The organism is Hymenobacter ruricola, assembly GCF_015694525.1.
Classification (GTDB): domain Bacteria; phylum Bacteroidota; class Bacteroidia; order Cytophagales; family Hymenobacteraceae; genus Hymenobacter; species Hymenobacter ruricola.
Map to the genome: position 1 here is coordinate 55,959 of NZ_JADQDM010000019.1, position 47,615 is coordinate 103,573.

Sequence of the window (47,615 nt, forward strand, 5' to 3'; positions counted from 1 at the left end):
GTTGGGGCTGAGCACCGTCGCCGGGCTGTTGGTGGGCAGGGCGTCGTTGGTCACGTTGTTGGCTACGGGAGCCAAGTTTACCTTCACATTGCCCGAAAACTCCGAAGTAGCGTTGCTCAGCGTCGCCGTGCTGGTGAGCACAGTGCCAGCCGACAGCGTGCCGCCGGGCAGCGACGACAGCGGAATGCTGATGATGAAGCCACTGGCAGAATTGTCTGAGCCTTGGTTCAGGCCGTTAATCAAGCCCGAATAGCTCAGCCCGGAACGGGTATCGATATCGGCCACGCCTTCCGTGACCGTGGTCAAATACGTCTGGCCTTCGCCGAAGCCCGTGGGGTCAACCGCGGCCTTGTAGAGCTCAATCGACGAACTGCCGCGGGCGTAGCCGGCCACAATCAGGTTGGTGCCCGAAATGGTGGCCGACGTAATCACCGGGAAGTTGAGCAGGCCATTGGCGCCGGTGTCGGCGTCGCCGTTGTCGTTCAGGGTCACGCCGTCGCCGCTGGTGGTGGTGCCGTTGGTCAGGTCGATGGCCAGGCCGTTGTTGCCGCCGAAGATGTTTTGCGAGAACGTGTTGGTGCTGGTGCCGCTTTGGGCCACGATGCCGCCGCCGTTGGCGCGGGTCGAGTTGCGGATGACGTTGCTGGAGATGGTCGTGCCGCTGGCCCCGTTGAGGAGCGTCACGTTCACGCCGTTGTTGTAGATGGTGTTGCTGGCAATGGTCAGGCCGGTGGCCGTGCCGTTCACCAGCACGCCGCTGCTGGCGGCCTGCGAGCCCGTGATGGTCAGGTTGCGCAGCGCCTCGTTGGCCCCCGAGAAGGCCAGGCCCGTGAAACCGTTCAGGTTCAGCACAATTTCCGGACCCGTCGATTCCGAGCCGGCCGTGGTCACCACGGGGGTGTTGTTGCCGGTCGAGTTCGCCTGGGTATTGCCGTCAATCACGGTGAGCGGGCCGGTGATGGCCGGCAAGGCCGAAGCCAAAGTGATGGTGGAGGTGGTGCCCGCAAAATCGGTGGGCAGGCCCGCCGCCTGGCCGGCCACCGCCGAGCCGTTGGGTAGCATGAAGACGGCGTTTTCGCGGCCAGTCGGCAGGGCCGTCGTCGCGCCGCCGGTGGCGGTGTACTTCTGCGTGATGCCGGCTTCGTCGCCCAGCGCGTTGCTGTTGGTGATGAACTGGCGCAGCGAGCCCTGACCCGAGTCGTTGTTGTTGACAATGACGTCGAAGCTGAAGCCAAAGTCAACCCCGAGCAGCGGGCCACTGGCCGGCGTGGTCACGGTCACGATGGATTGAATTTCGTTGACTGCGCTGGCGTTGGAGTTCGGCAGGTTAGTCGTTCGGCTGCCGTAATCGGTTTCGCCGGGAGCGGCCCCGCCCACGCGGTTGGTAAATTCGGTGACGCCGTCCGACACGAAGGTTTGCACCGGGTACAGGCCGGCAATGCCGCCGGTCCGGCCGCTCACCACCGTGTTGTTCACCACGCGCACTTTGTACTGCGTGTTCGAGGTGATGGTGCCGGCGGGCAGGCCATTCTGGCCGTTCACAAAGCTGTAGGTACCCGCCGCGTTGGCGTTGGTAGCATAAATGTATTGGTTATTCTGAGCGTTGTAGAGCTCCACGCGGGCTACCACGCCCTGGCCGGTCGAGTTCAGCTGCGAGCGGCCCAGGCCCCCGCCGTAGTCGATGTCTTCAAAGACGTTGCCGATAATGCCTGGCGTGAAGGCAATGGGCGTGGGCGAAGGAGCGTCCTCGTTCGGCGTTTCGGGCAGGGCGCTGCCGTCGGTCGACTTGTCTTCGGCCAGCAGGTTGCCGGGCGGGATGATGGTGCCGTTGGGCAGCAGGATGTGGCCCTGGTCAGCAGCCGTGCCGCTGATGGACGACGCGTAGGCCGTGTTGTAGTTGACAGTGGTGGGCGCCGCCGGGAAGGTCACCCGCACGGTGAAGCTGATGAGGGCGCTCTGGCCCGCCGTCAACGACCGGCCACCCGTCAACAAGTCCGCGTTGGTGGTCTGGCCCGTGAAGTTGGCATTGAACGCCAGCGTGGGCGCCACGGTGCTGCCCGTGGCGGGGTAGTTGGTCACGGTGGAACCGGGCCGCAACACCACGCTGGTAGCATTAGGAAAGGCTGTGCTCGCGGCGGCGGCAGCGGTGCCGCTGCGCAAGAAGTCCGTCACCTGCACGTTGGTGGCGGTGGAAGTAGCGGTGTTCTTCACCCGCACGTTAAACTTTATGTCGTACTGAGTCGCGGATTGCCGCACAATGCTCACTAGTTCCTTCACCACGTCGATGCGCTGGCTGGGGTTAATGCAGCTGGCGCCGTCGCTCACCGAGGCCGGGTCGATGTTGCTGATGAGGTTGTAGGTACCCGTGGCCAGGTCCACCTCATAGAAAGAGCCGGAGTTGGCATTATTCACGTTGCCGTTGGTGTACACAAATAAGTTGCCGGCCACGTCGAAGGAGGCCGTGCCCACCGGGTCGTTGTTCGTCGAAACGTTGCTGATGGTGGTCACCAGGGCCCGGTTGGCCACACTCGTCGGGTCAATGCTCCACAGCGTGCCGTCGGTGAACACGCCGTACAGCTTGTTGTCCACCGGGTTCAGGGCCAGGTCGTAGAACGTGAGGTCGGCGTTGGCCGTGTTGGCGGCGTTGCGCATGCGCAGGGCCGTAGCGGCGCGGGCGGCGGCGCCGGCCGCGTTCAGGTTGAAGCGATAAATGTTGTAATCGTCGGTGCCGTTAGCGGCCGAGTTCTGGCTGCTAACGTAGTAGTTGCCGTTGCGGTCGATGACCCCGGACGCCACCTGGATGTTGTTGACCAGGCCCGTCACCGTGCCCAGGTTGACAATGCCGCCCTGACCAATCTGGTACATGCTGACCGAGGTGGGAGGCGTATTGTTCGTGCCGTTGGTGGTGAGGGCGTACATGTACCCGTTCTGGGGGTTATACGCCAAGCCGTTGAGCAGAACGCCCAAATCGTTGGACGTGCCACCGGCCATGATGTTCACCGCCACCGTGTTGTAGGTGGCCGTAGAACGGTCGACCCGGAACAAGCGCGAAGTGGTGCCCACCTGTCGGATTTGAAAGAAAACCCCGTCGCAGGAAAAGGCCGCCCCCTGCGCCCGCGCCTCATCTGGCAAAAAAGCCAGCAGCGCAAGCAACCAGACGCTTAGAATGGATAATGTTCGTTTCATAAAAACGGAAAATGGGTAAAAAATGTAAGGTTTTGAAAGTAAAAAATCAGCGTAAGCAAACTCGACGGACTGCCTTATAAGGGCTCCATCTGCAATGCGGTAACAAACTTATCAGTAGCCCTTAGTTCATCACTTCGTGATTCGACCAACACGGCTGATAAACCGGCGAATGCAACCTTTTCAGCCGGATAAGCAAGCGGTTCAGGTTAAAATCTTTCACCCGATTCAATAAGACATTGAATAAATCCAATTATAATTAAATCTCATATTATCCACACCTGTGCCAAATTATGTTGCAAAGAAAGTAGGTCTTTCTCCTTGTTTCCACATATGAGGCGTGATTCTAAATTTGAGAACCTGAATTTTTTTCGTAAATGCCGCCCAACACTATGAAAAAGGCAGGTAACAGGCACAACTTTTTTCTATCGAGCCACGTAGATGCTCAAGCTCTTACGCTTTTTCTAATTGCTCGGATTGTGCCGCTCGTATTTTCATTTGCAGATATATGCAGAGCAAGTTCCCTTAAACAAGTCCAAATTCTGGAAACAACCACTGTTGAGGTATGAAATGCGAAAAAGGCCCCCCCGCCGGACAATCGTCCGGCGGGGGGGCCTTTTTCATGTGCTTGCGAATTGCTAGGCCGCCGGTGCTTAGGCCCGGCCGCTCGTACCCACCAGGGCGCGCAACGGCTCGTTGAAGCCGACGGCCTCCACCAGCTCTTCCAGCGGCAGGTGCAGGCGGTACTTCCAGAAGTGGGTGGGGTTGCCGGGCACGTTGATTTGCTCTTCGTGCGGGTTGGGGCGGCGCAGGTGGCCATCCATGGCCAGCAGGTCCTGCAGCGGGAAGATGGCCCACATGGCCGGCGAGTGCAGGTGCTGCACCAGGATTTCGCGCGCCACCCAGGGCTCGCAGTAGAACGGGGCCACCTCGCGCCAGTGGCCCAGCAGGGTTTCAAAGAAGCGCTGGGTGCGCACCCGGTCTTCTTCCCACCAGCCGCGCACGGTGCTCATGTCGTGGCTGCTGGTTGTCACCACACTCAGGTAGGGCGCCGCGTCGGGGTGGCCAAACTCGGTGGCCGGGTCGGCGGGCATGCGCTGGATGTTGAGGCCCAGGATGCCGAGCTCCTTCATCACGCCGGGCACCGAGGCGGGCACCATGCCCAGGTCTTCGCCGCAAATGAGCATGTCGGTGGCGTAGCGCACGGGCGGCAGCTTCACGAGGCCCTGCTGGCGCCAGAATTCCTCGTGACGGCGGAAGAAAAAGTCGAGGTAGATGTCGTCGTAAAGGCGGCGGCGGTCCTCGTCGCTTTCCAGCTCGCGGAAAGAATAGCTCTTGTTGAGCGTAATGCGCGGATGGTAGAAGTCGTCGCCGGCCGGCACAAACAACACCTCGTTCACGAGCTTGAACAGGCCGGTTTGCAGCCACTGGAAATACTCGGCGTGCTCGGGGTAGTCAGCTATTTTTTGGGCGATGTAAGCCTCAATCTTGCGCTGATTGTCGACTTCCTCCTTGAGGTGAATGCGGCCGTAGCTGGCGTCGTACATGTACTCGTCGAACACCTGCTGGGCTTCGCCCTGAAAGATGTCCTGCAGCATGTGCCAGCGGATGTAGGGCTCGCACAGCCGCGAGTAATCGAACCAGCCCAGGCGGCGCTCAATTTCGTGGCGGTGCAGGGGCAGCGCGGGCGCAAAATGGCCCAGCAATCCTTCCACCGACTCGATGGGCATCTCCCAGATGCGGAAAAAGCCCAGGATGTGGTCGATGCGCAACGCGTCGAAGTACCGGGCGAGGTGGCCCATGCGCTGCTTCCACCACTGGTAGTCGTCCTGGGCCATGCGCTCCCAGTTGTAGGTGGGGAAGCGCCAGTTCTGGCCGGTGGTGGAGAAATCGTCGGGCGGGGCGCCGGCCTGCCGGTCCAGGTGGTAGAGTTCGGGCTGGGTCCAGGCGTCGACGGAGTGCCGGTAGATGCCGATGGGCAGGTCGCCCTTTAGCACCACGCCGCGGGAGCGGGCGTAGTCGACGGCAGCCAATAGCTGCTGGTCGAGGTGGTACTGCACGAAGAAAAACAGGCCGTAGTCGTCATAGTCGGGCGCGGTTTCGGCGGTGAGGGCGTCCAGGTTTTGCGGGCTGCGGAATTCCTCGGGCCAGCGTTGGAAGTCGGCGGTGCCAAACCGGTCGCGCAGGGCCGAAAAGGCGGCGTAGGGTACCAGCCACTCGGCCTGGCTGGCGTAGAAGGCGCGGTAGCCGGGGTCGGCGAGGAAGGCTTGCTTCTCCTGTTGATAGAGCAGCTTGAGAAACTTCCACTTGGCGTTCATCACCGGCTCGTAGTCCACAAAGTCTTTGGCGTTGAATTCCTGCTTCAGCCGCGCCAACTCCTTGGCGGCTTTCTTGTCCTTGAGCGCAGCAATGCCTTCGAGATGGATGAACTGCGGGTGCAGCGCAAACACCGAAATGGCGGCGTACGGGTACGAGTCGACCCAGGTGTGGGTGGCCGTGGTGTCGTTGATGGGCAGAATCTGAATCAGTTTCAGCCCCGTTTGCACGGCCCAATCGGTGAGCAGTTGCAAGTCGGTGAACTCCCCTACCCCGAGGCCACTTCCCGAACGCATGGCAAACACGGGCAGCGCCACGCCGGCCCCGCGCCAGGCGTCGGGGTAGTGGTAGCCTTCGTCGTTGAAGACGCGGGCGGCGGCGCCGTCCCCGGTGGCGGGCACCACGCGGTTTTCGCCACCTTCCATGTCGAGGGCGTAGCCGGCGGCCGGGTCCCACATGGCGTATTTATAGTGGCAGTCCTCGCCAGGGTTTTGCAGCCGGACGCGGCCGCTCCAGGTGGGGTAGTCGGCGTCCGACAGCACGAGGCCTTTGGTGTTGTCCCAGGCCCCCAGCGCGGGGTCGGAGCCGAGGATGCACAGGCCCAGGTGCGGCGCCACGCGGGGCGCCGCCAAGTGAAACACGGTTTCGCCGGCGGCGGGAACTGGATTGGTGCCTGGCGCCTGGGGCTTGGTGCCTGGTTCGACAGCGGCGGCCGCCTTAGAGCCTTTGGCGGCTTTTTTAGCTTTCGGCGCCGGAGCTTGTACTGGTGCAGCCGGCTGGCCGGGGCGGCGGAACAGGGCCTTGGTGAAGGCGGCGGTCAGCAGCTGGTTCTCGGGCTGGGCGGGCGGGCGCCAGTAGTCGGCCAGGCGCAGGCTTGGGGTGCGGGCGGGGTCGTAGGTGAGAATGCGGTTGGGGCCGTGCTCCCAGTGCTGAGCGTCGGTATTGGCATCGAGCAGCACATACTTATACGTAATAGTACCAGCCGTATCGGGCAGTTCCAGGTCGAGGCTCCAGCAGGTGGTGGCTTCGTCGTAGTGCATGGGCACGGCTCCGGCCAGTTGCCAGCTGCCCAGCTCGGGAAGAGAGCCGCAAACGGCCAGCCGCTGGCCAAACACGGTGCGGTAGGGAAGCGAAAAACGTAGCGTCATGTCAGAACTTGGGGGATTTGGGGTCGAAAGATAAGGCTGCGCTGAATGAAGAAGCAGGAAGGAGGAAGGAGGAAAGGAGGCGCCAAAGCCGTTGGGCCGACCAAAGTCAACGCATCTCGGCTGCTTTTGCGCAATCGATTGAATTCCGCTGCCTGCGCGCCGCTGCAACCTACCTGAGAAGGCGAGCTTTGACGCCCCCTTTTCTCCCTCCTCATTCCCTTTCCTCCTTCCGCCCAACGCGGTTTTCCAACCCCGGCGCGCGGTTTTGCGTTTGGAAGAGCTGCCTTGCTTTGGGGTTGTTGCTAATTTCTTCCTGCTTTGTCCACTTTTCTGCGTCGTACCCTTTACGGATTGTTGGGCTTAATTGCCTTGGTGCTGCTGCTGGTGATTGCAGTGGTGGTGTTTTTGCAATTCGATGCCGGACAGGACTTTGTAGCCAAGAGGGCCGAGAGCTACCTGCGGGGCAAGCTTAACACGGAAGTGCGCATCGGCAAGTTTCGGACGGACTTCCGCCACGCCATTAACCTCGACGGGGTGTACCTGGCCGACCAGCAGCGCGACACGCTGCTTTCGGTGGGCCACCTCGGCGTCGACCTCGACATTTGGGCCCTGCTGCACAGCCAGGTCAATGTTTCGAACGTGGAACTGAACGACGGCCGCGTGCGCCTCACCCGCACCGAGCCCGACTCGGTGAACAATTACGACTTCATCATTGCGGCCTTCACCGACCCCACCGCGCCGGAAGACACCACGGCTTCGGGCCTGAAGTACGACATTGGCAAAGCCCGGCTCTCCAACATCTACTTCACCCAACTCGACCAGGTCACCGGCTCCGACATCCGGGCGCGCATCGGCGAGTTCACGGCCAACATGGACGAGGTGGATGTGGACAACTCCATCTATAAGGTGGATAACGCGGCTTTGCACCGCGCCGCCATCAGCATCACGCAAACCAAAACGGCGCCGGAGGTGGACAACCCCGCCCCCACCGAGCCGCTCACGCTGCAGTTTGGCCTGAACCACGCCACGCTCGACAGCGTGCGCTTTGTGTACAAAAACGACCCAGCCGCGCAGTACATCAGCACCAGCATCGGCCTGGCCGACGTCACGGCCAAGGAAATTGACCTGCAGCGGCAGCGCGTGAACCTGGGCAAGCTCACCCTGAAAAACACCACCTTCGCCTACGCCCAAAACGAGCAGGTGCCCGTGGAAGAGCGCGTGGTGAACCCCGCCGAAGCCGTGCGCAAGCTCGACGAAGCCACCGACAAAGCCAAAGCCGCCACCGGTCAGGCAGCGGCTTCACCCGGCTGGCGCGTGAACCTGGACCAGTCCGACATCAGCGGGCTGGCCGTGAATTTCGACAACTTCAACCAACCCCGGCAGCGCACCAAGGTGCCGGCCATGGACTACAACCACCTGCACTTCACTGACCTGGTGCTGAACACGCGCGACCTGCGCTACTCCGAAAACCGCACCACCGGCCGCGTCGACAACCTGGCTGGCAAAGAGCAAAGCGGCTTCCGCATCGACAAGTGGCAGGCCAACGTGGTGTACGACTCGGTGCAAATCCGCCTCGACAGCCTCGATTTGGTGACGCCGCACACCCGCATCCGGCGCACGCTGGCCATCGGCTACGAAAGCCTGGCTGCGCTAAGCGACACCAAGAAACTGCCGAACCTGAAGATTGAGGGCGACCTGCGCGACGTGCGCCTGGGCTTCCGCGACATTCTGTACCTGGCGCCGGATTTGGCCGGCACGCCGCCGTTCAACACCGGCCCCAACCAGTCGGTGCTGCTGAACGGGCAGATTGCGGGGCGCGTGGGCGATTTCACGGTGCGCAACCTGGAGTTTGTGGGCCTGCGCAATACCGTGCTGAAAGCCCGGCGCGGCCGCATTCAGGGCCTGCCCAACACCGACGCGCGGCTGTACGCCGACCTCGACATTCAGGATTTCCACACCACCGAAGCCGACATTCGCAGCCTGGCGCCGAAGGGCAGCATCCCAAACACCATTAGCATTCCGCCCGCGCTGGCGCTGAGCGGCACTTTCCGCGGCCGGCCCACCACGCTGGCGTTTGATACCAACCTAAAACTGCGCAGCACTTACGGCAACCTGGCTTTCAGCGGCAAGCTGGGCGCACCGCAGGCCAACGGCCGGCAGCCGGTGGTGGGTACCTTCGCGGTGGGCGGGTTTGATTTTGGGCGGCTGCTGAAAAACCCGCAAATCGGGCGCGTCACGGCCACGGGCCGCATCAACGCCACCGGCAATTTGCAAGACCCGGCCACGCTGGTGGGCCGCGTGCAAAGCACCGTGCAAAGCGCCCGCTACAACGGCTACACTTACCACGGCGTGGTGGCCACCGTGGACCTGGACCGCAACCGCTACGTCATCAGCGCCAACAGCAAAAACGACCCCAACCTGAACCTGGACCTGAACGCGGTGGTGAACCTGCGCGACCCGCGCAACCCCACCTACGAGCTGACCGGCCTGAACCTGCGCGGCGCCAACCTCACGGCCCTGGGCTTTTACACCGGCGGCGACCTGCGCGTGCAGGGCAACCTGAAAGCCAACATCACCGGCTCCAGTTTGAACACGCTCAACGGCACTTTCAGCGGCACCAACGTGGTGCTGGTGAAGGACAAACAGCCCTTCGCCTTCGACACCCTGCAAGCCAGAATTACCCAGACCGCCACCCGCGCGGCCGTCGATTTTAACTCCAACATCGTGGCGGCGAAGCTGGACGGCAACGTGCACCTCGGCGACCTCGCGCCTGAGATTCAGCAGCACCTCGACCGCTATTTCGACCTGCCCGGCGTGCGCTACGTGGCCAGTTCGGCCGACCGGCACTTCACGTACTCGCTGCAGCTGAAAGACGCCAAGCTGGCCACCAAGCTGGTAAAGGGCCTGAAGCGGATTTCGCCGTTCACCCTGGCCGGCGACTACTCGCGGCAGGCGGCCCGCCTCACGGCCAACACCAGCATTCCGGTCATCGTCTACAACAATTTTCGGCTTGATTCGCTGCGCCTGAACGTAGATTCCGACCCCGCCAAGCTGGACTATGGCCTGCGTCTGGCCCAGGCCGCCCAGGATACCACCCTGAAATTGCGCCGCCCCAGCATCGTGGGCAACGTGGCCAACAACAAGCTGTTCAGCCGCGTGGCCATTCTGGGCGACTCGGCCAACCGGGAGCGGCTGGCCATCACGGGCACCTTGCAGGCGCTGGCGCAGGGCGGCGGCCGCAACAGCGGCGTGGTGTACGAGTTTCAGGCCGCGCCCGAGCAGGTGATTAACTACGAAAACTGGACGGCGGGCGCCAACAACTTCGTGCGCTACTACCCCACCGGCGCCGTGGTGGCCAATGGCCTCAACCTGACCAACGGCCGCAGCACGCTGGCCCTGCAAAGCCAGAACCCGCAGGTGCCCACCTCGCCGCTGGGCGTCACGTTCACCAATTTTGAGCTGGCCGAGTTGGCCAAGATTGTGCAGCAGCAGGATTCGCTGGTGGCCGGGCAGCTCAACGGGACGGCCCGAATTGACAATCTGGGCCAGAAAAACCAGGCCTTCACGGCCGATGCCACGGTGCGCAACCTGGTGTTTCAGAAAGCCCAGATTGGCGACATTGCGCTGCGGGCCACCAACCCCAGCGCCGGCCGCTACGACATCGACGCGCGCCTGACGGGCGGCGCGGCGGGCACAGCCGGTGGCGCCGGCAACGACGTGGTGGTGCGCGGCACCTACCTGGCCACCAGCCCCACTCCGCTCAACCTGACCGTGGACGCCAACCGGCTCAACCTGAAGCTCATCGAGCCTTTCTCGGTGGGGCAGGTGCGCCGGGCCAGCGGCTACATCAGCGGGCAGTTGAAGGTGGAGGGCGCGCCCTCGGCGCCGGTAGTACGCGGCACGCTCAACACCTCGGCCGACGCCGGGTTTGTGGTGCCGCAACTGGGCTCGCCCTTCCGCCTGCCTAACCAGGCCCTCACTTTCGACGACCGCGGCATTGCCTTCAACAACTTCACGGTGCTGGATTCGGCCAATAACAAGGCCGTGGCCAATGGTTATTTGCTGACCAAGGACTTTATCAACTACGCCTTCGACCTGCGCGCTACGACCAACAACTTCCTGGCTGTGCGCAGCACCCGCGAAAACAATGAGCTGTTTTACGGCCGGCTGGTGCTCGATTCTGATACCCGCCTGACGGGCCCGGTTTCGCTCATCAAAATCGACACCCGCGTGACGGTGGTGCAGGGCTCGAACCTGACCGTGGAGTCGCCGGCGGCCACGCCCACCACCGTGGAGCGCGAAGGCATTGTGGAGTTCATTGACAAAAGCGCCCCGCTTGATACCATGCTGGCCCGCAAGGTAGGTGTGGACACAACCAAGGTGACGGCCACGGGCTACGACATTACGGCCGTGGTCACCATTACGGACCGCACGCCGTTCACCATCGTCATCGACCCGGCCAGCGGCGACAACCTGCGCGTGCGGGCCGCCGGCACGCTCAACACCAACATCGCGCCCGACGGCACCATCACGCTGAGCGGGCGCCTGGACGTGGCCCGCGGTCAGTACCACATGTCGCTCTACAACCTGGCCCAGCGCGACTTTATCCTGGCCCGCGGCTCGTCCATCACCTGGGACGGCGACCCCTACAATGCCACCCTCAACCTCACGGCCATCTACAAGGTGCAGGCCGCGCCGGCCGAGCTGCTGGCCAGCCAGGGTGAAGACGACCCCACCAGCCAAACCGTGTCGCGCAACCGCCTGCCGTTTAACGTGCTGCTGAAGGTGACCGACCAGCTCAGCAAGCCCACCATTGGCTTCGACATCACGCTGCCCGAAAACCAGCGTGCCGCCCTCAACGGGCAGGTGGAAGCCAAGCTAGCCCAACTGCGCCAGCCCAATCAGACTTCAGAGCTCAGCAAGCAGGTGTTTTCGCTGCTGATTCTGGGCCGGTTTGTGGCCCAAAACCCCTTCCAGACCAGCAGCGGCGAAGGGCTGGTGGCCACCCAGCTGCGCGGCAGCGCCAGCGCCGTGCTCACCGACCAGCTCAGCAACCTGACTGACAAGTACCTCTCCGGCCTGGGGCTGGACCTGGGCGTGACCAACCAAGCCGACTACAGCACCGGCGAAGCCCGCAGCCGCACCGACCTGAACGTGGCCGTGCGCCGCCAGCTGCTTAACAACCGCCTCACCGTGCGCGTGGGCACCGACATTGCCCTGAGCGGCGGCTCGGGCAACGGCACCACGCAGGGCCAGACCTCGCCCAGCAACTTTGCCGGCGACGTGAGCCTGGAGTACCAGGTGCTGGCCGACGGCCGCCTGCGGGTGCGCGTGTTCCGCCAGAACAGCTACGACGACATCGACGGCAGCGGCATTGTACGGACGGGCGCGGCCCTGGTGTTTCAGCGCGACTACCGGGACCTGAAGGAGCTGTTTTCCAAAGTGCCCAAGGACATCAAAGCCGAGCGGAAAGCCAACCGCAAGCAAGAAAAAGAAGCCAAAAAAGCCGAGCAGGATTCGGTGCAAAACCAGCAGTCCACGGCGCGCGTGGACAGCGCCCGCACGCCCCAACCGGCCAAGAAATAGATTATCGTGAGTAGAATGTTTAACCAGCTTTTTCCACTTCTGCGCACCGGCTCCCGCCGCATGGCGGCCGCGTTTGCGCTGCCCCTGCTGCTGTCGGCGTGCTCGGGCCTGAAGTACGTGCCCGAGGGCCAGAAGCTGTACACCGGCAGCAAGGTCATCATCAAGTCGCCGGAGAAATTGCCCAACCAGTCGGCGCTGCAAACCGAGCTCGAATCTGTCATTCAGCCCAAGCCCAACGGCTCCATTCTGGGGCTGCGGCCCAAGCTGTATTTCTGGGGCATCGGGCAGGGCAAAACCAAGGGCCTGAAGCACTTTCTGGCCGACAAGTTCGGCGAAGCCCCGGTGCTGCTGAAGGACGTAAAAATCAGCGCCACCAGCGGCCTCATCACCAACCGGCTCTACAACAACGGCTTCTTTCAGAGCACGGTGACCAACGAGGTGAAAACCCAGGAGAAAACCGCGCAGGTAGACTACACCGCCAACACCGGCCGGGTGTACACCATCGACGAAATCCATTTCCCCGACCGCGACACGCTGGTTGATGCCGACATCCGGCGCACCCAGGCCGGCACGCTGCTCAAAAAAGGCGACGCCTACAACCTCAACACCTTCACGGCCGAGCGGGTGCGCATCGATAACGAGCTGAAAAACCAGGGCTATTTCTACTTCAACCCCGATTACGTTCTTTTTCAGGTCGACAGCACGCTGCACAACAAGGTGAACGTGTACATGCGCGTGAAAGCCACCGCGCCCAGCAAGGCTACCCGGCCCTACTGGCTCGACGAGGTGAAGCTGAACACCAACTACGTGCTGACCGACACGGTGCGGCGCAAGCCCGTCCTGTTCCGGCACTACCAGTACCTGCCCGACGAAAGGGTGTTCAAGGCCAAGGCCATCACCAACGCCACGTTCCTGTATCCCGACAGCCTATTTCGGCGGCGGCGCCGCGACCAGACCATCAGCCGCCTGATGAGTCTGAACACGTTTAAGTTCGTGGAAATCCGGCTGGCGCCGGCCGCCGCGGGCGACTCGGCCGGCCGCGCCCGGCTGGACGCCGACGTGCTGATGACCCAGCTCAAGAAGAAAAGCCTGCGGGCCGACCTGCAGCTGATAAGCAAGAGCAACGGCTTCACCGGGCCGGGCCTCACGGTGTCGTTTCGCAACCGCTCGGCCCTGCGTGGTGGCGAGCAGCTGCTGCTCAACGCCGTGGCCTCCACCGAAACCCAGACCGGCAGCGCCGCCGGCAACAGCGCCATCGGCCTCACCAGCTACGAGCTGGGCCTGAATGCGCAGTTGCTGATTCCGCGCCTGGTGGTGCCCCACCTGCCGCTGCTCGACGTGCGCCTGCCCAACTCCGACTTTCAGCCCCGCACCACCATCGGGGCGGGCTACCGCACGGTGAACCGGGCCGGCTTCTTCAACGAAGACTTCTTCAACCTGAACTATGGCTACACCTTCAAAACGAAGATTACCAACGAGCAGGAAATCCGGCCCGTCGACATCACGTTTGTGCGCCTGGCCAACACCACGCAGGAATTTGACCAGCTCCTGACCGACCGGCCGTTTCTGCGCAGCGCCTTTCAGCAGCAGTTCATCCTGGCCAGCTCCTACCGCTACACCTACAACCAGCAGGTGCTGGAGCAGCGCCGCCAGCAGATTTACTTCAGCGGGCAGGTGGAAGGCAGCGGCAACGTGGCCCAGGGCATCGCCAGCAGCATTGGGCAGGCCAAAGACGACAACGGCAAGTACACCATCGCCGGCCAGGAATTTAGCCAGTACCTGAAGTTTGACGTTGAGTTCCGCGAGTACTACCGCATCAGCCAGGACCCCACTTCCGGCAACCGCATCGTGGCGCGCTTCCAGGCCGGCGTGGGCCTGCCCTACGGCAACTCCGACGTGCTGCCCTACCCCAAGCAGTACGGCATCGGCGGCCCCAACAGCGTGCGCGCGTTTGCGGCCCGCGGCATCGGGCCCGGCACCTACCGCCCCACCACCGAAGCCGCCAACAACAACCGCTTCTACGACCAGGTGGGCGACATCCGCCTCGAAGGCAACATCGAGTACCGCCAGGACCTGATTCCCTACCTCAAAGGCGCCGTGTTCCTGGACGCCGGCAACATCTGGCTGGCCAACCCCGACCTCAGCCGCCCCGGCGTGGATGCCAACGGCCAGCCCGACGGCCGATACGGACAGTTCAGCCCCAGCACTTTTCTTAAGGAGCTAGCCGTGGGTGCCGGCGTCGGCCTGCGGGTCGACATCCAATTCTTCGTCATTCGGTTCGATTACGCCTTCCCGCTACAAGCCCCCTACGGCACCCCCGTAAGCCAGGCCGGCCGCTTCAACCTGGCCATCGGCTACCCCTTCTAAAGGTGAGGCGTAAAATGGTGAAAGGGGAGTTTGATGTTTTGACTGCCCATGTGGCGCAAGCCGAACATCAAACTCCCCTTTCACCATTTCACGCCTCACCGGATTATCGGCATGCGCTCAAATGGCCGGCTGCGGTCGAACAGGTAGCGGTAGGTGGCGTGCGTTTTGAGAATTTTGGCCCCGATGGAGCGCGTCGTCACCAGCATGCGCGGGTTGAAGTCGCCAATCCAGTTCATTTCGATTTCGGCGTAGCCCGCATCAAGGAAGGCTTGGCGGGCGTACACCAACATGGCGGCGTCCACGCCCTTGCCCTGGTGCTCGGGCACCACGCCGTAGATGATGCCGAACAGCTTCTTGTCCGTCCGGCGCATGTAGCGCCGTTGCTCCCACAAAAAGCGCAGCTTGCCTACTAGGTTCAGCCGCCGGCCCACGTGCTTGAAAATCTGGTTCAGCTCGGGAAGGCTGATGAAAAAGGCCACCGGCTCGGTGCCGTGATAGGCAAACCAGAGCAGGCGCTCGTCCACCACCGGCTTCATCTCCTTCACAATCTTGCGGGCTTCCTCCAGTGTCATGGGCTTCACGCCCGAGTGCCGGGCCCAGGCCAGGTTGTACACGTGGTGGAAATCCTGGGCCAGCTTTTCGGCGTCCTGCTTGCGGGCGTGCGCAAAACGGTAGGCACCCGCGTGCTCCTCAGCCCGCTTGGCGAAGCTGGGATGCAGCTCGGCGGCCGTGGTGCGGTAGCAGGTATATTGCTTGAAATACAGCTCGAAGCCGTATTGCTCAAACAAAGCGCGGTAGTACGGCGGGTGCCAGAACATGCCGTAGTTGGGTTCCAGCTCGTAGCCGTCGATGAGCAGGCCCCAGAACCGGTCCCGCTCGCCGAAATTGATGGGGCCGTCCATGGCCTGCATGCCGCGGGCCGCCAGCCACTGCCGCGCCGCCTCAAACAGCTGGTTGGCCGCCGCCTGGTCATCGATGCACTCAAAAAAGCCCATGCCGCCGGTGGGCAGGTCAGGGTTTTGCACGTCCACCGCGTCGCGGTTGAGAAAGGCGGCCACGCGGCCCACCACCAGCCCGGCAGCATCGGTCAGCACCCAGCGGGCGCACTCGCCGTGGTGGAATTTGGTGTTTTTGGCCGGGTCGAACACGGCCTCGACTTCGTTTTCGAGCGGGCCGATGTAGTTCGGCACGGCGCCGTGCAGGCGGGCGGGCAACTCCACAAACTCCCGCGCCAGGCGGGCATCAACAACTTCAAGCAGCGGCATAGCAAAGGACAAAAAACGGGCCCGGCCGCCGCAAACCGCGGTGCCCAGCCCTACTGCCGCAAAGAAACGGGCCAGCCGCTATTCCAGCCCGAACCGCACCCAGCCAGGCCGGCTCCGAGAGCCAGCGCAGGCCAGTCGCTAGTAAGTGCCTGCTCCGCTCGAATCAGCGGTGGAAAATGCGCGTGCGCCGGTCGAAGAGCGGGCTTGTGGCTCCGTTGGACTCTCGCCCACCCGCCGGCCCGATTTGAACTCTCCCAACAAGTAGCAGAACGGGCACTCCCGCTTGCCTTCCCCCATGCCCATCACCCGCGCCGATGCTTCAATGCCAAGCGCCACCTTGCAGTGCGGATGGGTGTGGTAGATATCAAGTTCAGCCTTGTTAGGCAGGCTGGAGTAGAAGGGGAAAGGTGGATTCATGCTCCGGCATCTTAGCTTGTTATAAATGTACTAAAAAGACATTATATTTCACTTATTTATTAAATAATATTTTTTCAACTTTAAAATATCATATCCAAGGCGAACTATGATTCGATTGAAAGCCAACACAAATAGGACTTAAAAGGCGAATTGGTTAGCAAGGCACGTTTAAGCCGCTGCTAAACCCATTACCAAAGCGCCCGGCCGCAATTGCTTGCAAGCCGGGCACTGAGATGGGGCAAATAAGCTGACTTGGTTAGTCTTTGGGCTTAATCTTGGTCTTGTTGCGCTTGTCTTTCACTTTGGCGTCCGTTTGCATGGCGGGCGCGGGGTTCACAACGGTGGTGGTAGTGGAGGGCTGCACCGTGGTGGTGGTCGACTCAACTGTGTTGGTTGAGGGAGCCGGCGTAGTGGTTTGATAAGCCGGGGCAGCGGGCTGGGCCGGCGTCACCGTGGTTTGCCGGGTGGTGGTAGTGGTGGTTTGGGCGCTGGCCGAGTAGCCGGTGGCCGACACCAACAGGGCGAGGAGAAACAGTTGCTTTTTCATGGAACCAAGGGGTTTAGTAAAACCATGGCCCGCGGGGAGAGGCGGGATTTGAGTGGTCTTTAACGCGAACAAAGCAAAAGGGTTGGCGCAGGCCGCGGCGCAGCTTCCGGGCCGCGCCAACCGGCCGCCCGTAGCCGCTATTTGGCGGCCAGCCAGGCGGTGGCGTCAAGTTCCAGGGTGGCGCGGGGCTGCCAGTGCTGGCCATCGTGCCGGAACAGGGTGATGGCGCTAGCCTCAAACTCGGACGCGTAGGCGCGGTGGGCAAACAGCTCGCGTAGCGCCGGCACCTGCGCGGGCGGCAGGTCGCGGGTGGCCAGCGTGAGGTGCGGCGTGAACGGCCGGTTTTCGGGCGGCACCTCCGGCAAATGGGCGGCGCACCAGGCCCGCAGTTCCGCTTGAAACGCCTGGATGCCGCGCGGCTGGCTCACGTGCACAAACAGGGTGCGCTCCCCGAACCAGGCAAATCCGTTCAGGCCCACGCCGAAGCGGGGCTGCGTGGCGGCAAAGGTGGCCAGCGCGGCCGTGCAGCGGGCCTCAAAGTCATCGTTCTGCCGCATGGGCGGCAGCAGGGTGAGGTGGGGCGGCAGGCGCACGGCGTTGCGGCTGCCGGTCAGGCGGTGCACTTCCTGCTTGAGGGCCCAGGTTTCGGCAAAAACAGGCTCCGGCGGCAGCACCGCTACCAGGTAAAGCGTCTTCATGAGGCACGCGAATGAAGAATAGCCTTTTCTACGGCGGCACCCTTAAGAAAGTAGCTGCGGCGGTAAGCCGCGCTCATGCCGCAACCAAAAAGCCCCGGACTTCCTGCGAAATCCGGGGCGGTTGGCGCGGGCGGCCGGCACTTAGCGGTGGTTGTAGCCGTAGTCGCGGCCGTGGTCGTTGCGGTGCTGGGCTTCGTAGCGGGCGCGTTCGGCGGCGCGCTGCTGCTCGGCCCGGCGCTGGGCGGCTTCGAGGCGGGCGCGCTCGGCGGCGAGCTTGCGCTCCTGCTGAAGCTGCAATTTGCGCTGGGCGGCTTCGTAGCGGGCGCGCTCCAGGGCCTGCCGGCGCTCGTTTTCGCGCTGGGCTTTTAGCTGGGCGGCCTCGTAGCGGCTGCGCTCAATAGGCGACATGCGGCGGGGGTCGTTGTGGTCAGAAGGGGAAGCAGCCGAGGCGGCGGTGGAAACCATCAGGAGGCCGGCGGCCAGGAGCGAAAGCAGGGAAGATTTCATGGCGAAAAGGAAATAAGCGGTGATTGGAAGGAAGGACGCGTCTGCCCTTTCCAAAGGCAAGGGCTATGCCAGGTGCGGCAAGCCCAAATTCAGCCATTGCCTACAAATTCCTCTCAATCAGAATACTAATTGTTTCTCCCACTAAAAATCCGTCGACCAAGGCGCCAAGTGTGCCGATGAAACCGGCGCGGCCACGGCCCCTGCCTACGAAAGCAGCCGGGCCTGATGGGCCGCACTTATCAGGCCCGGCGCGTTCTTGAGCGTGGCGAGGACGACTTCGCGGGCGGCCTGCTTCAGCTCGGCTTTGCTGATGTCGCGGGTTTCCTCCTTCACCAGCTCGCCCATAGTATGAAAAGCGTGCAGCAAGGCCTTGCGGCTGGGTTTTTCGGCCCTGAGCTCGGCGTAGACACGCGCAATCTGAGCGTTGATTTTCAGGCGGCGGGTGTGGAAAACCGAATCGGTGGCCACGTGCGGCTGGATGGTTTCGAGCAAGGCCACCAGCGGCCGCCACCGCACGGCAGTGCCAATAACGGCGTCGCTGAGGCGCTGGCGGTGGCCGGCGGCGTGGGCCGGGTCGTCGGCCGCGCTTTCAGATGGAATGTTGTCGTTGCCAGCAGGCATGCCCAAGCAGGAAAACTGGTGATTATTCCTGCCAAATTACGTGCAAAGGAGCAAGTTGGCCCGGGCCTTTGGGCTGGCGGTGCGGCAGGCAGGCCAGTTGAGGTCAACTGGCTTCCCAAAGCACCGGCTTGGCCGGCTAGTCACCGCCTAGTTCAGCCAGATGAGGGGATTGCGCACGGGCAGGTTGCGCACCACTTCTTCGACTTGAGGCGTATGTTCCAGCTTTTGCCAGGTGGCCAGCCACGCCGGGCTAGCAAGCTGCACGGCGCCGAGCACCAGAAAAGGTTGGGCCACCGGCCAGTTTTCCCAGTACATCACGTCTTTGGGAAAAGGCCAGGCGCTTTTGTCGGCCACGTAGGGGTACAGAAACTCAATTCCTTTGCGAATACTGCGCCCATTAGGCGTTTGAAAGGCCCAGAGGTTGTCGTTTTTGTCTGTAAGAATCTGGCAAAGCAGGGCCATGGCGTCCAGGTTGAACAGGGAATAGCCGTAGGGCTTGGTGCGCTTGGTTTCGAGCGGAAAGCTGCCGTCGGGCGCCATTTGGGTGGGCAGCAGCACGGTTTTGTACCGCTCCCGGCAGAAACGCAGCAGCTCCTGGTTGCCGGTGAGGCGGGCGAAAGCCGCCACCTGCATCGCCCAGCAGGTGCCGTGGTTGTTGGCCGCGTTCATCTCGTCTTTGCCATACGGGTGCGTGGTGAGCCAGGTCAGGTATTGCGCAAACCAGCTTTTGATGCCCGCCACGTCGTCTTTGCCGAAGGATTTGGCTACTTGCATCACCAGCACGCCCTGGGCCACTTCCATGAGCTGAATGGTGTCGATGATGCCAATGCCGCGCCCCGTAAACCGGCCCTTGATGGCCTGCGCGTAGAGCAGCGAGGGGTTCATGCGCGTGGCCGAATCGGTGAACCAGGCCCGCAGGTGCCGCAGCGCGTGGCGCGCATACTTCTCGTCGCCCGTCAGTTGGTACGCCGACGCCAGCGCTCCGACAATGCGGCTAAAACGAATCATGGCCTGGCGATGGGCCACGAAATTGTCGGGGTTGGTCATCCCGTCGCGCTGGATGTAAGGGCCGGCGGGGTTCGCGGGGTCGGGCCACCAGTAGTCGCCTTCCGAGAAGAAGTCGTGCGGGCCGCCTGCGCTGCGCGGCGAACTGCTGGCGGTGACCGTGACGGGCGCCTGCTGCAACGCCCAGGCCGCCTCGGTCAGCACGTGCGGGCGCAGGGTGTTCACGGCCTGCTGCCGCAGCTGCTTCTGGCTGGGCGGGACAGCGGCGTGGGCAGCGGTGAAAAGCAGCGTTAACAGCAGCGCGGTTATTCGGGATAGCATGTGGTCAGTCATGAAAGAACGTCATGTAGTCAGTCATAACGGAACGTCATGTCGAGCTTGCCGAGACATCTCGCGTGCTGGAGCAATTATTTACTCTTGCACGCAAGATGTCTCGACAAGCTCGACATGACGTTCTTAGCGTCTATCAGTCAAGCCTTTTCCAGCTTACCGCACCGTGCCGATGCTGCGGTGGGTGAAGGACGTGAAGCCCAGGAAAGTCTTGTCGCCGGGCACACCGTAGGGGTCCTGCCGGTCGCGCAGCGAGGCCAGTTTCGAGGTGCCGTAGTAGTTGTAGGCGGTTTCGATGCCGGGGAAAATCTGGCTGCCGCTGCAGTTGCGGGAGTAGTTGCCGGCCTCGGCATCCTCAAACTTGTTCCAGCCGTTTTTGATGAGCTGGCCGTTGGCTTCGTACAGGGCGGTGTTGCCTTGGATACGGGCCGTTTCGGCGGCGTAGGTCATGGCCGTGAGGGAGTACTGCGGGTGCACGCAGTCGCGGTCGCGCAGCTCCTTCAGGGCGCCGTCGGAGTACACCACCTGCGGCATGGTTTGCAGCATGAAGTCGTAGCCCGAGTCGTAGACGGTGGTGCTGTTGAACCACACGCCCAGGGCCATTTTGGCGTAGGCGTACGACACCTGCCAGTTGTTGGTGTCGCTGATGGCGCCGGGCACGTTGTTGACGTAGTTGTTCTTTAGATTATTCAGAAAGTCAGAAAACTTGGCCACGTCCGTGGCCGACCAGCCCGCGCCCGCGCCGTTCACCTGGTAGTAGCGGATGATTTCGGCCGCCGCCACGAACGTGGGCGCCACCCAGGAGGCTTCCAGGTAGGTTTGGCGGAACTCCGTGGGGCTGCCGTCGGGCTTGGGCGAGGTGGAGTAGCGCTGGAAATTGTAGGCGTAGCCGTTCAGGATTTGCTTGGCTTGGCCGGCGTAGGTGGCGCTGCCGGTTTTCACCCAGCGCAGGGCGCAGGCGTAGGCCAAAATGGCGTCGCGCCGAATCTGGTCTTCGGTGGGGCTGCCGCCGCTGCCCACCACGTACACCACCGCCGGAAACGAGGTGGGCACGGAGTACTGGTTCATGTAGTCGACCACTTTGTTGTAGCCGGCCGTGCGGGTGGCGTCGCCGGCGTTGGCCTGGGCGGCAATCAGGTTGAGGCTGGCCGTGCTGTTGACCACGCCGGGGTGGCGGAAGGTGGTGATGGTGGAATCGGCGGTGCTGGCCGGGTCCGTGTCGGGGGTGGCGGGGGCCTCTTTCTGGCAGCTGCTGAGCAGGGTGATGGCAGCGGCCAAGCCCAAGCGGGCAAGGCGCGGCAGTGCGGTAAAATGCGTCATGGTTTTCGTGGGAATTGAAGGATGGAAACGATGATTTTCAGGCCGCTCCGCGAGTCAGGCCATCACCCAGGAGCGGCATAAAAGTAGACGCTTCCCACCCCGAAAAGTAACGCTTAAGCCATGTTTATTTACGGAACCGTTTACGTAAAAATCACCAGCTTACACCCTCTTAATTAGACGCTTATCCAGACAAAAAGAACGTCATACCGAGCGCAGCCGAGGCATCTCGCACGGGGTGGTAATTCCGTTGAGAAGAGGCTGCGAGCGAGATGCCTCGGCTGCGCTCGGCATGACGTTTAAACGGATTCGTTCATAAGTTTAAAAAAGCTATTTCCAGCCCTTCCGACGCTACGCTGGCCACGCTGCGCAGCCCGTTGGTTTGCACCCGAATAATGGCGCGGCCGTTGTAGGCCTGCACCTTGCGCGAGCTGCTGCTGGTGCCGAGGTCGTCGAGCAGCTGGCCGCCCCCAATCAGCCCGAACCGGACCCAGTTGGCGGCATCCAGGCACGGCACGCCTTGGGCGTCAAGCATCTTCACTTCGAGGGTGGCCACGCCGTTGGTTTCGCCGGTTTTTTCCAGGGTGAGCTTGGCGGGCTTACTCCATTTGGCGGTTTGGTAGCGCTGGGTTATCTGGTCCTGCACGGTGGCTTTGCCCTGGCGGGCCACCGCGCGGAAGGTGTTTTCGCCTTCGCGCAAGGCCACCAGCCAGCGCAGGCCGGCGGCCGGAAAATCCTGGCTGTTGCGCCGCTTCACGCCCTGGCTCTGGCCGTTTACGAACAGCTCGACCTCGGCGGCGTTCGAGTACACTTTTACCATCTTTTTCTCGCCTGCGTCGCCCCAGCGCACCGGCCAGGAGTGGCCGTAGATGTGCACCATGGGCGCGGTGGTCCAGTACGATTGGAAGACGTAGAAGGCCTCTTTGGGCGTGAGGTCGCGCTCCACCACGCCCTTCTGGTTCATGTAGGGAATGGGGTTGTCGGGCCGCACGGGGGTGGAGAAATCCTTGAACGGCCAATAGGCCGCGCCGCTGAGCCAGGGCATGGTTTCCTGCTCCTTGAGGTGCCAGTCCACCAGGTTGCAGAGGTAGCTTTCGCTCCAGTCGCCGTCCTTCGAGACGCGGGCGCTGCCGCCGAAGAGCGAGGCATCGCCGGCGCGCTCGTCGGCGCCCTGGCCGCGGCTGATTTTGGCCAGCGCGTTGTCGGGGTTTTCGGAATGGCGGCCGGCGTGGCTGTCGCCGCCCCATTCCACGTGCAGAAAGCGCTTCACCGACTTAAACTCCTGCTCGCTCACCTCCTTGTAATCGGTGTAGATGCCGCGGTACCAACCCGCCCAGATAGATGGCGAGTACACGTCGGGAATGTCCTTGCAGAAGTCGCAGCGCCGGATGGCGGTGTAGCGGGCCGGGTCGAGCTGGTGCGCCAGATTGTTCAGCGACTTCATGTACGTCCGAATTTTCTCCTTATCGAACTCCGGGAAGTCGCCGGGCCAGTCGTTCTCGTTGCCCAGGCCCCAAATGAGCACCGCCGGGTGATTGTAGTGCTGCTGAATCATGTTGGTCAGCATGCGCAGGCCCTGGCTTTGGTAGGCCTCCCCGCCCAGCCCGCCGCGGCACCAGGGAATTTCCTCCCACACCGTGATGCCCAGCGAGTCGCACAGATTCAGCACGATGCGCGACTGCTGGTAGTGGCCCAGCCGGATGAAATTGATGCCCATCTGCTTCATCAGCCGCATTTCCTGCCGGATTTGGGGCTCGGTCATGGCAGCGGCCACGCCGGCGTGGTCTTCGTGGCGGTGGGTGCCGCGCAGCAGCAGGCGCTGCCCGTTCAGCAGAAACGGGCCGTGCTCCACGAACTCAATATGACGAAACCCAACTTTCTCGGTTTGCTGGAAGGTTTGGCCATCAGTCGTTACGGTCACCTGCACGGTGTACAAATCTGGCCGCTCGGGCGACCACAGGCGCGGCGCTTTCATCTTGAAACTGCCCAGTTCCAACTCGCCGCTCTTGAGGCTCAGCGACACTTGCGACTTGGCCGCTTGCTTGCCGCGCGGGTCCAGCAGACGCACGCTCACTTGCGCATTGCCGCTGGCGAAGGGCTCTCGGAAATCGCCTTTCACCGTGAGCTGGCCTTGTTTGCCGGCTTTGTCGACTTCGGCTTTCACCGCCACGCGCTCCAGCGAAACGGCCGGCTCGTACCGCAGATTCAGGTAGCGGTAGAGGCCGCCGTAGACGTTGAAATCCGACAAGTCGGAGGGCATCATTTCCAGGTCGCGCGAGTTGTCGCAGCGAATGGAAAGTGGGATTTTGCCCTTGAATTGGGTTTTGAAAGCTTCGGTTTTCTGGAATTCGGCCACGGCCTGGGTGATGTCGACGGTCCATTCGTCGTAGCCGCCCACGTGGCCGCCCACCTCGGTAGAGTAGATGAACACGCGGGTTTTCTGGCCGGCGCCCTCGAAGTGCAGCAGCGTGCGGCCGTTGGCGTAGGGGTTTTGGATGGCGAGTTGGGTGCGGTACCAGCCGGGGCCCTGGTAGTAGTTCACGTCGGGGTCCACGGCGTCGCGGGCGTTGAAGCAGTGCGGCAGGGTCACGGGCGTCCAGAGCGGCACGCTTTCGGGGTTGCCGGCCACCACGGGGCGCACGGCCTCCCACACGCTGCCCAGGTCCTGGCGCACGAATTCCCAGCCGTCCGTGAGGCGGGTGCTCTGCTGCGCAGCAGCCGGGTGGCCGAGGAAGCTGAGCAGCAAAAGCAGCCAGAAACAAATGACAGTGTGCTTCTTCATATTTCACCAATCAATCTCAAACGACATGCATAGCGCCGCCGAAGCATCCCTACCGCATTGTTGCGCGGCTCACCTTCCACTGGCAACAAATTCGTCCCACCTCATTTGGTGCAGTGAATGATTTACTCTTCGCAGTAGAGATGCTTCGGCTGCGCTCAGCATGACAGCCTATCTTTTCTAATCCTTGTCTATTCCACCCGCTTTATCTGGATGCCATTCAGCACCGCTTCGCCCGCTGCGGCCTTGAAATCGACCACAATGCCTTGCTCGCGCCGCACGCTCACCGGGAACTTGAAACTGGTGGCTTGCAGCGGCGTCAGGTAGTTATCAATTCCCAGCCCAGGCAGCACCGTTTGCCCATTCAGCAGCACATCGAAGCGGCGACTGGCCGACGCGGGCACCGTTGCTGCCGCATCGGTTTTGGCGAGGTTATACACCAGTTGCTCCGTGGGCGGCGCGGCTTCCAGCTCGGCAAAATGCAGGGTTACTTCGTAGTCGCCGGCCGGCACATCGGCCCGAAACTGCGTCAGGCCCACGCGCTGCGTTTCGTACAGCGCATCGTAGTCGGTGCCGAGAATGTTGCGGTCGGAGCCGTAGGGCAGGCGGCCGGTGCCGGGCAGCGCGAAGGGCTTGCCGCCCACGTAGCCCCAGCCGCCGGGCGCGTAGGCCTGCTCGGGCAGCCAGACCTGGCTGAGCTTGGCGTCGGTGAAAGTGCGCTGGTCGCCGAGACTCACGTTGAGCTCCGTGAAGGGCAGTTTATCAGAAGCCAGATTGTTGGGCAGGAGCTGAAACTGAACCTCGACGTGGTCGGGCGGCGCAGTGGCGGCCCGGGCCGTGAGCTGGTTCAACCCATTGCCGAAAGGCACCGTGAAGCGCACCACGCCAAACTCGGCCGGGTGCGTGCCCAGCGACTGGCCATTGAGCAGCAGTTCGGCGGCGGGCTGGTTGGTGTACACTTCCACCGGCTGCCGGCAAACCAGCGAATCCAGGCCGACGGCGAGTCCGCTGCGCAGGTTCCAGGCGCGGGAGCCGATGCGCACGAAGGGCGTTTTCAGCAGGTGGGCCTGGTAAAACAGGTAGGCGTCTTTGGGCTGGCGGTCAGCCGTGAGCAGGCTTTTGTTGTTGATGTGGGGCACGGCTTCCTGCCGCGTTTCGGAGTTGAACTCGGCCAGGTTCCAAACGGTGCTGCCCGCCACGAAGGGCCGGGCCAGAATTTCTTTCAGATAAAACTGATGGTAGAGGTTGGCGTACTCCGTGGTTTTGTCGAAGCGCAAGGGCTTGAAGGAGTGCAGGCGCGCGTCGGAGTCGGCGCCGTACTCGGTCACCAGCAGGGGCTTGTCGGGCAGCTCGCGGCGGTGGCGGTCCAGGAAATCGGGGAAGCCCTGGAAGCCGCCCGAGTACCAGCCCGCGTACAGGTTCCAGCCCACCAGCATGGGGATTTTGGTGAGGCCGGCCTGCTGGTACAGCTCAAACGCGCCGTGGTTGACCAGCATGGTGTAACGGTCCGGGTCTTCGCGCCGGGTGAGGGCTTCCAGCTCCTGCGCCAGCGCCGCCACGCGGCCCAGGTAGGCTTTGCCGGCCTCATTGTCTTTGGTGAGGCCGGCGGGCAAGCGCAGCAGCACCTCATTCATGTAGGCCCAGATGATGACGCTAGGGTGGTTGTGCCCCTGCCGAATCATCTCGGTTTGCATAGTGCGGCAGTTCTCGAAGAAGGCCGGCGAATCGGTGATGGCGTTCACCACCGGAATTTCTACCGACGCCAGGATGCCTAATCGGTCGCAGGCCGCGAGCACGGCGGGGTCCTGCGGGTAGTGCGACACGCGCAGGAAATTGCCGCCCATCTGCTTCAGCAATTGCAGGTCGCGCTCGGCCAGGGCATCGGGCAGGGCGTTGCCCAGGCCGGGAAAATCCTGGTGCCGGTTGGTGCCGATGAGCTTGAACGGCTTTCCGTTCAAGTAAAAGCCCGCGGCGGCATCGAAGCGAAACCAGCGCAGGCCGAGCGGGCTGCTCACGGCATCCAGCGCATCGGCCTGACTGGCGGCGCGCACGGTGCTCGTGACGTGGTACAGATAGGGGTCATCCGGCGACCACAGATGCGGCTGCTTGAGGCCGGTAAAGTTTTGTTTGAAAGCCCGCTTCTCCCCTGCCGCTAGCGTGAGACTGCTGCGCTGCTGAGCCACCGGTCGGCCTTCGCGGTCGGTTAGTTCGGTGAGCACCGTCAGGCGCTGGCGGGTGGGCGCGTTGTTGGTCACGGTGCCGCTCACGGCCACTTCCGCCGCTTCGGCAGAGACGTTGGGTGTGGTGACGAAGAGGCCGCTGGCGGCGTGGTCGTTTAAGTCGAAATGCACCGGGTTGGCCGCCACGAGGTACACGTCGCGGTAGAGGCCGCCGTAGAACGTGAAGTCAGCCGAAAGCGGCGGCAGGTCGGGATTATGACTGTTGTCGACTTTGACTATCACCTCATTCACCGCTCCTTTCTCAAATTTGAGCCACTGGCTGATGGGGAAGCGGAAAGCCGTATAGCCGCCCGCGTGCCGGCCGGCCAGCTGGCCGTTCACGTACACTTCGGCCGCCTGCCCGGCGCCCTCAAAGTGCAGGTAGAGGCGCCGGTTTTGCCACTCAGCGGGAATGTGGAGCTGCTTGCGGTACCAGCCCACGCCGCGGTAGTAGCCGGGCTCGTCGTCCATCACGTCGGCCGTGTTCCAGGTGTGGGGCAGCGAAATTTTCTCCCAGCCCGCGACGGCTGGTGTTTTGGCGAAGTCCGTGCCGTCGGCCTTCCGGAAAAGCCAGTTGGAATTGATGGACTGCACCACGCGCTGCGCGGCGGCGGGCTGTGCCAGCAGCAGGGCGCAAGCCAGCATTTTCAACACCTTGCCCCAGCCCCCCGCACTCGACTTTCTTTCTATCATAGGCCGAATTAAACGCCGCCGAAGATGGAAAAGCCGCCATCCACGCAAATCATGGAACCGGTGACGAAGCGCGAAGCGTCGCTCAGCAACCAGACCAGGGCGCCTTTCAGCTCGTCGGGCTGGCCGAAGCGCTTGAACGGGGTTTGGCGAATGACCAACTCGCCGCGGGGCGTGAAGCCGCCCTCAGGCGTGGTGAGCAGGCTGCGGTTTTGCTCGGTGAGGAAGAAGCCGGGGGCCAGCGCGTTCATGCGCAGGCGGTCGCCGTAGCGGTTGGCCATTTCCACGGCGAACCACTGGTTGTAGCAGTCCACGGCGGCTTTGCCCATGTTGTAGCCCAGCACTTTGGTGATGGCGCGCTTCGAGTTCATCGACGAGATGTTGACGATGCTGCCGGCGCCGGATTCGGCAATGGCCGGGCCGAACACCTGCGTGGGCAGCAGCGTACCCCACACGTTGAGGTCCATCACGCGGCGCATGCCGGCCAGGTCCATTTTGAACACGTCGGTGTCGGCGCCCAGCACGCCGTCGGGGCCGTTGCCGCCGGCAGCATTCACCAGGCCGTCGATTCGGCCGAAGGTGCTCATCATCAGGTCGCAGGCGGCTTGCAGCTGGCCTTCGTTCAGCACATCGGCCACCAGGGGCAGCGCCCGGCCGCCTTTGGCGTTAATGGCCGCGGCGCGGTCTTCGGCCAGGGCGGCGTTGCGGCCCAGGATGCCCACGGCGCCGCCCGCTTCCACGATGCCGGCCAGGAAGGCCTCGCCGAGGATGCCGGTGCCGCCGGTCACGACGACGACCTTGTTTTGGAGGGAAAAGCTGTCGGCCACGGGAGCTAGTTGAGCGTCAGCTGGGCGTAGTTCTGGTAGCGCCATAGGGCTTCGAGGTAGTAATAATCGGCGTAGACGAGCGGGGCGTCCACTTCGGAATTAGACGGTTTGTTGCCGGTGCTGTGTTTCAGCAAAAAAAAGTTGTTGGTGCCGGCCGCCGCCAGGTATTGCGGCGAACTCAGGCTGGCAAGAATGGCCGTGGCCGCGCCGTAATAGGGCTTAGTCTTCGGCGCGTATTTGCTCAGCTCCAGCATGCCGGACGCGGCGGCAGCGGCCGCCGAAGCATCGCGCGGGGCTTTCGGAATGTCGGGCGCGTTGAAATCCCAGTACGGAATGTGGTCCGCAATGCTGGCGGTGTGCTCGATGAAATAGTCGGCCGCGTGCATGGCGGCCTGCAGGAATTTCGGGTTTTTTGTTTCGCGGTACACCATGGTGTAGCCGTAGATGGCCCAGGCCTGCCCGCGTGCCCAGCAGGAGTTATCGGCGTAGCCCTGGTGCGTGACTGAGGTCAACAATTTGCCCTTCGCCGGGTCAAAATTCAGGACGTGGTAGGTACTGTAATCCTTGCGGAAACGGTACTTCAAATCCGTCGCGGCGTGCGTTTTGGCGATGTGGGCGTAGGTGGTGTCGCCGCTGAGCTTGGAGGCCGCAAATAGCAGCTCCAGGTTCAGCAGGTTGTCGACGATGACGGGGTAAGACCACAGCTCCGGGTGGTGGTCCCAGGAGCGAATGGCGCCCACCGTGGGGTTGAAGCGTTTGGCGAGCGTGGCGGCGGCTTGCAGCAGCACCTCGCGGTACTTCGGGTTTTTGGTGACGGCGTAGCCCTGGCCGTAGGAGTTGTTGAGGATGAAGCCGAGGTCGTGGGTCGTGGTCACGTTTTTTTCGGCTTCCAGCGTTTCGGTCCAGGCGGCGGCGCGGCGCGGCCACTGCGGCTGGCCGCTGAGGCGGCTGAGGTACCAGAGGTTGCCGGCGAAGAAGCCGCTGGTCCAATTCCGCGAGTTGGTGAGCAGGATGCGGCCGTCGTCTTCGGTGCTGCGCGGGTGCTGGGTGCTGTCGGGGTAGTGGCGCAGGTAGGCAGCGTACTGGGCCTCGGCGCGGGCCACCGCGGCGGCCACGGGCACGGCGGGCGCCGGCTTGGGCGCGGCTTTCGGCTGGGCGCGCAGAAAGCCGGCGGTGAGGCCGAGCAGAGCCAAAGAAAGGGAAAGGAATTGCCTCTTCATCAGAAAGCCCAGGGCACGGGGTTGAAGTCGGGGGTTTGCGCGAATACTTCGGCGGCCTTCAGGTCCGGGTAAGCCCGGCTGGCTTGCTCGTACACATTCAGAGCTAGCGCGTTGGAAGTGCCGGCGGCGTCAGCTTTTTCCATCTGCTTCTGCTTCAGCAGGTAGGGCCGAAACCACTCCACGGCGGGGCGCAGGCCGCGGCCGTCGGGGGTGCGGTAGTGCCAGAGGTCGAGGCCCACGCGCTGGGCCAGCAGGGCCAGGCGCTGCCAGCCTTGCAGGTTCATGCTGGTGTAGTTCCAGGGGCGGGTGCGGGCCAGCTCCAGCGGCTGCGAGCCGTCAGGTGCAAATTGCACGGGCACGCGGGGCCAGGTTTGCTTTTGCAGGGTGCTTTTGGCCAGGGCCTGGTCGCCGGTGAACAGGGCAAAATCCACCACCTGCGTGTCGTAGAAAGTGCCGTGGTTGTTCTTGGCCTCCCCTTCGGGCAAGGCAATGGGGCTGGTGGTCAGCCAGGTATTGTAGGCCTTGAACCACGTTTTCAGTCCGTCCACCAAACCAGCGTCCACGCTGGCGCTGCCGCTCATCAACGCCAGCGCCTCCGGTATTTCCACCAGGTTGCGGGTTTCGATGATGCCGAAATTGCGCCCCGTGTTGATGCCCGGAATGCCCTGCCCGAAGTTCAGGTTGGGGTTCATGCGGGTGGCGGGGTTCAGGAAAAACACTTGCAATAGCGTGGCGGCCTGCTTGGCGTATTTCTCATCCGCGGTGAAGTAGTAAGCCAGGCCCAGTTCCTTCACGTCGGCGCAGAGCTTGCTCAGGTTGTCGCTGTCCTTCATCGCCGCCGACTCCGGGTTGCGCAGCCCATCCTTCTGGATGTAAGGCTTGCCGTCGGGCTTGGCGGGGTCGGGCCACCAGTAGGGCGCCTGGGAAATGTAGTCGTGCTTGTCGCCGCTAGGGGGCGTTTGCGGCTTGGTGACGATGGTGTAGGGCGCGTGCTTAAGGGCGGCATTGGCTTCCTTGAGCACTTGCTGCACCTGGGCCGCTTCCGGCTGGTGGCCGGCTTTGGCGGCGGCTTTGTAGGCGGCCAGGGCGGCGGGGTCGAGGAGGATGAATGCCACCGGCGCGGCCGTTGCAGCGGCCGGCGCCGGGGCGCTCATCACCCACCCCACCAGCAGGAGAATGAGAAATCGCATTAGTTGTATCCGGGGTTTTGCGTCAGGTTGGGGTTGAGCACCATTTCGGGCTGCGGAATGGGGAACAGCAAGTACTTGTTGTCCACGGTGCGGTTGAAAATGGCCTTCTCGCGCTCCTGCAGGCGGCCGAGGCGCACGAGGTCGAACCAGCGGTGACCTTCCTGCACCAGCTCCCAGCCGCGCTCGCGCACCAGCATGTCCACGAAAGCGTCTTTGGTGGTGACGCGCGTGATAGGCAGCCACTGCGCGATGCCGGCGCGCTGGCGCACCTTGTTGTAGCCCTCGTATTTCAGCGGGTCATTCGCATTCAGGTTGTTGCGGGCTTCGGATTGCATCAGCAGCACGTCGGCGTAGCGCGTGATGAGGTAGTTGCAGCGCGAGTCATTCACGATGCGCTTGTCGTCGCGAAACTTGTTGAAGTAGTAGCGGGCCAGCGTGGTGGTGCCGGCCTGGTTGCTGATGTTCCAGGCCCGGCGCACGTCGTTGGTGCGGTAGGCGCGCACGAGGCTGTCTTCCACCGTGAAGGTGCCCAGGCCGTTCAATTGCGAGGGCAAAAACTGCCGCACGATGATGCTGCCCGTGTTCGGCGGCAGGTCAAACTGAATGCTGAAGATGTGCTCCGGCCCGTTTTCCTTGTCGGGGTTAAACACGTCGCCGTACACCGGCAAGAGGCTGTACTGGTTCGAGTTGATGACGGTGTTGCAGGCGTCCAGGGCCTTCTGGTTGTCGGTGGGCTGCGCGGCCGTGCTGTTGGCGCGGGTTAGGTACACCTTGGCCAGCACCGCCGTGGCGGCGCCGCTCGACACGCGGCCTTTTTCGCCGGTTGCGATTTTGTTCTCCGGGTAGCAGTTGGCTTCGGCAAACTGCAGGTCCTTGATAATTTGGTCGTAGACCTGCGCCAGGGGCGTGCGCGACGGGCGCAGCTCGTCGTTGGGCCCTTTCACGGTGGCCGTCACCAGGGGCACGTCGCCGAAGCAGCGCACTAGGTCGAAGTAGCCCAGGGCGCGCAGGAAGCGGGCGTTGCCGACGATGTTGTTCTTGCGCACCTCGTCCATCGTGATGGCGGGCACTTTCTCAATCACGTCGTTGGCCCGGTTTATCATCCGGTAGGAATTAGTCCACCAGCTGTTGATTTCGGTGTTCGTCGGCGTGAAGGTGAAGCGCGAAAGCTGGGCCCGCTCGTCGGTGCTGGAGCCCACGCGGATGAGCTCGGCGGGCAACTCCGTGATTTGCCAGCCGGTGCGGCCGTAGTAGGTCTGGGGCAGCAGGGCGTTGAACACGCCGTTGAGGCCGGCGATGGCGTCGCCCTCGTTCTGGTAAAAGTTTTCGGCCGCGAGGAAGTCGTACGGCTTCTCTTCCAGGAATTTCTCGCAGGAGCCCAGCGTCAGGCCCAGGGTTAGCAAGCTCAGCAGAAGGATTTTATTTTTCATGGGGTGGGTCGATGAGATTTAGGAACCGTCATGTCGAACTGGTCGAGACATCTCGCGTGGAGTAGTGACTCAATCAATTGGATTACTCTGGCACGCGAGATGTCTCGACAAGCTCGACATGACGTTCTTTTTATTCTGGGTCTGAGTTAAAAACCAATCTTCAGCCCGGCGATGAAGGTGCGGGTGCTGGGGTAGGCGTTGTAGTCGGTGTTGAGGCTGAGGTTGTCGCGGCCGAAGGAGTTCACTTCGGGGTCGAAGCCGGTGTATTTGGTGATGGTCACGAGGTTCTGAGCGGTAACGTACACGCTGGCCGATTTCAGCACCTTGCCGAACTTGGGCAGCGTGTAGCCCAGCGTCACGGTTTTGAGGCGCACGAAGCTGCCGTCTTCCACCACGTCGCTCACGATGCCGGTGCTGCGGCGAATGGTGCTGCCGGCGCGCGGAATATTGGTGTCGGTGTTGGTGGGCGTCCAGCGGTTCACCACGGTTTTGAGCTTGTTGGTGGTCGTGATGCCCGACTCCAACTCGTAGCGGTTCAGGTTCAGCACGTCCTGGCCCTGCACGCCCTGAATGAACACGCTCAGGCTAAAGCCGCCGGCCGTGAAGCCGTTGGTGATGCCGTAGATGAACTTGGGCTGGGCCCGGCCGATGATGACGCGGTCGGCGGCCGTGATGGCGCCGTCGCCGTTCTGGTCCACGTAGCGCGGGTCGCCGGGGCGCACGGCGGTTTTGGTGCCGCTGGCCACAATTTCGTCGGTCGTCTGCCAGATGCCGTCGAACTGGTAGCCGTAGAACGAGCCGATGGGCTCGCCTTTGCGCAGGATGCTGGTTTGGCCCAGGCCCGCGCCCACAAACAGGCTGGAGCTGGAGGCCCCCACCGGCAGCTCGTCCACGCTGTACAGGTCGAGCACCTTGTTGCGGTTGAGCGAGACGTTGAAGTTGGTTTTCCAGCCGAAAGCCTTGGTGTCGAAGTTGGTGGTGTTCAGGGCAAACTCCAGGCCCTTGTTTTCCACGCTGCCAGCGTTCAGCAGGATGTCGCCGTAGCCGGTGCTGCGGGGCGTGGCCACGCGCAGCAGCAGGTCGGTGGTTTTCTTGTAGTAAGCGTCGGCCGTGAAGGTGATGCGGTTTTGCAGAAAGGCCGCGTCGATGCCCACGTTGGTGGCCGCCGTCGACTCCCAGCGCAGGTCCGGGTTCAGGATGTTGGCCGGCACCAGGCCTACCAGGCGGGTGCTGCCCGAGGCGTAAGAACCCACGTCGTAGCGGGCCAGCGACTGGTAGTTGTTGATTTCCTGGTTGCCCGTCACGCCGAAGCCCACGCGCAGCTTCAGGTCGCTGAGAAAGGTGAAATCCGACATGAACTTCTCGTCAATCAGCCGGTAAGCGAAGGCCGCCGAGGGGAAGTAGCCCCACTTGTTGTTTTTGCCGAAGCGCGACGACCCGTCGGCCCGCAGCGTGGCCGTGAACAGGTAGCGCTCGAACAAGCGGTAGTTGACGCGCCCGAAGTACGAGGCCAGCGAGTTGGTGAACCGGCCCGAGTTCGGCGTCTGAATGCTGGAGCCCAGCGCCAGGTTGTCGGAGCCCAGCGTGTTGGTAAAGAAGCCGTTGGCCGTGGCGCTGAAGTCGTTGCCGTAGAATTGCTGCTCGGTCACGCCCACCACCACGTTCAGGAAGTTGTTCTCGTTCAGCTTCTTGTCGTAGGTCAGCGTGTTTTCGTTCAGCCAGCTGTAGCGGTTGGTTTGCACGCGGTTGGCCGAGCCGTTGGTGAGGCGGCCCAAGAAGATGTCGGAGGGCCGGTACACGTCCTGCTGGTTGTTGTTGTAGTCCAGGCCGCCGGTGATGCGCAAGGTCAGGCCGGGGATGATTTCGTAGTTGCCGGCCACGTTGAACAGGCCGCGGGCAATGGTGCGGTAGTCCTTGGCCTTTTCGGCGTAGGCCACCGGGTTGCCCACGTCCTCCACGTAAGGCAGCGGGCCGTTGGAGTAGGTGTAGTTGCCGGCCGCGTCGCGCACCGGCACGATGGGGCTGATGCGCAGGGCATCGAGAATGACGCCGCCGTTGCTGCCGCCCGAGGAGTTGGCAAAGGCCCGCTTCTCAAACGTGCCGGCCAACTGGCTCGAAAAGTCGAAGCTGAGCTTGCGGCTGATTTTGCGGTTCAAATTCAACCGCACCGTGGCCCGCTGGAAGCCCGAGTTCAGCACAATGCCTTCCTGGTCAAAGTAGTTGAAGCTGAGGTTGTAGCGCGTTTCTTCGGTGCCGCCGTTGAAGCCCAGCTGGTAGTTGCTCATGCGCGCCGGGCGCAGGATGGCGTCCTGCCAGTCGGTGCCTTCGCCCAAGGAGTCAATCTGCCCCTGCCGGTAGGGCTGCGGGATGGCGCCCGTGCCGGTGCCGGGGTTCACCTCGTTCAGGTACTGGGCAAATTCTTTGGCGTTCATTAGCTCGTACTTGTGCCGCACAATTTGCACGCCGGTGTAGGCTTCCAGGTTGATGGTGCCCTTGCCGACTTTGCCTTTTTTGGTGGTGATGAGCACCACGCCGTTGGCCCCGCGCGAGCCGTAGATGGCGGTGGCCGAGGCGTCTTTCAGCACCTCCACGCTCTCGATGTCGCTGGGGTTGATGGAGTTCAAGTCGCCGGCGCCGGGAAAGCCGTCGACCACGAACAGCGGCTCGTTGCCGGTGTTGATGGAGTTGGTGCCCCGGATGCGGATGGACACGTTACCGCCCGGCTCGGAGTTGGTTTGCGTCACCTGCACGCCACTCACGCGGCCCTGCAGAATCTGGTCGGCGCGGGCAATGGGCGTTTCGGCCACTTCCTCGGCCGAAATGGAGGCCACCGAACCGGTGATGTCGCGCTTGCGCTGGGTGCCGTAGCCCACCACCACCACCTCGTTCAGGCCCTGGGCCTGCTCTTTGAGCTGGACGTTGAAGGTAGATTCGCCGCGCACCGGCATTTCCACCGACTCGAACCCGACGAAGGAAAACACCAGCGTGGCGCCGTCGGCGGCGGGCACGCTGAGTTCGAAGGCGCCCTCGGCGTTGGTGCTGGCGCCGGTGGTGGTGCCCTTCAGCAGCACCGACACGCCGGGCAGGGGCGTCCGGTCGGCCGCGTTCAGCACCCGCCCGGACACTTGCCGGGTTTGGGCCTGGGCCACAAACGTTCCCAGGAACGCGAGCAGCCCAATAAGGAGACGAAGTTTTTGCATAATTGGTGGGATGGATTGGGTGAGTGAGTGCTCAGTTGGTTTAGTAAATTAAGAGGGCCACCACCCGCAGTTGGAACCAAAAAAACGTTTTTCTACGGAATCGTTTACGTAATTATTGCTCATAACCTATTATTTATTAGTATTTTATGTTTGGACAGACTGAATATCCGTCGCAAACCTGGGCGTCGCTGGTTTCAAGGGAAATTCATTTGCCGGGCTTTGCCGGCTGCTGTTTTCCTCCGGGCCGGCCTCATTGCTTGCTCCTGCCGGCCCAATACCGGCAGGCAGCTACGCCAGGTGTATATTTGGGAGAATGGGCCGCCATTCCAGCATGGCATTATTCCGAACCTTACTCGTGACCAGACGGCTTTTCCCTTACTTACTGGCAACCCTGGTGGTGCTGCTGAGCGGCTGCGCCGGGCCCGAAAAGCCGCGCCCGTACCGCATCGGCTTTTCGCAGTGCAGCACGCAGGGCATCTGGCGCCAGGCCGTGCTCGACGGCATGAAGCGCGAGCTCAGCTTCCACCCCGAAGTGGAGCTGCGCATGCTGGACGCCAAGGACAACAGCCAGCGCCAGAGCCAGCAAATCCGGGAGCTGCTGCGCGGCGGCATCGACCTGCTCATCGTGTCGCCCTACGAGGCCGTGCCCGTGACCCCGGCCGTGGAGGAGGCGTTCCGGAGCGGCGTGCCGGTGCTGCTGCTCGACCGGCGCATCACTTCGCAGCAATACACGGCCTACGTGGGCGGCGACAACGAAGCCGTGGGCGAAACGGCGGCCCGCTACGCCGCCAGCCTGCTGCACGAGCGCGGCAACGTCCTCGAAATCCAGGGCGCGCTGAAGTCGTCGGCCACGGCGGGACGGCACCGGGGCTTTCGGCGGGCCTTGGCGGCGTTTCCGGGCTTGCACGTGGTGGCCGAGGTGATTGGCAACTGGAACATCACCACGATGAAGCCGGCGCTGAAAACCGCACTGCAGGCGCACCCAGAGGTATCGCTCGTGTTTGCCCACAACGACAACATGGCCCGCAGCGCCGCCGAAGTGCTCAACGAGCTGGGCCTTTCCAAGAAGGTGCGCCTCATCGGCGTCGATGGCCTGGCGCTGGATTTGGTGGAGCGCGGCGTGCTGAAGGCCTCGCTGCTGTACTCGCCGGCCGGCGAAGACGCCATTCGGATGGCGCTCAAAATCCTCAATCATCAGTCGTTTCCGCGCGAGAACAAGCTCAGCACGGTCGTCATCGACTCGACCAACGTGCTGATGATGATGCAGCAGCGCGAGAAAATTCTCACCCAGCAGAAGGACATCGAGCTGCAGCACGGCCTGCTGCAAACGCTGCAGGCCACCTACGCCAGCCAGCAAACCATTCTTTACGGCCTGCTGGCCACGCTGCTGGGGGCGCTGGCGCTGGGGGCGCTGGCCTGGCGCTCGGCCCGGCAGCTGGCGCTACGCAACGCCGAAAACGACCGCATTAACCGGCAGCTGACCATTCAGAACGAGGAAATCAGCTCGCAGCGCAACCAAATTCAGGCTCTGGCCGAACAGGCCCGCGCCGATACCGAGGCCAAGCTGCGCTTTTTCACCAACTTTTCGCACGAGCTGCGCACGCCCCTCACGCTGATAATGGGGCCGGTGGAAGAGCTACTAACCAGCAGCGACGACCTTTCCAACGCCCAGCGCCAGGACCTGAGCTTGGTGCGCCGCAACACCCAGCGGCTGCTGCAGCTGGTGAACCAACTGCTGGATTTTCGCAAGATTGAGGTGGGCAAAATGACCGTGCGCGCCACCGAAAGCGACCTGGTGGCCTTCGTGCAGGAGATAGTAGACGCCTTCGAGAAGCCCGCCCGCCTGCGCGGGGTGCGGCTGCACTTCCTGAGCGCCGAGCCGGAGCTGCGGGCGTGGTTCGACGCGAACTTGCTGGACAAGGTATTCCTCAACCTGTTGTCCAACGCCTTGAAGTTCACGCCCGAACAGGGACAAATTACCATCAGCCTGCAAGCCGGCAGCGACGGCCGCACCTGGCGCGTGAGCGTGGCAGATACCGGCCGCGGCATCAGCGCCCAGGACCGGGCGCACATTTTTGAGTGGTTTTACCAGGGCGAGCCGGGCGCCGAGGGCGCGGTGGCCAAGGGCTCGGGCATGGGCCTGGCGCTGGCGCACGGGTTGGTGCGGCTGCACCAGGGGCAGCTCACGTTCAGCAGCCAGTTGGGCCAGGGCAGCACCTTCACCGTGGAAGTACCGCGCGAGCTGCCGGCAGAATTGCGCGCCAGTGGCGCCAGCAGCACGCCGGCCATTTCGCTGGACGAGCCAGAGCCGGTGCCGGGCGATTTCGGAGCCGAAGTATCCCTGGCCGCGCCGGAAACGGGCGGCGACACGCTGGTGCTCGTGATTGAGGACAACGCCGAGGTGAACGAGTTCGTGGCCCGCAAGCTGCGCCACGATTTCCGGGTGCAAAGCGCCACCGACGGCCACCAGGGCCTGCGCCTGGCCACCGAGCTTATTCCGGACTTGATAGTGTGCGACGTGATGATGCCGGGCCTGAGCGGGCTGGAAGTGGTGGCCCAGTTGCGGGCCGACTGGCGCACCTCGCACATTCCGCTCATCCTGCTCACGGCCCGGCAGGCGCCCGAGCAGCAGCTCGAAGGCGTGCAGGCCGGCGCCGACTTGTACCTCACCAAGCCCTTCAACCCCGCCTTCCTGCTCGAAAGCGTGCGCACGCTGCTGGCCAACCGCGCCCGCCAGCGCGCCCACTTCCGCCGCGAGCTGAGCCTGGACACCGCCACGGTGGCGCCGGCCAACCCGGACCAGAAATTCCTGCACGACCTTACCGCCATCATCGAGGCCAACCTCACCAAAACCGACCTGAGCGTGGAGGAAATTGCCCGGCACCTGGGCATTTCGCGCATGCAGCTCTACCGCAAGGTGAAGGCCGTGCTGGGCACGGGCGTCACCGATTTCATCCAGAGCCTGCGCCTGACCAAGGCCCGCGAGCTGTTGCTGGACGAGCAGCGCACCATTGCCGACGTGGCCTACGAGCTGGGCTTCTCCTCCCCTTCTTATTTCTCCACCAGCTTCCGGGCGCGCTACCAGCTTTCGCCTTCGGAGTTTCGGGCGCTGCACGTGTCGCCGGCGCTGTGAAATAATATCGAAAGCCCTGTCCTAAAAGTAAAACCGCGTCTTGCAAAAGGCGCGGTTTTCTTGTTTACAACACATTGATTTAAAGACAACTGAATAAAATATACAGAATGAACCAACGATGAGATAATTGAGCAATGGGCTGGGAAATAGAAGAAAGATTTTTGTGTGAGTTGCCTGCCACATCAATGGCCTTGGGCAAACTGCGCCGGGCGGTTTCGGCGCCTGATTTTCTTCTTCCTTTTCCCACCCAGCCTCATGAGTTTTGTCAACCTAAAGCAGCTGGCCGGCGAGCTTGGCCTGGCCTCGTCCACGGTGTCGCGGGCCATGCGCGACAGCTACGAAATCAGCACCGCCACCCGCGAACGGGTGAAATCGGTGGCCCGGCAACTCAACTACCAGCCCAACCCCTACGCCAGCTGCCTGCGCAACAACGTGACCAAAACCATTGGCGTGATTCTGCCGCAGCTCGACAACCACTTCTTTTCCCTGGCCATCAACGGCATCGAGGAAGTGGCGCAGCAGAATGGCTACCACGTCCTCATCTACCTCACCCACGACAGCGGCGAGCAGGAAAAAGCCGTGTCCAAATACCTCACCAGCGGCCGCGTCGATGGCATCTTGCTGGCCCTGGCCAGCGGCACGCGCGGCATCGGCCACCTCGAAAAGCTCAAGCTGCTGGGCGTGCCCATCGTGCAGTTCGACCGCGTGAACGAGACGCTACGCACGGCCACCGTCACCACCGACGACTACGCCAGCGGCTACCAAGCCACCGAGCACCTGCTGCGGGCCGGCTGCCGCAAAGTGGCCCACCTGCTGGTGTCGGAAAGCCTGTCCATCAGCAGCCGGCGCCTGCAGGGCTACCGCGCCGCTCTGGCCGCGCACCACGTGCCGTTCGATGCCGACCTGGTGCTGACCGGCACGGCCTCCAACGACGAAAACCTGCGCCGCATCGCGCGCCTGCTCACGCAGCGGCCCGACATTGACGGCATCTTCGCCTCCGTCGAGCGCCTGGCCCTGAGCAGCTACCAGGCCTGCCAGCAGCTGGGCATCGCCATTCCGGACGCCATCAAAATCATCGGCTTTTCCAACATGGAAACCGCGACGCTGCTGGCCCCCGCCCTCACCACCATCACCCAGCCGGCCTACGCCATTGGCAAAGAGGCGGCCCGCATCCTGTTCCAGGCCATCACCAAGCACAAACCCGTACTGCCGGCCCAAAGCCTGGAATTGAAGTCGGAGCTGATTGCGCGGGCCTCCACGGCCTGCGCCGCCCGCTAGCCGCCGAGACGCCCAAAACCTAAAAAGCCGCCTGAACGCTTGTCCAGGCGGCTTTTTAGGTTTTGGGCTGAGGATTTATGCCGGCTGCCCGGTAGCCGGCGCGGCAATGAACCGCAAGGGGTTGGTGGCCAGCACGGCCCGCAGCTTGGCCAGCTGCTCTTCGGTGGAGGTCTTCATCCAGCCGTCCGGGGCCAGGCCGTAGGCTTCCTGCAAGATGGCATTGGCCTGTTCTTCCTGGCCCAGGCCCGCGTAGGCCTCGCCCCGGGTGGCCAGCACCCAGTAGCGCTTGGCCGCGCCTTTGTACTGGTCGTCCGCTGGTTGTCCGGCTTCGTCAGGAGTGTCGGCCGGATGCCTCGTCAGCCACTGCTCGCAGATGGCGATGACTTCCTTGCGCACGCGCTGGGCCAGCACGTAGTCGGCAATGGCCTCGGCGGGACTGGCGGCTTCGGCGGCGCGGGCGTTCAGCAGAAAAGCGAAGTTGATGCCGTTGTAGTAGTCGTTGCGCAGGTAATAGCCGCGCTCGTACGCCCGAATGGCCTCGTCCAGAAACTGGGGCGCCGCAGCCCCGCCTGTGGCTTTGGCCAGCTCCCACAGCCGCTTGTGGACGCTGCCCCACATGCCCAGGGTTTCGGTGTTGTGGGTGGTGGCGGGGTCCAGGGGCTTCAGCACGTCGCGGGCGGCCAGCAGGGCGGCTTCTTCGGTGGGCAGCTTGCTTTTGTAGGTGGCCAGCGCCAGGCGCTGCAACAGGTAGGGGTCTTCGGGCGCGTCCGGGGCCAGCACTTCGGCATCGGCTTGCTTCATCTTTTGCCGCCCCTGGGCCTGCATGCTGCGAATGACTTCGAGCAGGGTTTTTACTTGCAGCCAGTTGCCCTGCTTTTGGGCATCGTCTACCTGGGCCATCAGCATGCTGTGGGTGGCGGCGGTGGCGTCGGGGGCGGCGGTGGCGGGCAGGGCGTCTTCGGCCACGGGGGTGGCGCTCTGCACGGCGGCCTGCAGCTCCTTGAGGGCGGGCGGCGTCAGGCCTTGCAGAAACGTGTAGACGGGGCTGTCCTGGTCGGTCGGGGTTTTGGCCAGAATCTGCTGAATGGCATCGGTCAGCAGCTTTTGGAAGCGCCGGGCTTCGCTGCTGCCAATGTCTTCGCCCAGGTGGTGGTACTGGCGCACGGCCACGTGGTTCACGTCGAAGGGAAAGGTTTTGATGCCGTCTTCGGCCACGATGATGGTGGTGGACGGACGCAGAGCGTGGCGCACGCCCAGCTCGTAGAAGGCATTTTTGTTGGACGTGGACAGGTCGGCCACCACCACGTCGGCGTTCAGCAGCCACTGGTACATGGGCACGTCAATCATGCCCGAATGCACGATTTCATCGGCGCGGATGCAGCGCAGGCCGGCGGCTTCCACGGCCGGCTTTATCATGTTTTGGTACGACATGTCCAAGTCCAGGGTGCGCCCGGTTTCGAAGTCGATTTTTTTGCCGAAGCCCATCACCACGAAGCACGTGCGTTGGGTGGGGGTGGTAGCGGTAGGGGTTGGTTCCATATTGTTGCAGGCAGAAACGGTTATGATGAATGGAAATAAACCGGGGCGTTACGCCGGCAGAAACGCTTTGAAGTGAGTTAAATCGACTTCCTTGGCCACGGCCCGGCCCACCTCCTGCAGTTGGGCGATGTACTCGACGGAATCCATCTGTTGCACGTTTTCGGGCTTGATGTGAGGCAAGAGCAGCTTGTTGAGGCCGGCGCGCGAGAGGTCGGCGTTGTAGCGCAGGTAGGTGAAGTGCTTGCCGGGCAGCGAGCCCGGCCCGATGTCGCCCTTCAGGTCCATCACCTCGCTGTCGAGCTCGCCGCCGTGCAGGCAGCGGCCAAACACGCGGCAGAGCATGTCCTGCTCGTTGGAAGCGGCGTACATCAGGGCCGAGGGGATGGAACTGGCGTTGTAGAGCAGGTTCATCTCGTTGGGGCTCAGCTCGGCGTTGGCGTTGGCCGCGGCCCCCGTGCCGATGGACACCAGCAGCATCTGGTCTTCGCCGGTGGGCCACTCCAGCTTGTAGGGCTTGAGCGTGGCCATGAGGAAAAGCTGAAACGCGGGGTTGTTGTACATCGTCACGCCCCCGTCCACAAACACAAACTCCTCCTCGCCCACCGTCACCACTTCGGGCGGAAAGTAGGTGGGCGCGGCCGTGCTGGCCCGCACCAGCTGCCAGAGCGGCACGTGCAGGTTGCAGTTGGTTTGGGTGATGTCGTTGTACTTCGCCGCCGGGTTGTTGCTCAGCGGCCAGGCCGAGTCGGTGGTGGCGTTGCGCAGAATCAGCAGCAGGTAGGTGCGCAGGGCCTGGCTGCCCAGCTTGGCCTCGTCTTCGCCGCTGCGCTGCCGGATGACTTCCCTGAGCTTTTCGGCCAGCTGCTCGTCGTTGTACTTGGTGCGGAAGCGCTTCAGCAGGCTGGCCTTGTCGAACATGGCCGGGCCGCTGTCCAGGTAGAACTTGCGGATGTCGGCCACGCGCATGCCCAGGCTCAGGCAGGTGGCGATGATGGCCCCGGTGCTGGTACCGGCCACATAGTCGAAGTAATCGGCGAGCACAAATTCCGGCCCGGCCCCGAGGCGCTCCTGCAACTGGCGCTCCAGCTCGGCCAGTATTTCCAGGGTGATGGTGCCCCGGATGCCGCCGCCGTCGAGGGCCAGGAGCTTGCGGGGGCCGGGTTTCGCGTTTTTGTCTTGAATGGCCATGAAATTAATTAAGAATTAAAAAGTGAAACTATCTGAATATTATCACACTTTTTTAAGGCAAAGCAGTGCTTTAATTGAGGCTTCATTTAAATATGATGAACTGCAAGTGCATTAATCATAAAATATTAATTGCACTACCTCAATCGCCAAAGCTGAAATAATCAGCTGGCAAAGTCAGTCCTTCTTCGTCGTATTCGTACCAACCATTGCCCGGTGCTTTGGTCACTAAATGAGCATAACCGAGCAAGGCTTGATTAATAAACATAAACCGGGTAAACCCTAATGCAAAAGGCGAATTAGTTATTTCCTCGTTGGCTTTGTACACGTCATCAGCCAAGCCATCTGCCTTGAATGGAGCATTCAGGCCAATGGTTAAGGGCACCTTATTCAGCCGGTAAGTCAAAGAGTGGGCAACGAGTGGAATGGTATCCAGCTGGCTTTTATCGACGAACGGGCGCCAGAAACAGACTGCCAGAATGCTGGCCGAAGGAAAAATAACCCCGTCTTCCTCGGCTTCCGATGTCACTACCCCGGCATTTGTTTTTGAAAGATACTCAGCCAGAAAATTATCCAACACCGGATGCGCGTACTGACTATTGGTTAACATAGCCTGCTCACTTATCTTAATTTTATGCTCATAATTCATTTGCGGCAGCGTATAGGACGTGGTAGCTATAATGGAATCGGCCATGGCGAAAGCGGCGACAATATTTCCACCACGCGCAACTTCAAGCGCATATTCGTGCAAGGCGTTGTCCATTGCCACGCGGTAATGAGCGCCATAAAAGCCACCGGAACTGCTCTCAATTTTTAGCAACTGCCGATTCAGGTTCAGCAGCTTATTGGCAACGCTTTTTGCCGAGTCGCTGCCCCTTGATTCCCGCTTCTGCCGAATTGCTTCCTCTATTGTAAGCAGCAACAAATTGCGCTGCTCGCGAAAAGCATTTCCGCGTACGTGCGTTTTTGCAATGGCCCTTATCAAAACCAAATTCGGGTAAGGCATTCGGGCTTCCGCAAAGGCCGTGCTATCCAGCAGTTTCACCGCCTGCCAATCCGGGTTTTCCTGCTTTGCCTGGTATTCGAGCTCGTATTGAAAAAAAGCATCGAACGAACAGGTGTAGTGTGCTACAAGCGCCAGGTTTTCAAGCGCCCACACTTCGGGCCGAGACGATGACTGCAGGAAAGTAGTCGCGCTCTGCACGTCGTCACCTAGCTGGGTAGTGCCGACCTTGCTGCCAATCCTAGGCTCGGCTAATCTCTTTTTGGCTGCGTTGCGTGGCTGCGAAGCCTTCGTGTTTCCACTTAAGCGGCTAGCCTGATTGGCGGGTGCGCCACCGCGCAGGCGCTGCTGCAGGGCCTGCAGGGAGCGGGTGAACTGCGCAAAGTATTGCTCCGATTCGGCAGGAATCTGCTTGATTTCTTTCAGGTAGATGCCGTAGGTTTTTGCCCAAAAAGCATCCAGAAATAATTTATTGCAGTCGACGGTATATTGATTTGCAGTAGCAGCGGGCGTGGGCCGGCCGGGCTTTGTGCTCCCGGCAAACATCGTTTCCGCGTTGGCAATTGTGGCATTAGCCCCTTGCAAGGCCGCCCAGGCTTTATCGCGGGCCTGCTCCGTGAGGGAGAAACTGACGCGGTCTGCGTTCAGCCGCTCCAGGCTGACGCCCCCCATCCGCGCGGGCTGCCCTCCCCACGACAAGAAGATGCGAGAGTTCGGCGATATCTGGGAGGTCGCGTCCTGGCCTGCGTCAAATACGGCGGGCAATGGCTTTACGCTGAGCAAGCTGTACACGGCGGCGGCATACATCTCGTTGAAGGCGAGCCCGCTGGCTTGCGCACACTTCGCCAGCAGCCCATGCGTGGAGTTGGCGTCCAGCAGCTCATACTTTATTAGGTACGGGACCAGGGCCAGGCAGCTGTTGGTCTTTGCACTGTCGCGGAAAGTGTATTCGTCAGCGCTCGAAGGATAGGCTCTGTAAATTGCTGGCACGCCTTCTTGCGCGCGCAACGTGTCGAGGCACTGCAGCACTTTGGCTTGATTGCCGAGCGCCGCAAAGGCCATGGCCACGGTCAGGTAGCCGCCGCCGTAGGGAATAAATTTTGTGTGGTTTTCAGAAATCTGGGTATACAAACCAAGGTCCGACGGAAAGAACCGGTTGAATTGCCGGGCGCTGGTCGTGTCGAGGGGGCTCAACCCGTTCAGAAACTGAAGCTCAGTGGCACTGTCGTGGCCCTGGCCCAGCAGCACGCGCAGGCAGAAGCCGAACGCCACCGGGCTGGGCGCCGTGCCGGTCCTGGTTTCGATTTCCCACTTGGCGTAGCCGCGCATTTTCTGCAGCAGCGCCGCCCGGCTGCGCTCCAGCTTTTTCCGCACGGCCCGGTGCTCGGCCGAGTCCGGGCGAATGCTGACCTGGCATTGCGTGTCGCAGGCCAGGTAGTAGGACAGTGCCATGACGGTGCGCCCGGTCAGCACGGCCAGGCGCCGCTGCCGCTCGGTAGGTGCGGCGCTGGCGTTGCCGGGCGGCCGGGCAATGTCGCCGGCCTGGCCAAGCCGCAGCAGCAAGTCGTCCAGCACCGGCGAAATAAGGGGATTCTCCTTTTCCACCCGGTCATACTTCATGTTGTCGACCAAGGCGTACATGCTGAGTTCCGCATCCAAGGCCAGCGTGTCGTCCTTCAGCACGGAAAGCATGTTGGCAAAGGAGTAGTCGTCGGCCCTTCGCGTGCTGAACAGCGGGAGGTACACCTCGCTTCGGAGCCGGTCAGCATTCAGAATAAACCGGGCAATGTCTTTTGCTGGCAGCACCGCGGCCGAGCTTTGCAATGCCTTGGTTGCCTGGTCCACGAGCAGGGTGGCACTGGCGGAGTCTTTTCGGGTTTTGGCGCTTTCCAGCAGGCCGTTGCCTCGCTTCAGGAGGGAGTCGGCACGGTCTCTTTCCTCGGCCATGTGCCTCATCTGCTGGGCATAGTCTGAGAGCGTTGCCCGGCCACCCTCCACTAGCGCACCCGCCACGTAGTCGCTTTGCATTTTGCGTTGCTTCCACCACCAAATGCTGCCTCCCAGCAGCACAAGCGGCAGCAGAATGGCGGCGGTGAGCCGCCACACACCATAGCGGGCCGCCAGCAGCTGGGACCACAGGTGGCGGCGGCTGGTGGCCAGATAGCGCGTCAGCACGCCCACCGGCGCGCCCGCTGCCCCTTGCTTCAGCGAGGCATCCGGGTTGGCTTGCTGGTAATAAGCCAGCCACTTGTCGGCGCCTTTTTTGTTGGCGTGCCAGCCCGAAAAGAACGTATACAAGCCAATGGGCAACAGAAAGCCCGGGTTTTCACCGCTTTCCTGCCAGCGGCCGGCCTGCTTCGTAAAGTCGTTGGCAATCTGCACGTCCTTGGCCTCGCTGGCGGCCCATTCGGTTAGCTTGTTCCAGTTGCGAATCAGGCTTTCGTGGCTGATGTCGAGCACGGCGTCGGGCGGCAGCACGGCGCGGTCGTCCTCGCCTTCGCTCAGGAAGGGCGACAGAAACGTGGTGCCTTCCGCGCGGAACGGGCGCAGGATGCGGCACACCACCGGCCAGGGCAAGGACGCATCGTCCAGAATGGCCGTGATTTGGGCCCCCGTGACGCGGTTGCGCACCACGCGCTGGCCGTCGGTGCGGGTGAGCACCCGGAAGGTTTGCTCGATGACCCGCTCGGCTGTGCCCGGCGGCAAGGGCGGCTGAAAATCCTGATTATACCGCTCATTAGCTTCAAAGTACAGCTGGTTGGCGTGGGCGTCCAGCACGTTGCGCAGCCCGGGGTTGGCCAGCAGGAATTTCTGCTGATGGGCGGGCAGCGCAGCTTTCCAGGCCTCAAAGCGGGGGCGGTCGGCTTCGGGCAGCTCGTCGCTCAGGCCGCCCACCATGGCGTAGTGGCGCAGGTCCATTTCCTCACGGCCCTCGTCGGCGGCCAGCCAGATGCGGCGCAGCGCGTGCTGCAACACCGGCAACTGGTCCTGCCCCTGGCCAACATCATAAAGCAGCCGCTGCACCAGCCGCTCGCTGATGCGGTTGCCGCTCAGCTGCGCCGGGTCGCGGATAACCTGGGCAAACTCGTGGCGCAGCAGGCGGGGCACGAAGTACTGGCTGGCGCCGACCTGCTCAATCAGGCCGCGGAACTCGGCGCACTGGCCCACGAAGTCCGAGCGCATGGTGCACACCACGTAAATCGGCAGCTGCTGCTCGCGGGCCAGGCGGGCGGTTTCCAGCAGCAGGTTCACCGTGGTTTGGGCCGCCGCGTTCGGGGCGCCGCCCTCGTAGTTTTCCGGGTTGGTGAAGAACTCCTCGAACTGGTCCACCACCAGCAGCAGGTTCGCCGCCTGCCGCTGCTGCCGGCGCTGGTCCGCCGCGGGCAGGGCCGGGTCGGGCGCGGGCGGGTTCAGGGCCGACGTTTGGTAGAGCTGCACCAGCGACGAAAACCCCTGCCCCAGTTCCGTTTCCACGGACCGGCTGCTGGGCAGGCCCAGGGCTTCGGCCAAGGCGCGGGCCAAGTTGTGCAGGGGGCTGCGCTCGGGGCGGAAGGTGGCCACGGCCCAGGTGCCGTGGCGGGCGCGCACGAAGCCGGCGCGCACCTCGGGCAGCAGCCCGGCGAACACCAGCGACGACTTGCCGTCGCCCGAGGCCCCAGTTATCATCACGAACCGCTCGGCCGCCAGCAACGCCAGGCACTTGCCCACGTGCCCCTCCCGCCCCCGGAAATAGATGGCCTCCTCCTCCGTGAACGTGCGCAGCCCCGTGTACGGGCAGATTGGTTCGCCAAGCCCAAATAAAGACGATGCAGCGGCGTAGTTGACGTCCATGCTAAGCGTTCGTATTGAGTTGCTGGAACACGCGGCGGACTTCCTCGCTCACGCCCAGGTGGGGCTGAATGCGCGAAATAACCTTGGGGGCTTTGAAACCGTGCATTTTGTTTTGCACCGGGTCGTCCTCGCCCACGAACAGGATGGGGGTGGTGGAGCCGGCCCCGCCCACCAGGCGCCAGACCTGCTTGACGAAGGGCAGGGCCCAGTCGGCGCTGTGCTTGAAGTACACCACCGCCAGCCGGCTTTTCGGGATGGCACTCACCGCCAGGTCCTTGTAGGCGTCCTCGCTGTCGGGCTCGATGGTCAGGATTTCCAGCGGATATTCTTCGCTCAGCCGGTCGGTGATGGCGTTGGCCTCCTCGCTGTCCTGCGCGTTGTACACGAAGAAGATATCCGTCTCTTTGTCGACGCCCGCGGCCACGGTGGGCACCTGCCCGAGGGTGCTGCGCAGGTCCTCTACCAGCTGCATGGCGTTGGGCGCGTTGGTGAAAGTGCAGCGCTCGTTCAGCTCGTTGCGGATGGTGGCGACGAACGATTGTTGGGCCGGCTTCACGGCCAGCGCCTCATCGGGGCAGTACCACACAAACTGCCGGAACGCGGGCCGGGCCTCGGCCTGCCGCCGGGCCTCTCGGTAGGCAAACATGGGAAAGGAGCAGTCCTCGTCTTCCTCGAAGCGGCGGCCGAACTCGTTGCCCAGCAGGTGAATGGCGCAGTCGGCCTGGGCCAGCGCCTCGCCCGTGCGCGCCCGGTACTCGTCCTCGTCGAGCGGGCAGTCGAAGTT

Annotated in this window: 26 protein-coding genes (1 of these 26 only partly in view); 5 read left to right on the forward strand and 21 right to left on the reverse strand. The window is 62.6% G+C overall.

The genetic code is table 11. The features are described 5' to 3' along the window. Positions 1-2,865: the start of a T9SS type A sorting domain-containing protein gene (locus tag I2H31_RS22305; protein ID WP_394368980.1), read on the reverse strand. Its footprint begins 4,383 nt before the window's first position; the window shows 2,865 of its 7,248 coding nt (coding positions 1-2,865); the start codon lies at positions 2,863-2,865; the stop codon falls past the left edge of the window. Between I2H31_RS22305 and I2H31_RS25865 the strand changes: the two genes are divergently transcribed. Continuing rightward, positions 2,746-3,165 (forward strand): hypothetical protein, encoded by a 420-nt coding sequence (locus I2H31_RS25865; protein ID WP_394368981.1) that lies wholly within the window; start codon positions 2,746-2,748, stop codon positions 3,163-3,165. The genes I2H31_RS22305 and I2H31_RS25865 overlap by 120 nt on opposite strands. 671 nt (positions 3,166-3,836) lie before the next feature. On the opposite strand, the gene I2H31_RS22310 is transcribed toward I2H31_RS25865, so the two are convergent. Beyond that, positions 3,837-6,647, reverse strand: coding sequence for a 4-alpha-glucanotransferase (locus I2H31_RS22310; protein ID WP_196295272.1), 2,811 nt, complete (start codon positions 6,645-6,647; stop codon positions 3,837-3,839). 318 nt (positions 6,648-6,965) lie between these two features. On the opposite strand from I2H31_RS22310, the gene I2H31_RS22315 reads away from it, so the two are divergent. Beyond that, positions 6,966-12,233, forward strand: coding sequence for a translocation/assembly module TamB domain-containing protein (locus I2H31_RS22315; RefSeq protein ID WP_196295273.1), 5,268 nt, complete (start codon positions 6,966-6,968; stop codon positions 12,231-12,233). A gap of 15 nt (positions 12,234-12,248) precedes the next feature. Beyond that, on the forward strand, positions 12,249-14,600 hold the full coding sequence (gene tamL, locus I2H31_RS22320) for a translocation and assembly module lipoprotein TamL (RefSeq protein WP_196295274.1): 2,352 nt from the start codon (positions 12,249-12,251) through the stop codon (positions 14,598-14,600). A 95-nt stretch (positions 14,601-14,695) separates the two neighbouring features. Here tamL and I2H31_RS22325 read toward each other — a convergent pair whose 3' ends face one another. The 15 genes from I2H31_RS22325 to I2H31_RS22395 form a co-directional block, all read right to left on the reverse strand. Then, the gene (locus I2H31_RS22325; RefSeq protein ID WP_196295275.1) at positions 14,696-15,865 is read right to left on the reverse strand and encodes a hypothetical protein; all 1,170 of its coding nucleotides are present in this window, start codon (positions 15,863-15,865) and stop codon (positions 14,696-14,698) included. Positions 15,866-16,003: 138 nt separating this feature from the next. Beyond that, positions 16,004-16,282 carry a hypothetical protein gene (locus I2H31_RS22330; RefSeq protein WP_196295276.1) on the reverse strand — a complete coding sequence of 93 codons (279 nt, stop codon included), beginning with the start codon at positions 16,280-16,282 and terminating at the stop codon, positions 16,004-16,006. Positions 16,283-16,538: 256 nt separating this feature from the next. After that, on the reverse strand, positions 16,539-16,829 hold the full coding sequence (locus tag I2H31_RS22335; protein ID WP_196295277.1) for a hypothetical protein: 291 nt from the start codon (positions 16,827-16,829) through the stop codon (positions 16,539-16,541). 137 nt (positions 16,830-16,966) lie between these two features. Then, complete coding sequence (locus I2H31_RS22340; protein WP_196295278.1) at positions 16,967-17,527, reverse strand: 2'-5' RNA ligase family protein; 561 nt, start codon at positions 17,525-17,527, stop codon at positions 16,967-16,969. Positions 17,528-17,668: 141 nt separating this feature from the next. Next, the gene (locus I2H31_RS22345) at positions 17,669-18,034 is read right to left on the reverse strand and encodes a hypothetical protein (protein ID WP_196295279.1); all 366 of its coding nucleotides are present in this window, start codon (positions 18,032-18,034) and stop codon (positions 17,669-17,671) included. Positions 18,035-18,238: 204 nt separating this feature from the next. After that, positions 18,239-18,655, reverse strand: a complete 417-nt coding sequence (locus I2H31_RS22350) for a hypothetical protein (protein ID WP_196295280.1) — start codon at positions 18,653-18,655, stop codon at positions 18,239-18,241. A 147-nt stretch (positions 18,656-18,802) separates the two neighbouring features. Continuing rightward, positions 18,803-19,981: an alginate lyase family protein gene (locus tag I2H31_RS22355; RefSeq protein WP_196295281.1), complete on the reverse strand. Its 1,179-nt coding sequence runs from the start codon at positions 19,979-19,981 to the stop codon at positions 18,803-18,805. 165 nt (positions 19,982-20,146) lie between these two features. Then, positions 20,147-21,310 (reverse strand): alginate lyase family protein, encoded by a 1,164-nt coding sequence (locus I2H31_RS22360; RefSeq protein WP_196295282.1) that lies wholly within the window; start codon positions 21,308-21,310, stop codon positions 20,147-20,149. A gap of 310 nt (positions 21,311-21,620) precedes the next feature. Next, positions 21,621-24,089 carry a glycoside hydrolase family 2 TIM barrel-domain containing protein gene (locus I2H31_RS22365; RefSeq protein WP_196295283.1) on the reverse strand — a complete coding sequence of 823 codons (2,469 nt, stop codon included), beginning with the start codon at positions 24,087-24,089 and terminating at the stop codon, positions 21,621-21,623. Positions 24,090-24,277: 188 nt separating this feature from the next. Next, complete coding sequence (locus I2H31_RS22370) at positions 24,278-26,998, reverse strand: glycoside hydrolase family 2 TIM barrel-domain containing protein (protein WP_230687992.1); 2,721 nt, start codon at positions 26,996-26,998, stop codon at positions 24,278-24,280. A gap of 8 nt (positions 26,999-27,006) precedes the next feature. Beyond that, positions 27,007-27,822 (reverse strand): SDR family oxidoreductase, encoded by an 816-nt coding sequence (locus I2H31_RS22375; protein WP_317192258.1) that lies wholly within the window; start codon positions 27,820-27,822, stop codon positions 27,007-27,009. A 5-nt stretch (positions 27,823-27,827) separates the two neighbouring features. After that, positions 27,828-29,015: a glycoside hydrolase family 88 protein gene (locus I2H31_RS22380; protein ID WP_230687993.1), complete on the reverse strand. Its 1,188-nt coding sequence runs from the start codon at positions 29,013-29,015 to the stop codon at positions 27,828-27,830. 26 nt (positions 29,016-29,041) lie between these two features. Further along, positions 29,042-30,232 carry an alginate lyase family protein gene (locus tag I2H31_RS22385; protein WP_196295286.1) on the reverse strand — a complete coding sequence of 397 codons (1,191 nt, stop codon included), beginning with the start codon at positions 30,230-30,232 and terminating at the stop codon, positions 29,042-29,044. Next, positions 30,232-31,662: a RagB/SusD family nutrient uptake outer membrane protein gene (locus tag I2H31_RS22390; protein WP_196295287.1), complete on the reverse strand. Its 1,431-nt coding sequence runs from the start codon at positions 31,660-31,662 to the stop codon at positions 30,232-30,234. The genes I2H31_RS22385 and I2H31_RS22390 overlap by 1 nt, the downstream gene beginning before the upstream one ends. Positions 31,663-31,808: 146 nt before the next feature. After that, positions 31,809-34,862 carry a SusC/RagA family TonB-linked outer membrane protein gene (locus I2H31_RS22395; protein ID WP_196295288.1) on the reverse strand — a complete coding sequence of 1,018 codons (3,054 nt, stop codon included), beginning with the start codon at positions 34,860-34,862 and terminating at the stop codon, positions 31,809-31,811. A 355-nt stretch (positions 34,863-35,217) separates the two neighbouring features. Between I2H31_RS22395 and I2H31_RS22400 the strand changes: the two genes are divergently transcribed. Together I2H31_RS22400 and I2H31_RS22405 are read left to right on the forward strand one after the other, a co-directional pair. Then, positions 35,218-37,995 carry a substrate-binding domain-containing protein gene (locus I2H31_RS22400; protein ID WP_196295289.1) on the forward strand — a complete coding sequence of 926 codons (2,778 nt, stop codon included), beginning with the start codon at positions 35,218-35,220 and terminating at the stop codon, positions 37,993-37,995. Positions 37,996-38,250: 255 nt separating this feature from the next. Next, positions 38,251-39,273 (forward strand): LacI family DNA-binding transcriptional regulator, encoded by a 1,023-nt coding sequence (locus I2H31_RS22405; RefSeq protein ID WP_196295290.1) that lies wholly within the window; start codon positions 38,251-38,253, stop codon positions 39,271-39,273. Between the two features lie 75 nt (positions 39,274-39,348). Here I2H31_RS22405 and I2H31_RS22410 read toward each other — a convergent pair whose 3' ends face one another. From I2H31_RS22410 to I2H31_RS22425, 4 genes are all read right to left on the reverse strand, one after another. Then, positions 39,349-40,812: a TRAFs-binding domain-containing protein gene (locus tag I2H31_RS22410; protein ID WP_196295291.1), complete on the reverse strand. Its 1,464-nt coding sequence runs from the start codon at positions 40,810-40,812 to the stop codon at positions 39,349-39,351. A gap of 48 nt (positions 40,813-40,860) precedes the next feature. Next, positions 40,861-42,000, reverse strand: a complete 1,140-nt coding sequence (locus tag I2H31_RS22415) for a patatin-like phospholipase family protein (protein ID WP_196295292.1) — start codon at positions 41,998-42,000, stop codon at positions 40,861-40,863. 139 nt (positions 42,001-42,139) lie between these two features. After that, a complete protein-coding gene (locus I2H31_RS22420) occupies positions 42,140-46,831 on the reverse strand; it encodes an nSTAND1 domain-containing NTPase (RefSeq protein ID WP_196295293.1) in 4,692 nt (1,563 codons plus the stop codon). 1 nt (position 46,832) lies between these two features. Beyond that, the coding region (locus I2H31_RS22425) for a type 1 periplasmic-binding domain-containing protein (RefSeq protein WP_196295294.1) at positions 46,833-47,615 on the reverse strand (783 nt) is incomplete at its 5' end.

Excerpts from the sequence above, each read along its gene's own strand:
- I2H31_RS22390 (WP_196295287.1), bottom strand. The coding sequence starts at position 31,662 with ATGAAAAATAAAATCCTTCTGCTGAGCTTGCTAACCCTGGGCCTGACG.
- I2H31_RS22385 (WP_196295286.1), bottom strand. The coding sequence starts at position 30,232 with ATGCGATTTCTCATTCTCCTGCTGGTGGGGTGGGTGATGAGCGCCCCG.
- I2H31_RS22350 (WP_196295280.1), bottom strand. The coding sequence starts at position 18,655 with ATGCCTGCTGGCAACGACAACATTCCATCTGAAAGCGCGGCCGACGAC.
- I2H31_RS22395 (WP_196295288.1), bottom strand. The coding sequence starts at position 34,862 with ATGCAAAAACTTCGTCTCCTTATTGGGCTGCTCGCGTTCCTGGGAACG.
- I2H31_RS22335 (WP_196295277.1), bottom strand. The coding sequence starts at position 16,829 with ATGAAAAAGCAACTGTTTCTCCTCGCCCTGTTGGTGTCGGCCACCGGC.
- I2H31_RS22360 (WP_196295282.1), bottom strand. The coding sequence starts at position 21,310 with ATGACGCATTTTACCGCACTGCCGCGCCTTGCCCGCTTGGGCTTGGCC.
- I2H31_RS22365 (WP_196295283.1), bottom strand. The coding sequence starts at position 24,089 with ATGAAGAAGCACACTGTCATTTGTTTCTGGCTGCTTTTGCTGCTCAGC.
- I2H31_RS22415 (WP_196295292.1), bottom strand. The coding sequence starts at position 42,000 with ATGGCCATTCAAGACAAAAACGCGAAACCCGGCCCCCGCAAGCTCCTG.
- I2H31_RS22340 (WP_196295278.1), bottom strand. The coding sequence starts at position 17,527 with ATGAAGACGCTTTACCTGGTAGCGGTGCTGCCGCCGGAGCCTGTTTTT.
- tamL (WP_196295274.1), top strand. The coding sequence starts at position 12,249 with ATGTTTAACCAGCTTTTTCCACTTCTGCGCACCGGCTCCCGCCGCATG.
- I2H31_RS22405 (WP_196295290.1), top strand. The coding sequence starts at position 38,251 with ATGAGTTTTGTCAACCTAAAGCAGCTGGCCGGCGAGCTTGGCCTGGCC.
- I2H31_RS22355 (WP_196295281.1), bottom strand. The coding sequence starts at position 19,981 with ATGCTATCCCGAATAACCGCGCTGCTGTTAACGCTGCTTTTCACCGCT.
- I2H31_RS22325 (WP_196295275.1), bottom strand. The coding sequence starts at position 15,865 with ATGCCGCTGCTTGAAGTTGTTGATGCCCGCCTGGCGCGGGAGTTTGTG.
- I2H31_RS22410 (WP_196295291.1), bottom strand. The coding sequence starts at position 40,812 with ATGGAACCAACCCCTACCGCTACCACCCCCACCCAACGCACGTGCTTC.
- I2H31_RS22330 (WP_196295276.1), bottom strand. The coding sequence starts at position 16,282 with ATGAATCCACCTTTCCCCTTCTACTCCAGCCTGCCTAACAAGGCTGAA.
- I2H31_RS22370 (WP_230687992.1), bottom strand. The coding sequence starts at position 26,998 with ATGATAGAAAGAAAGTCGAGTGCGGGGGGCTGGGGCAAGGTGTTGAAA.
- I2H31_RS22345 (WP_196295279.1), bottom strand. The coding sequence starts at position 18,034 with ATGAAATCTTCCCTGCTTTCGCTCCTGGCCGCCGGCCTCCTGATGGTT.
- I2H31_RS22310 (WP_196295272.1), bottom strand. The coding sequence starts at position 6,647 with ATGACGCTACGTTTTTCGCTTCCCTACCGCACCGTGTTTGGCCAGCGG.
- I2H31_RS22420 (WP_196295293.1), bottom strand. The coding sequence starts at position 46,831 with ATGGACGTCAACTACGCCGCTGCATCGTCTTTATTTGGGCTTGGCGAA.